Genomic DNA, 54955 nt, shown 5'->3' with positions numbered 1-54955 from the left:
CGGGACTCGCAGCACCCATTGACCGTCCGAGGATTCGATCACCTCACCGAACTCCTCCGGGTTGCCGTCGCCGCGGGCCGAGATCCGGATCAGCTTGTACGGCGACAACCGTGCGGACAGCTCCGCGAGTGGTCCGTCGTACTTGACGTGGCCTTGATCGATCAGAATCAACCGTGGACACAACGACGCGACATCGGCCATGTAGTGGCTGGTCAGCAACACGGTCGCGCCGGTCTGGCGCACATAGTCGGCGACGAACTCGCGGATCTGCGTCCCCGCGGTGACGTCGAGCCCGATCGTCGGCTCGTCGAGGAACAACACCTCCGGGCGATAGATCAGCGCCATCGCGAGCCCGATCCGCATCCGCTCGCCCAGACTCAGCGCGCGCAGTTGCCGCTCGAGGAGTGGGCCCAGCTTGAGGAGTTCTTCGAGTTCGGTGAGCGTACGGCGGTACTCCGGGCGCGGGACGTCGTACAACAGGCGCTGGTACTCGAGTGAGTCGAGCACGGTCAGCTCCTGCGAACCGCCGACGGGCTGGCTGCCGCGGACGAACGCGATCCGGGTGAGGAAGCCGGACCTGCGCTGCCACGGGATGTTGTTGAGCACGCGGACGTCGCCGCTGGTCGGGTGCAGGATCCCGGACAGGATCTTCATCGTGGTGGTCTTGCCGGCGCCGTTCGGCCCGATGAAGCCGACGACCTCACCCGGCGCGATCGTGAACGACACCTGATCGAGTGCCTGGACGATGCGGTACTCACGGCGTACGAGGGAGGTCAGGGCTGCCCGCAGGCCGCCTTTGCGAACCGGGGCCTTGTAGGACATGGACAGCTGGTCGACCTCCACGACAGTCATGGAGCGACCGTAGGAAGAAAAGACGCCAGCTGATGGCTTATTTACCTGGCATAGTAGAAACATGCGCGCCGAACGGCTTCTCCGCCTGCTGCTGCACCTGCAGACCCGCGGGCAGTCGACCGTGGATCAGCTCGCGGTCGCACTCGAGGTCTCGCCGCGGACGGTGCAGCGTGACCTGGATGCGTTGAGTCTGGCCGGCGTACCCGTTTACTCGATCCGAGGACGTGGGGGTGGGTGGGCGCTGCTGCCCGACTACCGGAGTCGGCTGACCGGGCTCACGCCGTCCGAGGTGATGTCGGTGTTCGTCGGCGCGACCGCGCACGTACTCGCGGACCTCGGCCTTGATGCGTCGAGCGACCAAGCCGTCGCGAAGCTGATCGCGTCCCTCCCCGAAGGCACCCGCCGGGAAGCCGAGTTCGCTCGTCAGCGCCTGCTCATTGACCACGCCGGATGGGACGACCGCCGCGAAGTTCCCCGCTGGCTGGACCTCTGCCGAGAAGCAGTCTGGAAAGAACGCCGCCTGACCATCACGTACGCCGACAACCCAGCCCCGTTCCCGGTGGCTCCCCTGGGCCTGGTAGCCAAATCCCGCACCTGGTACCTGGTAGCCAACCGCCCCGCCAACCTCTCTGGGCTCGGCCGGCGCGATCCCGGCACCGACGACCGACCAGCGGTTGACTCGCGCGGTCCCACGGTCCTCCGCACCTACCGCCTGGGCCGCCTGACCTCAGCGACGCTCACCGACGACCCCTTCACCAGACCCGCCGACTTCGACCTGGCCACCTACTGGGCCAACTCCCAACGCGAGTTCCGCGAGTCCCGCCCGTCGTACCCGATCGTCCTCCGCGTCCGCGACCACGCCATCCGCCGCTTCCGCCCGACCGCCCCCATGCTCCCCACCGAAGACCCCGACTGGTGGATCATCCACACAGACCTGGAAAACCCACACGAAGCCTGCGCCGCTGTCCTCGCCCAAGCCGGCAACGCCCAAGTCCTATCCCCACCAGAACTAACAACCCTAGTAGCCGAAGCCGCCTGGACCATCTACGAATCCACCACGCGCTGACGCAGACGTTGAAGCGGAACCCACGAGCTCGCTCCCGATCAACTCCCCCGAAGGGGTCCTTGGTCGTCAGACGTTGAAGCGGAACTCCACGACGTCGGCGTCCACCCCAACCCCCCTCGTCTTTTCTTTCAGACGTTGAAGCGGAACTCCACGACGTCGCCGTCCACCCCAACCCCCCTCGTCTTTTCTTTCAGACGTTGAAGCGGAACTCCACGACGTCGCCGTCTTGCATTATGTAGTCTTTGCCTTCCATGCGGACTTTGCCGGCGGAGCGGGCGGCGGTCATGGTGCCGGCGGCGATTAGGTCGTCGTAGGAGACGATTTCGGCTTTGATGAAGCCGCGCTGGAAGTCGGTGTGGATGACGCCGGCGGCTTCGGGGGCGGTGGCGCCGCGCTTGATGGTCCAGGCGCGGGATTCCTTCGGACCGGCCGTCAGGTAGGTCTGCAGTCCCAAGGTGTCGAAGCCGACGCGGGCCAGTACGTCGAGACCCGGCTCGTCGATGCCCATCTCGGTGAGCATCTCGCGGGCCTCGTCCTCGTCGCCGAGCTCGACCAGTTCGGCCTCGAACTTCGCGTCCAGGAAGATCGCCTCGGCCGGCGCGACCAGATCACGCATCTGCTGCTTCAGCGGCTCGTCCGACAACTCGTCGGCGTCGCAGTTGAAGACGAACAGGTACGGCTTGGCCGTCATCAGCATGAGCTCGCGGATCGCGTCCCGGTCGACGTCCGTCGCGATGATCGGCGTACCCGCCTCGAGGTGCTTCTGTGCCTCACGGACCGCCTCCAGGACGACCGCGTTCTCCTTCTTCAGCCGGGCTTCCTTCTCCAGCCGCGGGATCGCCTTCTCGACGGTCTGCAGGTCGGCCAGGATCAGCTCGGTCTGGATGGTGGAGATGTCATCGGCCGGCGAGACCTTGCCGTCGACGTGGGTGACGTCGTCGTCGCGGAACACCCGGGTGACCTGGCAGATCGCGTCCGACTCGCGGATGTGGCTGAGGAACTTGTTACCCAGCCCCTCACCCTCGGACGCACCACGGACGATCCCCGCGATGTCGACGAACTGGACGGTGGCCGGGATCACCTTCGCGGAGTCGTACAGCGCGGCCAGCTTTCCCAGCCGGGCATCCGGTACGCCGACCACCCCGACGTTCGGCTCGATCGTCGCAAACGGGTAGTTCGCGGCGAGCACGTCGTTCTTGGTCAGTGCGTTGAACAGGGTGGACTTGCCCGCGTTGGGGAGCCCGACGATTCCGATGGTGAGTGCCACGGGCGTCAAGACTACGCGGGGTGAGACGCCCAGACCCAATCCAGCTCGGACCAGACCCAATTCAGATCAGGAAGGCTTCAAGTTCAGCGCCGTACCAGCGGCTGGTCCGGCCGATCGGGCGCATGGTCAGCCGGTGACAGACCGCCAGCGAGGCGGCGTTGTCCGGACGAACCACGGCATGGATCTGGCTGAGTCCCGCCGTGAACCCATGCCCGATCGCACCACGCGCCGCCTCCGTCGCCAGCCCGCGACCCCACGAATCCGGATGGAAATGCCACCCGACCTCGACCTCACCCTTGCTCGCCGTACCGTCGGACGGCTCCGGCAGCGGCACGAGCAACACGGTCCCCGCGACGGTGCCCGTCGACCGCTCCTCCACGGCCCAGACGCCGTACGTCGAGTCCTGATTGCGCTCGTTCCACCGCGCGATCACCTTGGTCGCGGCGCCACGATCTGTCATCACCCGTGGCTCCGCACCGAGCCAGCGCGACACCTCCCAGCGCCGGTAGATGTCGAACACCCGGTCCTCGTCCGTGTCCACCCAGTCACGCACCATCAGCCGGTCCGTCTCGTAGACCACCTTCGGATCCATCGCGGCACCTCCCCTGCGACACGACGCTTTCCGTTGATTTAGCTGTCCGAACCAGGCGAGGGCAAGTAACGTCTCCAGTCTGTGACCAGTCGGACGAACAAAGCCGGATTCCCATCACGCTTCGTGTTCGCATGCCTGCAATTACTACGCTTCGGGTGGCTCGAACTGGTGTCCTGCCTGTTCCCGGCCTTCCTGTTCGCCGGTCTCGCGATCTCGAAGTACGTCGACCTCCCGATCGCCCGGTACGACGCTCTGCTGATCTACTGCGTCGTACTGACGTTCCTGTTCTGGGCTGTCCGGTTGGAGACCTGGCGCGAGGTCGCGGTGATCTTCGGCTTCCACCTGATCGGGTTGGGACTGGAACTGTTCAAGGTGCAGATCGGGTCCTGGCAGTACCCGGGTGACGCGGTCACCAAGTTCGCCGGCGTACCGCTGTTCGCCGGCTTCATGTACGCCGCGGTCGGCAGCTACATCTGTCAGGCCTGGCGCCGCTTCGATCTCCGCGTCAGCGGCTACCGCCCACTCCTGACCACACTCCTTGCCGCACTGATCTATGCGAACTTCTTCACCCACCACTGGCTGCCCGACCTGCGCATCCCGATCGCAGTCGGCCTGCTGATCGTGCTCCGTCGTACGTGGGTCTTCTTCACAGTCGGCGTACGGCGGTATCGGATGCCGCTCGCATTGGCGTTCGCACTGATCGGCTTCTTCCTGTGGATCGCGGAGAACTTCGGCACGTTCCTGGATGCGTGGAACTATCCGGACCAGGTCAATGTCTGGCACCTCGTGCACCCGGCGAAGTTCGGTGCGTGGTCCTTGCTGGTCAGCATGAGCTACGTGCTCGTCGCCAGCGTCAAGTCACTGGAAGGCCGCCTGTACCACCGCGGTACGCCCGCCACCGTCGCAACCTCGCAGGCAACGACCATCACCTCGGCCGATCTTGACGCAGCCGAGATCGACACGGTGGACGGCGATACGGCTGAGATCGCACCGCAACATGGGGATGCCAACCAGAGCAGGTAACCGGGCGTCTTTTCTCCTGTGAGGCTCCTTCGGGGGAGCGACTGGGGAACAAACCGCCTGATCTGCAAGGGAGCATCATCATGTCCCGAAAGTTCGCAGCATTCGTCGCGACCGGCGTGGCCGTTGCCATCGTCATCGGCTCGTTGCTCGCTTTGGCACTCGGGCACACGCGGCAACCAAAGCCTGCCGCCGCGACCACGCAGACCTCCACCACGCCGTCGGCAACGCCATCAGTGACACCGACTGAGACGCCCAGCCTGAGCGCACCGCCGTCGACACCGCGCCGTCCGGCGCCGGACCCGACCGCAGCGCTTGCTACGGGCAACAAAAAGGTTCTCTTCCTGAGCTTCGACGACGGGCCCGACCCGTACTGGACACCGAAGGTCCTGCAGATCCTGGCCAAGCACGGCGCGCATGCGACGTTCTTCGAGCTCGGCGCCATGCAATCCGCTCACCCGGGGCTGCGCGAGCAGGTGCTTGCCGCTGGCAACACCATCGGCAGCCACTCGATCACGCACCCGCAGCTGACCGCGATCTCGGCGGCCAAGCGGCACCACGAGATCTTCGACGGACCGAAGTCCACCTGCTTCCGGCCGCCTTACGGTGCGTCCAACCCGAAGGTCCGGGCCGACATCAAGGCCGCCGGCATGGTCCAGGTGCTGTGGGACGTCGACCCGCGCGACTGGGCCCGGCCCGGCACCCAGGCGATCGCGCACAACATCCTCACCCACGCGCACAACCACAACATCATCCTGATGCACGACGGCGGTGGAGACCGCAGCCAGACGGTCGCCGCACTGGACAAGGTCCTCCCGATCCTCAAGGCCCAGGGGTACACCTTCCCCGCCATGAACTGCTCATCCGGTCTGTGACGGTGGCCACCTCCGGGTGTCGGTGTCCTCGACCGCCAGGAACTCCGGCGCGGTGAGCGGACGGACCGAAGCCTCGATCGATTCCATCGCCGTGAGCTCGGCCTCGGTGACATGGAGATCGCGAAGTTTGCGAGCCGTGATGAAGACCCGGCGCTCGAAGGATCCGACCGTACCGTTGTAGGCCTCGACCGCGGAGGTGAGTGAGCGGCCGACCCGCCCGAGGTGCTCACCCATCACGCTCAGGCGCTCGTACAACTCGCGGCCGAGCTCGAAGACCTGTTGTGCGGACTCGGTCAACGCCGACTGGTTCCACGCGTACGCCGCCGCTCGCAAGGTCGCGATCAGCGTCGTCGGCGTCGCCAGGATCACCCTGCGCTCAGCGGCGTACTCGAGCAGGGACGGCTCGGCGTCGAGGGCCGCGGACAGGAACGACTCCCCCGGCACGAACAGGATCACGAACTCCGGCGACGGTGACAGCCGGGTCCAGTACGCCTTCGACGCCAGCTGATCGACATGCGTGCGCAGATGCCGGGCATGCGCGGTCAAGCGCTCCGCTTGGAAGTCGGCGTCATCCGACTCGGCCGCCTCCAGGAACGCCGCCAGCGGGACCTTCGAGTCGACGACGATGTTCTTACCCTCGGCAAGCCTCACCACCAGGTCCGGACGCAGTACGCCGTCCTCGCCGAACGTGGTCGCCTGCTCGGTGAAGTCGCAGTGGGCAACCATCCCGGCCAGCTCGACGGTGCGACGCAGGTGCAGCTCACCCCAGCGGCCGCGGACCTGCGGTTTTCGCAACGCGGTCGACAGGGATGCTGTCTCGCGCCGCAAGGCCTCGCCGCTCATCCGCATCTCGTTGACCTGTTGATGCAGCTGGCTCTGCCACGCCGCCCGGCCCTGCTCGAGCTGATTCAGCTGCAGATGAAGGCGATCCAGCGCCTCCTTGACCACGGCCTGGCCGCCCATCTGCTGCCCGACCGACGTCCGCTCCTGCGTGAGGTCGACGACGCGGTCCTCCGCGGCGTCCCGCTCGGCGGTCACCCGCGCGAGCTGAGCACCGTCGCGACCACGCACCCAGAGCACCCCGAACACCGCGCCGAGCAGCAACCCGATCACGAGGAACAGCAGCACCAGCAACACCGTCGTACCCGTCATGTCACAGATAGTGCCGAAGCCCACCGACAGTTTCCGTTCCCGCCTCGCCGCCACGGTCGGACAGTTTCCGTGGGACCCGCTGTCGGAAAGCCGACAGTAGTGGGCTGTTGACAGTGAGGGGTCAACTCACGCAACGATGAGAGCGCTCTCTTGGGTGGGGGACCTACCAAAGGAGGAACTGTGCGCATCAGACACCGAATGCTGGCGATCGTCGCAGCCGCGGCGAGCGTGGCCGGCGTCCTGACCGCAACCATCGCAGGGGCGGCCCAAGCCGTCCCGGCCACCATTCCGTTGCAGATCACGAACAACTCCGGCCGCGGCGACGCGGTCTACATCTACAACCTGGGCACGAACCTGGCGACCGGGCAGCAGGGCTGGGCCGATGCCGCAGGCAACTTCCATGCCTGGCCGGCCGGCGGCAATCCACCGACGCCGGCGCCGGACGCGTCGATCGCGGGACCGGGCAACGGTCAGTCGCTCACCATTCAGATGCCGAAGTTCTCCGGCCGCGTGTACTTCTCCTACGGCCAGAAGCTCGTCTTCAAACTGACCACGGGTGGCCTGGTGCAACCCGCTGTACAGAATCCGAGCGATCCGAACCGCAACATCCTGTTCCACTGGTCGGAGTACACACTCAACGACAGTGGCATCTGGATCAACAGCACCCAGGTCGACATGGTCTCGGCGCCGTACGCCGTCTCGGTAACGGCCGCCGACGGCAGCACCAAGACCACCGGCCACCTGAAGGCCGGCGGCTACAACGCCCTGTACGACGCGATCCGCGGCCAGTCCGGTGGATGGTCCAACCTGATCCAGACCGCACCCGACGGCTCGGTCCTGCGGGCCTTGTCACCCCTGTACGGCGTTGAGACCGGCGCGCTCCCGGCGAGTGTGATGGACGACTACGTGAACCGGGTCTGGTCGAAGTACAGCAACGAGACGCTCACGGTCACGCCGTTCGGTGACCAGCCGGACATCAAGTACTTTGGTCGCGTTTCCGGCAACGTCATGAACTTCACCAACACCTCGGGCGCCACCGTGACGTCGTTCCAGAAGCCCAACTCGGCCAGCATCTTCGGCTGCGCGGGCTTGCTCGACGCCCCGAACGACCAGGTCCGCGGCCCGATCTCCCGCACGTTGTGCGCGGGATTCAACCGCTCGACGCTGCTGACCAACCCCAATCAGCCCGACCCCAACGACGGCGCCTTCTACCAGGACGCGGTCACCAACCACTACTCCCGCGCGATCCACGCCCAGATGGCCGACGGGAAGGCGTACGGCTTCGCGTTCGACGACGTCGGCAACCACGAGGCCCTGGTGCACGACGGCAACCCGCAGCGGGCCGGGCTGATCCTCGATCCGTTCAACTGAGGCTTGACTCCGCCCTTGGTTAGTGGCACCTTACCGTTCGTGGGGACTTACGGATCACTGCGGGCGGCAGGCCCGGTGCTGGACGCACTGGGTGACCCGACCCGGCGGGTGATTCTGGAGACGCTGCGAACAGACGGGCCCAGCTCGGTCGGCGCACTCGCCGAGCTGGTGCCCGTCAGCCGGCCGGCCATCTCGCAGCACCTGAAGGTGCTCGGGGCGGTCGGCCTCGTGCAGCACGAATCGCGCGGGACGCGGAACATCTACCGCGTCGACCGGGCCGGGCTCGACGAGTTGCGCGACTGGCTCGACCAGTTCTGGGGTGACGCGCTGCAGGCGTACGCCGAGCACGTCCGGCGGACCGAGGAGGAGCGGGGATGAACGTGGATCAAGAGATCGAGCCACTGGTCAAGAAGGTCGTCGTACCGGTGGGGGTGGAGCGGGCCTTCGAGGTGTTCACGGCGGAGATGTCCGCGTGGTGGCCGTTGCCGTCGCACTCGGTGGGTGCGGACAAGGCACGCGAGGTGCGGCTCGAAGGCGCCGTCGGCGGGCGGATCGTCGAGTACGGCGACGACGGCGAGATCTCGTCGTGGGGCACGGTGTCGGACTGGGATCCGCCGAAGTCGGTCAGCTTCACCTGGCATCCCGGCAGCGACCCCCAGCAAGCGGGCCAGGTGACAGTCACCTTCGCGACCGTTGACGACGGCACCGAGGTCGAGCTCGTGCACTCCGGCTGGGAGCGACGCGCAGACGCCGTGCGCGCCCGGGCCGGCTACGACACCGGCTGGGACTACGTGCTCGCCCAGTACGTCAGCGGCACGCGCTAGCGCTCGACGGAGCCGCCGTACACGCCTGATAGTGGGCAGATGGCGAACGCTCCCGTTGATGCTCGCGCCCTCGAGGCCTCGCTGCGGCCGCATGGCGAGTCGGTCATGCTCCCGCGCGAGGCCTACACGGATCCCGCCGTACTCGCCTGGGAACGCCGGCACTTTTTCGCCGGCAGTTGGAGCTGCCTCGGCCGGGTCGACGAGCTGTCCGACGGTACGACGCATCGCGCGGTCACCATCGGCGACATCGCGGTCGTCCTGACGTTCGGGGACAGGCCGCGGGCGTTCGCCAACACCTGCCGGCATCGGGGGCACGAGCTGCTCCAACGCGACGAGACCAGCGACCGGCGAGCCGTGGTCTGCCCGTACCACGGCTGGTCGTACGAGCTCGACGGCGCCGTCAAGGCAGCACCCCGGATGGGCGACACCTTCGACCCCACGCCGTACACCCTGGTCGAGTTGCCCGCGGAGACCTGGCAGGGCTGGCTGTTCGTGAACGCGACCGGTACGGCGTCGTCGTTCGCCGAGCACGTCGGTGGGCTCACCGACCTGGTGGCGCCGTACGCGCCGGAAACCCTTGTTCTGAAGGCACGGCACGCGTACGACGTGGCGTCGAACTGGAAGACGATCGTCGAGAACTACCACGAGTGCTACCACTGCCCGCTGATCCATCCCGAGCTCTGCAAGGTGTCGCCACCGACCTCCGGCGACAACTGGAACCTCCCCGGCGCATGGGTCGGCGGCCTGATGGACCTGCGCGACGGTGTCGAGACCATGTCGCTGGACGGGCGATCGGGCGGGATCCCGTTGCCCGGTGTGGATCCGCGCCGGGTCAACTACCTCGGCCTGTTCCCCAACCTGCTGATCTCGCTGCACCCCGACTACGTGATGACCCACCGCCTCGAGCCCCGTACGCCGGGCCTGACCGCGATCGAGTGCTCCTGGTACTTCCCCGCCGAGGTGACGGATCCGTCGTACGCCGTGGACTTCTGGGACATCACCAACCGCGAGGACTGGGCCGCGTGCGAGTCGGTCCAGCGCGGGGCCGAATCACCGCATTTCCGGCCCGGTCCGTTGGCGCCGGCCGAGGATGCCGTATATCAGTGGGTGACGATGATTGCCCGCGGGTATCTGGGGAAGCCACTCAGCACCTGATATCGCCAGCTCGACGACTCAACCTTTCGTGTTCGTCCGGTCATCTCAGTTTCTGACGGACAAACACTCTGGGAGTTGGGATGGATCCAGGACGTGACCACGAGTTCGCCGAGTTCGTGGACGGCCGCTTCACCGCACTGCAACGGTTCGCCTACCTGCTGACGGGTGAATGGCATCTGGCCGAGGATCTGGTCCAGACCGCGCTGACCAAGGTGTGGTTCCACCGGAACTCGTTACGCAGCGCCGGCGCGCTGGAGAGTTACACCCGGACGGTGATGGTGAACACCAGCACCCAGTGGTGGCGGCGGAAATGGCGTGGCGAAACGCCGACCGAGCAACTACCCGAGCCGCCGGCCCGGGAGCAGTACGACACGATCGACGACCGCGACTTGTTGCTGCGGGCACTCGCCACGCTCCCCCGCCGTACCCGCGCGACGCTGGTCCTGCGGTACTTCGAGGACCTGCCCGAGGCCGAGATCGCCCAGATCATGAGCTGCTCGGTGGGCACCGTGAAATCCAACATCTCCCGTGGACTCGCCAAACTCCGCGAACACGAGCTGATCACCGCATTCCCCACCACGCTCCAGAAGGAGGGCTGACATGACCGAGAATCTCAAACACAAGTTCGAGCAGTTGGTCGCCGATCCGCCACCGCCGAGCGAAGTTCCGAGCCAGGCCGTGTTCGCCCGGGTCCGTTCGGTACGGCGTCGCCGTACCGCCGGCGTGGTGACGCTGGCCGCGGCCGCTGTGATCGCCGTCGCCGTTGCCGCTGGCAACCTCACCGACATCAACAGCGGGCCCCCGGTGACCAACACCCCCAGCGCGCCGACCACGATCATCACCGCACCGCCGACCACCACGCCGACCAGCACACCGTCCACAACCCCGAAGAAGACGGTGGCGGGCACCACATCGTCGACCAACACGACCGGCGCGGCGCACGCCCCGAACACCAACACGACGAACACACCGAACACCAACACCCCCAACACCAAGACCCCGCCGCCGAAGTCCAACACCCCGGTGGCACCTCAGCTCGGGGTGCACGTGAGCCTGAAGCCGACCTTCCAGGGGCGGCTGATGACCATGAAGGTGACACTGACCGGGACCGCGATGGTGCCGATCGGCGACATCGAGGGCGACCCTTTGCGACACGTGATAGGCCGCACCGACACCTCGTTCGGCGACGGCATCACAACCGGTTCCGACGCCGGCGCTGTCAACTGCCCGAACGCGAAGGCCACTGCCAGCGGACCGGACTCGTTCGTCCTGCTGGGCGACTACCAGGGCGGAGGGGCGGGGCCCGCGAAAGCCACCCACACCTACGCGAAGGCCGGCACCTACAACTTCCGCTACACCATCCAATACTGCGGCGCCAACGACTGGGTCTCGGTGACCAGGTCCACGACGGTGACGGTCAAATAGTCCAGGCGTGGTCTGAGGTGCCGATGGTGGGTAGGCCGGCGGCCTTGAGGTCACTGCGGAGTTCGCGAGGCAGAGCGAAAGTCAGGCTCTCCTCGGCCGCGGTGACCTCCTGGACGTCGGCGTACCCGCGCTCGGCCAGCCAGTTCAGCACGTCGCGGACCAGGATCTCCGGCACGCTCGCACCGCTGCTCACGCCGACCGACTCGACCCCGTCGAGCCAGGCTTCGTCGATCTCGGCGGCGTAGTCGACCAGGTAGCCGGCCTTGGCGCCGTGCTCGACCGCGACCTCGACCAGGCGGACCGAGTTCGAGGAGTTGCGGGAGCCGACCACGATCATCAGGTCGACCTCGGCCGCCAGCTTCTTGACGGCGGCCTGCCGGTTCTGGGTCGCGTAGCAGATGTCGTCACTCGGCGGGTCCTGCAGGCTCGGGAACCGCTCCCGCAGCCGCCGTACCGTCTCCATCGTCTCGTCGACAGACAGGGTGGTCTGGGACAGCCAGACGACCTTCTCGGGATCGCGCACCGTCACATTAGGTACGTCGTCAGGCCCGTCGACGAGATGCACGTGCTCCGGCGCCTCACCGCTGGTCCCGACGACCTCCTCGTGGCCCTCGTGACCAATCAGCAGGATGTCGTAGTCGGTGGCGGCGAACCGCTTGGCCTCCTGGTGCACCTTGGTGACCAGCGGGCAGGTCGCGTCGATCGTCTTCAACTGCCGCGCGGCCGCCTCTTGGTGCACCACCGGGGCGACGCCGTGCGCGGAGAAGATCACCGTCTCGCCCTCGGGCACCTCTACGGTCTCGTCGACGAAGATCGCGCCACGCTCCTGCAGCGTCTGGACGACGTACTTGTTGTGGACGATCTCCTTGCGGACATAGACCGGCGCACCGTACAGGTCGAGCGCCTTCTCCACCGCCACGACCGCACGGTCCACGCCGGCGCAGTACCCCCGAGGGGCAGCGAGCAGCACCCGCTTGGTCCGCACCGCGGTCGTCGTACCAGTGTCGTCAGGCTGGGCAGTCACGTCGCCCATGGTACGGGCACGGTACGGGCCGAAATCAGCGTCGCCGGAGCCGGATCACGTGCGAACCCGCTAGTGCGAGCGTGCAGATCGCCACTGCCAGCGCGGCATCACCGAACGAAGTGAGCCCTGGGCGCGGACTGGCCGTGCCGGGCTTTGTGATCAGCATCACGACGATCAAGCCCGCGAGTACGGCGATAGCGCCCGGAATCAGCGTGGTCCGGGCCGGACGGAAACTCGCGTACCCGAGCAGCGCGATCATGCCACCCATCAGCAGTACGCCGAGAATCGCGGGACCGCCGCCGTGCCGGCCGGCCATCTCCCACAACGTGCCGTACTCGACCGGCAGGATCGGCAGGAACGAGATCGCCACCGACACCACGGCGAGTGGCCCGTACAACCGGGCGTAGCCGGCCGCGTCTTCTTCTCTCACGAGCACAGCATGACGACCCGAGGGGTCCAAGAGGCGTCGAGGAGCCGTCCGCCCTGTCCGGACGGCTCCCCCGTGGGAGGTGTTCCAGGACTCAAGTGTGCGGACGAAACGCCTTACCCGCAAAGGATTTTCCAGCTGCGGATGACTTCGAAGTCGTCCGCGGTCAACCCGGTCCGCGCATCGACCCGATGCACCAGCTGATCCGGCCCGGCGAACGCCAGCTGATCCGGCGGCCCCACCTCGTCGTCGACCCAGACGAACGGACGGTCCCCGACCCATTCAGCGACGTACGGCGTCTTCCATGAGCCACGCGGGACCGGCGTACGCGATGGCCAGGTGATGACCGGTAGATCGTTCGGCAATCCCAGCAGGGGTGAGAGAAGGCGGTTGGCGCCGTGTTCCCAACTGGTTGCCCAAACCAGGTCGAAATCCTCAGCCAGCGCAGTGAGTTCCACCCCATGCTGCCGATTCAGCAACACCCGCCAGCTCTTCGGGCCCTCGGTGATCTGGTACCGCTCATACCCAGGCGGAATCCCGTCAGCCCGATGCGGATTCAACGGACCGTCGAAGTCGAGCAGTAACAGCGGGCGCATGGGGTCAAGCATGGCGTGTCCGGGTTTGTCGGTGTGGGGTCGTAGGGTCTGGGGGTGGCTTTGGAGACGTCGGCGGATGCACCCGCGGCCGTTCGCACGATTGCGAACGGTATTGCCAGCTGGATCAACCAGCTCGGTGCCGTGTGGGTTGAAGGGCAGCTGACGGACGTCTCGATCGGGCGCGGTACGACGACGGTTTTCGGGACGCTGCGGGACACGGATGCGGACATCTCGCTCCGGTTCACCTGCAATCGCAGGGTGTTCGAGGCAGTCGATCCACCGGTGACCGACGGCTCCCGGGTCGTCGTGAACGCGAAGCCGAACTTCTTCGCCCGGCGCGGCACGCTCGCGCTCGCGGTCAACGAGATCCGGCACGTCGGCATCGGCGAGCTGCTGGCCCGGATCGAGCGACTGAAACAACTACTCGCGGCCGAAGGGCTGTTCGCGGCGTACCGGAAGAAGAAGCTGCCGTTCCTGCCGCACACGATCGGGCTGATCTGCGGACGCGATTCCGCGGCGGAGCGCGACGTACTGGAGAACGCGAAGCGGCGATGGCCGGCTGTCGCGTTCCGGATCGAGTACGCATCGGTGCAAGGACCTGCGGCGGCCGGTGAAGTGATGACGGCGCTGCGGAAGCTTGACGGTGACGACTCGGTCGAGGTCATCGTGATCGCGCGTGGCGGTGGGTCGCTGGAGGATCTGCTGCCGTTCTCGGACGAAGGGTTGATCCGGGCCGTCTCGCAGGCGAAGACGCCGATCGTGAGCGCGATCGGGCATGAGCCGGATTCACCGCTGCTCGACCTGGTTGCGGATCTGCGCGCGTCCACGCCGACCGATGCGGCCAAGCGGATCGTGCCCGACGTACGCGAGGAGCTGGACGGGGTCCGCCTGCTCCGGGAGCGCGGTCAGCGCGCGATCACTTCTTGGCTGGATCGGGAGATGCACGCACTGGCGGCGATCAGGAGTCGACCTTCGCTCGCCGCTCCGGTGACGGATCTGCAGCGGCGGTCCGACGAGATCGGCGCGCTGATCGACCGGAGCCGGCGGACGCTGACGCATCGCCTGGACCGCGCGAGTGACGACATCACGCACCGGTTGGCGAGCGTACGGGCGTTGTCCCCGAAGGCGACGTTGGAGCGGGGGTACTCGGTGCTGCAACTGGCTGACGGGACCGCCGTACGGGAAGTGGCGCAGGTGGCGGCCGGCGACCTGTTGCAGGCGCGGGTCAGTGACGGCCGCTTCGCGGTCGAAGTCAAGTCCGAGGAGAACACGTGAGCGGCGACCGTCCGGAGATGTCCTACGAGCAGGCCCGCGAGGAGCTCGTCGAGGTGGTCCGCAAACTCGAAGCCGGCGGCACCACGCTGGAGGAGTCCCTCGCCCTGTGGGAACGCGGCGAAGAACTGGCCGCGACCTGCCAGCGCTGGCTCGACGGAGCCCGCGAACGCCTCGCCAAAGCCCAAGCAGCCCACGAGGAAAAGCCCAACTAACCCGGTACGCCGGGTAGGGCCGGGCGCGTCCAGGTAGGGCCGGGTGCGCCGCGATCGGTGGCGGGCTGGCCGTCAGGTCGGCCCGAGCAGGTTGGTGGCGACTGCTTGCAGGCCGCTCTTCATGCGGTCGAGGCTGAAGCCCTGGGTGCGGAGGGCGTTGTGCAGGTCGGCGGCCAGCGGGGCCAGCAGGACGTGGGCGGTGTAGTCCGCGTCGAGCTCGTGGCGGGCCTGCTCGATCAGCATGGCCAGATGGCGGTGCCAGAGGCGGTAGGAGCCGATGCGGTAGCGGGCGCCGTCCGAGGCGTTCTCGCTGTCCATGAAGAGCTCGACGTGGCGATCGAGTAGGTCCAGGTAGGCATCGAGGAACGCCATCACCCGGATCACCGGCGGCGCGCCGGGGCCCAGTGGCGGTGGGCCGGTCAGGATCTTCGCCTGCAGCTCCTGCTCGCGTTCGTCGAGGAGGGCGACCGCCAGGCCGGCGCGGTCACCGAAGCGACGGAAGACCGTGCCCTTGCCGACGCCTGCCTCGGCCGCGATCGCGTCCAGCGAGACGTTCTTCACGCCGTGCTGCGTGAAGAGCTTGTCGGCCGCCTCGAGCACGCGCAGCCGGTTACGCCGGGCGTCGGCGCGTTCCGGGCGCGGTTCGCCGACGACCGGCAGCCCACGAGCCGGGGCCTGTTGTGAAGCGGACTGCGGTCCGGTACTGTCGCTCATAAGACGGACTGTAGTCCGCTAAAGACTCTGGAGGAAGCACATGAGCACCAACCCCGCCCGGATCGCGATCGCTTTCCACTCCGGGTACGGCCACACCGCCAAGCAGGCCGAGGCGGTCGCCGCCGGCGCCGCGTCCGTGCCGGACACGGTGACCGACCTCGTCCCGCTCGACGAGCTGACCGAGGACGTCTGGACCCGGCTCACCGCCGCGGACGCGATCATCTTCGGGGCACCGACGTACATGGGCAGCCCGAGCTGGGTGTTCAAGAAGTTCGCCGAGGAGAGCGTGCGGATCTGGGCCGCCGACCTGGGCTGGCGGGACAAGATCGCCGCCGGGTTCACGAACTCGAAGGCGATGTCGGGCGACAAGCTGAACAGCCTGGTCGATCTGGCCGTGTTCGCCGCGCAGCACGGGATGATCTGGGTGGGACTGGACATCTACCCCGGCTGGGCCGAGAGCACGGCGAGCATCGAGGACCTCAACCGGCTCGGCAGCTGGATGGGCGCAATGGCGCAGTCCGACGCCGACCTGTCCGCCGAGAAGGCGCCGCCGGAGACGGACCTCCGCACGGCCGCCGCGCTGGGCGCTCGGGTCGCGACCGTCACCCACCGCCATCTGCGCGGAGCACTGGCGGCCTGATGGCCTGGATCGTGCTGCTGGTGGCTGCGGTGTTCGAGATCGCGTTCGCCATCAGCCTGAAGCCGAGCGAGGGCTTCAGCCGGCTCTGGCCGACCATCGGAGTCCTCGTGTTCGGTGTCATCTCGGTCGTCCTGCTGGCCAAGACACTGGACCGCCTCCCGGTCGGCACGGCGTACGCGGTGTGGACCGGGCTCGGTTCGGTCGGCGTGGTGACGCTCGGCATCGTCTTGTTCGGCGAGCCGATCACCCTTACCCGCTTGGCCTGCATCGCCCTCATCGTCGCGGGCGTGGTCGGGCTGCGACTGGCGGGATCTAGTGCGTAGAACGGCGGCGAGGGCGGGAGCGAGTGGGTAGCGGGACCGGGTGAGTGTCGACGGGCGGTCCGTCGAAGGCGCCCGGGGTGAAGTGGCCCGGTGCGGGGCTGTAGCCGGAGACCAGCCGGCGGTACTCGTCCCAGGTGCCGGCCCGGGGCGGAACGTTGCCGATGGCATCGACCTGGGTGACCGGGTGGGTGCCGCCGTCGATCAGTTCCCAGAGATCGGCGTCGCTGCGGAGCTGCCGCAGTTCGCCGAACAGCTCCCGTCCGAACCAGCACGGGTGCCCGTGGCCGTCGTCGTACCGGCTGACTCCGATCGGGGTGGCCGGGCCGGCGACCTCGGCCACGAGCGACCACACCGTCGACGATGTCACGCCGGGCTGGTCGCCGAGCAGTACGACGATGCCGTCGGTACGCCGGTCGACCGCGTCCAGCGCGGGCACGATCGACGAGCTGCCGGTGTCCGCGTGCGGTGACTCGACCACGCGAGCGCCTTCGAGATCGACGCGGTCGTGGACCTGCTCGGACGCGGTCCCGAGCGTGACGATGAGCTGGTCGAACCCGCACTCGCGGGCGACGTCTAAGGTCGCGCCGAGCAGAGTCTCACCGTGGTAGGCGAGCAGTTGCCACGGAACGCCAAGATGTGGCGAACTGTCGGCGCCCAGGAGGAGCCCAGTTACGAACATCGACGGATCATCTCCCCGCCCGGGACGGCAGGACCAACTCAGGGCTCCTCGCGCTTTTCCCCGAGCGTGTACAAGCCGAGGTTCGATGGAACCCCGCGCTGGACAGTTGTGTCAACGACCGTCCGGAACCTGGTCAGTAATGTCCGCTGAAATGGTCAGTGCAAGGCTGCGGCAAACGTTTCAAGGGCGGGATATCCGGTGTTTCCGGTCACGATCGTGGTGACTCCGGAACCGACCAGCACCAAGGCGTTCTCGCCCTTGCGGTCGAGCAGGACTTTGCGCTGCCAGGTGACGTTGCCGACGGTCGCCGTACCGTCGTCGGAGGTGCGGCCGAGTTTGTCCGACTGGAATTTGTTCCCGGATACGTTGGACTGCTCGAGGCCGACATATTTCTTCTCGTTGGTGACGGTGCCGAGGTGCCAGGTGATCGGCTGCTGCTCCGGGGCCCGGAATTCCACGCTGGTCGCAGACCATCCGGACGGCATCGGCTCCGGGCCACGCACCCAGGGCGCGACCTTGCGGGCGTCCTGGAGCTGGGCGGTGTACTCGATCGCGCGGACCTTCTCCGCCTTCGGCCGCCAGGTGACGATCATCAGGAACGCGACCACGACGAAGCAGGCCAGCAGCGCCCAGACCATGTTGGTCAGCGTGCGCGCCTTGGCCCGGTCCTTGCGGTTCTGCTCCCGGTAAGCGATCGCCTCGGCACGCGCGCGAGCCTTCTCCCGCGCCTCGGCGTCACTGGAAGCGCCCTGACCTGTCGTACTCATGCCACGAGTGTCCCATCTCGCTGAAAAGGCCCGAGAGGGTGTGCCGGGGATCGCGCTGAGGCGGTTGGCTACGATCCGTTGGCATGAGCGAGCCGACCACGTCACCTGCGCATCTGGAAAAGCTCGCGGTCGATCCGGTCGACGCCCGATGACCGCACCTGTCCTCGTCATCGGCGAGGCTCTCGTGGACATCGTCGTACCGGCGCCGCGCGTTCCCCGGAACGGGAACGGCAAGAGCAGCGCTGCGCCCGGCGGGTTCGCGGCCAATGTCGCGGTCGGGCTGGCGCGACTCGGCGTACCGACCGAGCTGGTGGCCCGGTTCGGCACCGACGCGTACGGCGATCAGCTCGGCGCACACCTGTTCGGGAACGGGGTGCAGCTCGCACCCGGCTCGGTCGACCCGGGCTCCCGGACCAGCACCGCGACGGCGACCCTCGACGTGGACGGCGTCGCGTCGTACCAGTTCGACATCACCTGGGACCCGCCGGCGATGTCACTGCCGCGCAAGTGCCCGGCGATCCACACCGGTTCGATCGCGACCATGCTCGAGCCGGGCGCGACGGCGATCCGCGAGTTCCTCGAATCGGTCGTCGATCAGCCGGTCACGGTGACGTTCGACCCGAACGCCCGACCGTCCATCACCCCGGATCCGGTGCCGGCGTGGGCCACCGTACGGCGGTTGGCCGCGCTGTCCGACCTGGTGAAGCTGAGTGACGAGGACTGCCGGTTCTTCCGGCCCGGAGCCTCGCCGGACGAGATCGCGGCCGAGTTGCTGACGGCGGAGCGGACCAAGTGTGTGGTGATCACCCTCGGCGGGGACGGCGCGATCGGCGTCACCCGGGACATCCGGGTCGAGGTGCCGGCGCCGGCGATCGAGGTGGTCGACACCGTCGGGGCGGGCGACTCGCTGATGGCGGCGCTGATCGCGGGCCTGAACAAGCGCGGTCTGCTCGGCGCCAAGCGACTGGCCGGTTTGACTGACGATGACCTGCGGAACGTGGTGGACTACGCGGTGAAAGCAGCCGCGATCACCTGCACCCGGCACGGCGCCGACCCGCCGACCGCGGCCGACCACCTGGCGAAGTGGGGTTCATGACGGTGTCCGTGGAGACCTGGACCTCCCAACTGGAGTCCAAAGGGCGGGTGGTGTTCCTGCCCCGGCGTGGACGGCTCGCGATCCGGCTGCTCGGATTCGTCGTACTGCTGGCCCTGTCCATGTGGACGAACCTCGATCACATCCGCGCGGGCGACATGTCCGGCGCGCTGGGCGTCTTCCGGCTGACGGCGCTGGCGGCCTTCGTCTACGGCACCGCGTGGACGTTGTGGCAGCTGATCGCGAACCGGCCGGTCGTCACGATCGACGCCGACGGCATCACCCGTGGCCGCAGCCTGCAGTGGTCCGGGATCAACCGGATCGACGACCCGGCCGGCGTACCCGGGTTCCGCACCGTCCTGGTCCGTCCGGCCGACCGCCGGGCCCGCCCGATCACCATCCCGCAGGACAACGTCGAGGATCTCGACGCACTGACGCCCTGGCTCCGGTCCTTGATGGACGAGCACCAGGGCTAGATCAGACTGCTCCGGACCGCGCTGAGGTGTTCGCGGGAACGGGTCGCGGCGAGGTCAGGATCGCGAGCACGGATCGCGTCGGCGATCGCCTCGTGGGCGGCCTGGTCGTGGCGGTGCCGGTGCTGCTCGTCGAGCTTGAGCATGTCGATCATCGCCCGCCGGATCCGCGGCACGAACGTGTCGAACAGCTCGGTCAGTACGGCGTTGTGCGCAGCCGTCACGATCGCCCGGTGGAAGGCCAGGTCGGCCTCGACATACCAGTCGTCCGGTGACTTCTCCGACGCCCGCTTCCGGTCGGACAGGGTGTAGCGGAAGTTCTTCAGATCAGCCGGCGTACGACGGGATGCGGCGAGGCGAGCCGCCTCGGTCTCGATCGCGAGCCGGCCCTCCAGTACGTCGGTGATGTCCGCCCGGCGGAGCACCTTGTCCCAGTCCTCCGCGGCCTGGTGCGCGATCACGAACACGCCCGCGCCCTGGCGACTCTCGAGCACCCGACGGCCGGCCAGCTCACGGACCGCCTCGCGGATCGTCGACCGGCCGACACCGAGCTCCGCGGCCAGCGTCGTCTCGCCGGGAAGCTTGCCGCCGAGGGCCCATTCGCCGCTGCCGATCCGCCGAAGGAGCTCTTCGGCAGCCTGCTCGGCGAGGGGGTGACGGCGAATCATGCGAGCCAGTCTAGAGGGATCGAAGTTGTCAGCTTGTCTGAGGAGTTGTAGCGTAGCTCGCATGTCCGCAGCACTTCTCCTTCTTGGCCGCCACGGCGGGAGCTGATCCGATCGGCGCTCCCCCCGTGGAGTGCCGTCGTCCGCCGGTCCCCCTTGGAACGACCGAAGGATCAGTCATGGACTGGAATCGTCAACAGCGCTCTCCCATGCCCAGCCACCGGTACGGCGACATCTTCACCAAGGTGCCGGTCGCCCCGGTCGACCGCGAGTGGCCGGACCGCCGGATCACCACCGCGCCGCTGTGGGTCCCCGTCGATCTCCGCGACGGCAACCAGGCACTGGCCGAGCCGATGGATCCCGAACGCAAGCGCGCGTTCTTCGAGCTGATGGTTGCCATCGGCTACAAAGAGATCGAGGTCGGGTACCCGTCCGCCTCACAGACCGACTTCGACTTCGTCCGGTTGCTGGCGACCTCGGACCTGGTGCCTGACGACGTCACGATCGTCGTGTTCACACCGGCGCGGCGCGACCTGATCGAGCGGACGGTCGAGTCCGTCGCGGGGATGCGCGGTCAGGTCGTGATCCACATGTACGCCGCCACGGCTCCGGTGTGGCGGGACGTCGTACTGCGTCGTACCCGGGACGAACTCGCGTCGATGATCTATGCCGGCGCGGAGGACATTCTCGAGCTGGCCGGGGACTCGGTGCGGTTCCAGTTCTCGCCCGAGGTGTTCAACCTGACCGAGCCGGACTTCGTGCTGGAGCTGGCCGACCAGCTCACCAAGCGGTGGGACGCGACGCCCGAACGGCCGGTGATCCTCAACCTGCCGGCCACGATCGAGGCCGCGACGCCGAACGTGTACGCCGACCAGATCGAGTACATGCACAAGAACTTGCCGCGGCGCGACGGCGTGATCCTGTCGGTCCACCCGCACAACGACCGCGGGACCGGGATCGCCTGCGCGGAGCTCGCCGTACTCGCGGGTGCGCAGCGGGTCGAGGGATGCATCTTCGGCAACGGTGAGCGCACCGGGAACGTGGACATCGCCACGCTCGCGCTGAACCTGCATGCGCAGGGCGTGGACCCGATGATCGACTTCTCCCAGATCGACCGGATCCGGGAGGTGGTCGAGCACTGCACCAGGATGCCGATCCATCCACGGCATCCGTACGTCGGAGAGCTCGTCTACACGGCGTTCTCCGGGACGCATCAGGACGCGATCCGGAAGGGGTTCGCCGTACAGGGCTCCGGGGCCTGGGAGGTGCCGTACCTGCCCATCGATCCGGCCGATGTGGGGCGCGGGTACGAGGCGGTGGTCCGGGTCAACAGCCAGTCGGGTAAGGGTGGGATCGCGCACGTACTGGAGTCTGTGTACGGCGTCACCCTGTCGCCGGACCAGGAACGGACGTTCGCCCAGCACGTACAGCGGCACACGGACGGGACCGGGCGGGAAGCGAGCGCGGAGGAGCTGAAGACGTTGTACGAGGAGGTTTACGGGTGCTCGAACTGAAGGACGTCGACTTCGTCCGGGACGGCAAACTGCTGCTCGGCGGGGTGTCGTTGACGGTCGGCGAGGGCGAGCGGTGGGCGCTCCTCGGGCCCAACGGGGCGGGGAAGAGCACGCTGCTCAACCTGTGTGGCGCGATCACCCATCCGACTCGCGGCACCGTCGAGATTCTCGGCCGGCGGCTCGGTACGGTCGACATCCGCACGCTGCGGGAGTCGATCGGTCACGTCAATCCGCGGCACCCGCTGCGCTCGCCGCTGAGCATCGTGGACATCGTCCTCACCGGGCTGACTGGGACGATCGAGCTCATGCCGCGCTGGGAGGCGACGCTCGCGCAGCGATCCCGCGCGCTCGAGCTGATCGACCTGCTAGGGATCAGTGCCCTCGCCGCTTCGCCCTGGACCACGCTGTCCCAGGGCGAACGCGGCCGGGCCCTGATCGCCCGGGCGCTGATCTCCGACCCGCAACTCCTGCTCCTGGACGAGCCGTCCACCGGTCTCGACGTGGCAGCCCGCGAACAACTGCTCGAAACCCTCGACCAGATCCACGTCTCGCATCCCCACCTGGCCTGGCTCCTCGTCACCCATCACCTCGAGGAACTCCCCACCTGTACCACCCACGCAGCCCTCCTCCGCGAGGGCCGCGTCCTAGCAGCAGGCCCCGCCGACGAAGTCCTCACCACAGACCTCATCTCGCAGACCTTCAACCACCCCATCCAAATAACCCACACCGCCGGCCGCTGGACCGCCTCCGCCAGGGTCAGGTGAGGCCGAGGCGTTTGGAGAGGCGGGGGCCTCGTTTGATTTTGATTTCGCCGAGGATGGCGGTGCCGCGGATGTGGAAGGTTTTGGGGCGGGCGGCGGGCGAGTTGGGGTCGGGGACGGCGCCCAGGCCGGCTTCCTGTTCGGAGACGGACCCGAGGATCGGGTTGCTGTCGAGCAGGACGATCGCGTTCTGCGGGACGCGGATCTTTACGTCGGCCAGGATGCTCTTCACGTCGACGTGGATGTCGTCGAACGGGATCTGGGCCTCGGTGTAGTCGAGGGTGACGTCGCCGAGGACCGCGTTGATCTCCTGGCGCTGCGGCACCGTCCAGTTGCCCATGCGCTTGCTCTCCGACATGAACACGTTGACGACCGGGCCGGTCTCGACCAGTGCGCCGCTGTACTGCGGGGTCGTCGCCGGGACGCCGGGTGCGTTCAGACCGTTCGGCAGGTCGGTGGTGAGCTCGATGAGTTCGCCGTACGTCTTGGAGGAGTAGAGCTTCTCCAGCCGCTCCTCGAGCTCGGCGTACGACAGCCGGCCCTCGCCCGCGGCCTCGCGCAGTACGTCGCCGACCTCCTCGCGCTCGAGGTCGGACACCCGGCGCCGCAACGCCAGCTCGTCACCCGACAGCGGTGCGCGGGCGACATCCTGCGGTCGATTCTCCTGGGGAACCTCATCCTGGGCCACGCCAAAACCATACGCGCGCCCCGGCCCGCCCGCAGACCGTTAACTCCCCCATTCACCCCTGATCCGATCCCTGATCCCGGCGGATAGGCTTGGGGGGCTCAGACCACTTCCCCTGGAGGTACGACGGTGTCGGCCGACTTCAACTACTCCGATCTGCTCCCGTTGGGTACTGACGAGACGGAGTACCGGCTGCTGACGACTGAGGGTGTCAGCACCTTCACGGCAGGAGATCGGACCTTTCTGCAGGTCGAGCCCGACGTGTTGCGGGCGCTGACCGCGGAGGCGATGCACGACATCTCGCACTACCTGCGGACCGCGCACCTCGCCCAGCTGCGCCGCATCATCGACGACCCGGAGGCGTCCGGGAACGACCGCTTCGTCGCGCTCGACCTGCTGAAGAACGCGAACATCTCGGCCGGCGGCGTACTCCCGATGTGCCAGGACACCGGCACCGCGATCGTGATGGGCAAGAAGTCCGAGGGCGTGCTCACCGGCGCGGTCGACGAGGAGTGGATCAGCCGCGGCGTGTACGACGCCTACACCAAGCTGAACCTGCGGTATTCGCAGATGGCCCCGCTGACCATGTGGGACGAGAAGAACACCGGCTCCAACCTGCCGGCGCAGGTGGAGCTGTACTCGACCCCGGCGGGTGGCGGCGATCCGGCGTACAAGTTCCTCTTCATGGCCAAGGGTGGCGGCTCGGCGAACAAGTCGTTCCTGTTCCAGGAGACCAAGGCGGTGCTCAACCCGGCCGGGATGATGAAGTTCCTGGACGAGAAGATCCGCTCACTCGGGACCGCGGCCTGCCCGCCGTACCACCTGGCGGTCGTGGTCGGCGGCACGTCGGCGGAGTTCGCGCTGAAGACCGCGAAGTACGCGTCCGCGCACTACCTCGACACGATGCCGACGGCGGGATCGCCGCTGGGGCACGGGTTCCGGGATCTGGAGCTGGAGGAAGAGGTCTTCAAGCTCACGCAGGACTTCGGCATCGGCGCGCAGTTCGGCGGGAAGTACTTCTGCCACGACGTCCGCGTGATCCGGCTGCCGCGGCACGGTGCGTCCTGCCCGGTCGCGATCGCGGTGTCGTGCTCGGCGGACCGGCAGGCGCTGGCGAAGATCACGCCGGAGGGTGTGTTCCTGGAGCAGCTCGAGCGGGATCCGGCGCGGTTCCTGCCGGACACCACCGACGAGCATCTCGCCGATGACAGTGACGTCGTACGGATCGATCTGAACCGGCCGATGAGTGAGATCCGGGCCGAGCTGTCCAAGCTGCCGGTGAAGACGCGGCTGTCGTTGAGTGGGCCGCTGGTGGTGGCGCGGGACATCGCGCACGCGAAGATCAAGGAGCGGCTGGACGCGGGCGAGCCGATGCCTGACTACTTGCGCGATCACGCCGTGTACTACGCGGGGCCGGCGAAGACGCCTGAGGGGTATGCGTCGGGGTCGTTCGGGCCGACGACGGCGGGACGGATGGACGCGTACGTCGATCAGTTCCAGGCGGCGGGTGGTTCGTTCGTGATGCTTGCCAAGGGCAACCGGTCGGCGAAGGTGACGGCGGCGTGCAAGGAGCACGGCGGGTTCTACCTGGGCTCGATCGGCGGGCCGGCCGCTCGGTTGGCGCAGGACTGCATCAAGTCGGTCGACGTGCTCGAGTATCCGGAGCTCGGTATGGAGGCCGTCTGGAAGATCCAGGTCGAAGACTTCCCCGCCTTCATCGTCGTAGATGACAAAGGCAACGACTTCTTCACCGACACCAGAAAGCCAGTCCCCCTAACAGTCCGCCCCAGAAGCTAAAAGAAGATCAACCGGTGGTTCCAGGGTGGGTCAGCTTGCTTTGGTGGTTACTGGCTCTGGGAGTTTGACCAAGAGGGTCCGGGCGGCGCGGACCAGGTCTGCTTCGTTGTGGCCGAAGGCCTGGAGGTAACTACCGAGGGCGGATCTCAGGAGTTGCAGCTCCTCGGCTTCGAGCTCAAGTGTGTACATAGTTTTCACGGTACGACCGAACCGCTCGGAAAGACCCGCCCGTGATCCACCCGTTGTACGCCCGCTACCCGCCAGGCCACCCAACCATCCCCAGCACCTCCACAGCAGTGGCTTCGGGCTCCCGATCGTTGCTCACGGTGAAGTCCTGCACAGCCTCATGCTTCACCGCCAACGCGGCCTGCAGATCCCACTCCGGCCCACGCGTGTCCCGGGTCCTCTCCGCAATCACCTCCGGCGCAGTCTCCAACCGGACCACCCGTACGTCGCACCCCTCCAACGCCCACGTGTACGCCGCCCGCTCATCAGCCGTATCCACCGGCCCACTCACCACCATGAACCGCGCACCCACATCCCGGTACGTCGCCCACACCGCAGCGAGGTTGTGGACCCGCAACTGATCGTGGAACCCCAGTCCGGGCAGCGCAGCCCGGTCATGCAGCGCCGGCCCCGCCCGCTTCGGCCCGAACTGCGCCACCGCATCCAGGTCGAGCACCCCCGTTGGATGCTGCTCAGCGGTGAGGAGACCGGCGACGGCCTGCGCGATAGTGGTCTTGCCGGCACCTCCGACCCCGCTCAGCAACAGCGCCTGTGCAGCGGTCAACTGTGGAGTTCCTCGGCGATGAGTATCGGCTGGTGGGAGGTTGGCGCCACCGGGATGTGCCAGTGCGGTGGCGGCGTCCAGTCCTTCCAGCCATCGGCGAACGGCGACGTCCAGGCCTCGATGTCGCGAATGGCCGCGTGGGCATCAGCGATGATTGCCTTCGCCTCTGCAGCCGTGAAACGCCCGGCGGTGACAGCACCTTCCAGCTCGTCCTCGTCCTTCCACTCGATCGTGCGGTCCGGCTGGATCCACAGGTCGAGCACGTGATCGACCGTGCTGGTCCGGCGAGCCTCGGTGTCCCGGACATGCGGCGTCTCGAGGTTCACATACCAGCCTCGGAACGACCCGTCGTCGTCCCAGAAGTGCCACACCGACCACGGCTTCTCCGGCGGCAGCACCTTGAGAATCCCCGTGCCGCGCCAGACATCCAGCTTCAGCACCCGCTCCTCGGTGAACATCCCGATCGGACCGGCGTGCCGCGTCTCCCGACCGTCCGCGAGCACCGGCTTGATCAGCGGCGTACCGGGAGCGAGCCAGGCAACCAGCCCGTCCTCGTCGTCCCGCACGACCGTCATCGGCCGGACGTTCGGCTTGTCCGCGTGCCGCCCGGTCCCCTCGTAGATCCACTCGATCGTGGTCCCCGGCTCCCAGAATCCGTCTCCCGGGGCGGCTCCGTTGCCCGACGTCACGACTCTGCCGCCCGCGTCATCGACAGTACGTCGAGAGCCGCATCCAGCTGCTCCTCGGTCAGGTCACCCTTCTCGACGTGACCGTTCTCGATCACGACCTCGCGGATCGTTTTGCCTTGTTTCAAAGCACTCTTGGCGACCGCAGCCGCGTTCTCGTACCCGATGTAGCTGTTCAGCGGGGTCACGATCGACGGCGACGACTCGGCCAGCGCGCGAGCGTGCTCGACGTTCGCGGTGATGCCGTCGACGCAGCGGTCGGCCAGCAGCCGGGAACTGTTGGCGAGCAGCGTGATCGACTCGAGCAGGTTGCGCGCGATCACCGGAAGCATCACGTTCAGCTCGAAGTTGCCGCCGGCACCGGCCACCGTGATCGCGGTGTCGTTGCCGATCACCTGGGCGGCGACCATCAGCGTCGCCTCGCAGATCACCGGGTTCACCTTGCCGGGCATGATGCTCGACCCCGGCTGCAGATCCGGCAGCGCGATCTCGCCCAGCCCGGCCCGCGGTCCGGAACCCATCCAGCGCAGGTCGTTGCAGATCTTCGTCAGGCTGACCGCGATCGTCTTCAACTGCCCGGACAGCTCGACCAGCCCGTCCCGCGCCCCCTGCGCCTCGAAGTGATCCTCGGCCTCACTGAGCTCGAGCCCGGTCCGCCGATTCAGCTCAGCGATCACCGCCGCCGCGAACCCTGGTGGCGTGTTGATCCCGGTGCCGACCGCCGTCCCGCCGAGCGGCAACTCGGACACCCGCGGCAGCGTCGCGCGGACCCGATCCGCACCCCGCCGGATCTGCTGCGCATACCCGTTGAACTCCTGCCCCAGCGTCACCGGTGTCGCATCCATCAAGTGCGTCCGCCCGGACTTCACGACCTCGGCGAACTCAGATCCCTTACGTGACAGGGATTCCGCCAGGTGCTCGAGCGCCGGCAACAGGTCCTGTACGACGCCCGCCGTCGCCGCGACGTGGATCGCCGACGGGAAGGTGTCGTTGCTGGACTGCGACGCGTTGACGTGGTCGTTCGGGTGCACGTCGGCGCCAAGGGACCGGGTCGCCAGCGTGGCGAGCACCTCGTTGGCATTCATGTTCGTCGACGTCCCCGAGCCGGTCTGGAACACGTCGATCGGGAACTCCGCGTCGAACTCCCCCGCCGTCACCTGGTCAGCCGCCGCCACGATCGCGGCGGACCGCTCCCCGTCCAGCACACCCAGCTCCGCGTTCACGACCGCGGCCGAAGCCTTGATCTGCGCCAGCGCGTGCACGAGCGCCGGCGCCAGCGGCCGCCCGGAGATCGGAAAGTTCTCCACCGCACGCTGAGTCTGCGCCCGCCACAACGCGTCCCGAGGCACCTTGACCTCGCCCATCGTGTCGTGCTCGATCCTGAATTCCACGTCATCACCCATACCTGCAGAGTACGTCGCTCTGTGCTGCCGTCAGGACCCGATCTTCAGTCTGTGGATAACGAGCCCTGGTAGACGTAGTACAGCTCGTCGCGTCCCTGCAGGCGGACCGGCACCGGCATCACCGCGGCCACCTCGAAGACCTCGGCGACCGCGTCCTCCAAGGCGGAGGAGGCTGACGACGACCAAACCGTGAGTACGCCGTCCGGCCGCAGCTTGGACCGGCATACCTCGAGGAACGATGGCGCGTAGATGGCCGAGTTCTCGTTGTAGACAAGGAAGTCCGGGCCGTTGTCGACGTCCAGCAGGATGGCGTCCAAGGAGGCATCCGGTGACGCGGCAACTACCACCTGGACGTCGCCCACCTCGACCGAGACGCGGGGATCGTCGAGGACCGACGGGACCAGACCCGATCGCATCCAGGCGACCAGATCGGGCTCGATCTCGGCGACCGTGATCGACCCCACACGGTCGTCGGCGAGGAGCGCTCGTACGGTGTAGCCGAGCCCCAGACCACCCACGAGCACCCGGTCAGGACGCCGTACCGAGGCCAGCGCGGCCGACGCCAACAGCTCCTCGCTCGAGGTCTCCCGGTCGTCCATCACGAACACGCCGTTCACCCGCAACTCGAGTGCACCGTCGTCACGCCGCCGCAGGACAACCTCACCGCGTTCACTGACAGTGCGGGCCAGCTCGGGCAGCGTCAGTACCAGCCCTTGGCCTGTGAGTGGCCCCAGGCGGAGCAGGGGGAGCCGTAGGTGTTGTCGATGTAGTCGAGGCCCCACTTGATCTGGGTGACCGGGTTGGTGCGCCAGTCCTTGCCGTACCGCGCCATCCGGTTGCCGGGGAGGGCCTGCGGGATGCCGTACGCCGTGGAGCTCGGGTTGTCGGCGTCCACCCGCCAGCGCGACTCCTTGTTCCACAGCTTCTCGAGGCAGCTGAACTGCCCCTCGCCCCAGCCGTGGTCGGGCAGGAGGTTCAGCGCGACCTCCTTCGGGGTGCCCTCGAGCTTCTTGCGCTCGGCGTCGCGGCTGGCGCGCTCCTCGCGGGAGTTCGCCTCGGTCTTCTGCAGCGCCTTGTACCGCTTGAGCATGGCGTTCTTGGCCGCGGACTTCAGGTCGGACTGGTCCTGCAGGGCCTTCTGCTCGGCCACCTGGGCCTCGATCTGGTTCCGCAGCCGGGTGACCTCCTGGGCCTGTTCCTCGGCGGTCTGCGGCTTGGCCGACGGCGTTGAGGGCACGTGGGCCTTCTCGCTGTTCAGCACGGCCATCTCGGCCCGCCCGGAAACCTGTTCCGAGGCACTGCTGCTCCCTGGGGAGCTGAAGAGGTCGATACCCGCGACCACGGAGACGACGGCGATACCAGTCACCGAGAGAGCCGCGACGGAGCGCTTCGCTTTCATCTGTCCTTCCGAGAAAACCCGACCCCCGTCGGCTGCAACGAGAACATACTCTGGCGTAAACCGAGCGTGATCACAAGCAGGTCACAGCCGAACGGTGCGGCCGCCAGCGTGGCGACCGCACCGTCCAACGAAGTCTTACCCCTGCTTTACACGGGAGCTATGACCCAAGCGGGCCAACGCTCCTTACCAATACCTTCCCCGCCCCACCGCCCCGGTCACAACTGCAGATCGTCCAGCATCTCGGTGACCAGGGCCGCGATCGGCGAACGCTCCGACCGGGTCAGCGTCACGTGAGCGAACAACGGATGACCCTTCAACTGCTCGACCACCGCGACCACGCCGTCGTGCCGGCCGACGCGGAGGTTGTCCCGCTGGGCCACGTCGTGGGTGAGCACGACCCGCGAGTTCGCGCCGACGCGGGACAGCACCGTGAGCAGTACGTTCCGCTCCAGCGACTGCGCCTCGTCCACGATCACGAACGCGTCGTGCAGCGACCGGCCGCGGATGTGGGTCAGCGGCAGTACCTCGAGCATGCCGCGGTCCATCACCTCGTCGATCACGTCACCACCGGCCAGCGCACCCAGCGTGTCGAACACCGCCTGCGCCCACGGCTGCATCTTCTCCGACTCGGTGCCCGGCAGGTACCCGAGCTCCTGGCCACCGACCGCGAACAGCGGCCGGAACACGACCACCTTCTTGTGCTGGCGGCGCTCCATCACCGCCTCGAGACCGGCGCACAGCGCCAGCGCCGACTTACCCGTGCCGGCCCGGCCGCCGAGCGAGATGATCCCGACGTCGGGATCCAGCAGCAGATCGAGCGCGACCCGCTGCTCGGCGGACCGGCCACGCAGCCCGAACGCCTCCCGGTCGCCCCGGACCAGCCGGATCCGCTTGTCCGGCATCACCCGGCCGAGCGCACTGCCCCGGTCGGACAGCAGCACCAGCCCGGTGTGGGTCGGGAACTCACCGGCCTCCGGCAGCTCCAGTACGCCGTTCTCGTACAGGTCGTCGACCGCCTGCGTCTCGACCTCGAGCTCGGCCATCCCGGTCCAGCCGGACTCCAGCGTCAACTCGGCCCGGTACTCCTCGGCCATCAACCCGCAGGCCGAGGCCTTGACCCGCATCGGCAGGTCCTTCGAGACGAGCGTGACGTCGCGGCCCTCGGCCTTGAAGTTGCAGGCCACGGCCAGGATCCGGCTGTCGTTGTCGCCGAGCCGGAAACCGGCCGGCAGCGTCTCAGGATCGGTATGGTTCAACTCGACCCTGAGGGTTCCACCCTTCTCCCCCACTGGTAGGGGCGCGTCAAGACGTCCGTGCAGGATCCGGAGCTCGTCGAGCAGTCGCAGCGCGGTGCGGGCGAAGTAGCCGAGTTCCGGGTGATGCCGTTTGGCCTCCAATTCGGTGACGACGACCACCGGGACGACCACCTCGTGCTCGTCGAACCGCAGCATCGCGTGCGGGTCCGAGAGAAGCACCGAGGTGTCCAGCACGAAAGTACGCTGGGCCGGTGTGGATGAGGTACTTGACGCCTTGGCGTGGGTGGCAGCCATGTCGCACGTCCTCTCGGGCCGCGACGTGCACCACGCCCGGCCCACCAGTGGTTAGGTGATGGACCGGGAGCTGGCCCCAGGGTCTGGTGCAGACCCCGACCGCTGCGCTACCAGAGCGACAGCGGGAACCAGTGAGATCGAGACGTAACGTCTCGGGCACTCCGTTCTGCCCCTCATGGGGCAACCGGCTGGCGAACGATTCTCAAGCTGATCGGGCCTCCCGGACAGCCGGCTTCCCCTCCGACCGTCATAGTCAGGGTAGGAGGGTCCCGCAAACGCCGCAGCCCGACACGCCCGCCCACGGGGTTAACAGGGTGTTACGACTTTCCCACCCGCGCGAGGGAGCCGGTTCCCTCCGCCGGGTGATCCGGTACGGCGACCACCCGGCAACGCTGGGTGCATGAGGAAGAACTGGCCGTTGTGGACCGGTTACGCAACCGCGATCTGGTCATCGGCGTACGGCGTACTCGGCGTCTACTGGGCGCTCGGTGGATCCGCCTACCCGTTCGCGCACGTGGTGGACGACCGGGCCACCGCCTCGGTCCTTGAAGGAGCGCCGGTGCAGGTGGTGGCGCCGGTGATGGCGGTGATCGGGCTGGGTGGCGCCGTACTCGCGATCGTGATGACGCGGAGGCGAGCCCGCGGGTGGGTCCTGCAGACGATCGCGGCGGTCCTGGCCGTCGGACTGGCGCTCGTGATCCCGGACTACACGCTGATCGCGATCGTCGCGCTCTCCCCCGCGATCATCGTGTTCGCGTTCACCGGCGTACCGGGTGATCAGGCCGGGATCGGCGACATCCTGTACTGGCACCGGGTGAACCTGATCATCGTGTTCCTCGGCGGACTGTTGTGGGCGGCAACCGCGATCGCCTACCACCGCCGGAGCCGCAACGCCTGCGTTTCCTGCGGTCGCAGCGATCGGACCGCACCCGCGTGGACGAGCCCCGAGTCGGCGCTGCGCTGGGGCAGGTGGGCCGTCGCCGTCGCGGTGGTGGCGAACCTTCCGTACGAGTTCACCCGGGTGGCCTGGTTCCTCGGCTGGCCATTGGGGATCAGCGATGACTTCCACCAGATGATGGCCGACACGCCAGGCATGCTGGAGCTGGGCCTCGGCATGGCGCTGTTGGGCGTCGGCGGCGGCGTCCTGACGCACGGCCTGGTCCACCGCTGGGGTGAGGTCTACCCGCGCTGGATCTGGTTCAAGGCGGGCCGACGGGTCCCACCGCTCCTCGCGATCATCCCGGCAGCGCTGGTGGCCGTCGTACTCATCCCAGCCGGCCTGATGAACGCCCAATTGCCCCTGGACGGCGACAACTGGGCCATCAACGCTCCAGGCATCCTCTGGACCGTGTGGGGTGCCGCTCTGGGCGCAGCGACATACGCCTACTACCTACGACGTCGTACGCCGTGCACCCGGTGCGGGCGCGGGATCACGTCCCGAAGCGTCGTTCCCGTTGGGCGTAGCTTCGGACTGCGCGGAGGAAGTCGACGTGGCGGAAATCAGGCCACAACGCTTCACAGAAGTAGAACTCGCTCAGCGCGCTCTGCCAGAGCAGGAAGCCACCGAGGCGCTGCTCACCCGACGTCCGGATGACCAGGTCCGGGTCGGGCTGCCCCTTCGTATAGAGGTGCCGGGCGATGTGCTCGACGTCGACGCGCTCGGCGAGCTCCTCGATCGAGATGCCCTGCGCGGCCTCCTCGAGCAGGAGGGAACGGACCGCGTCGGCCAGTTCGCGGCGACCGCCGTACCCGACGGCGACGTTGACGAGCATCCCGTCGACGCCCTGAGTCGCCGCCTCGGCGCCCTTCAGGACCTCGGCGGTGGCTCCGGGCAACAGGTCCAGCGCACCGACCGGGTGGATCCGGTAGCGGCCGATCGTGGTCAGCTCTTCGACGGTCTGCTCGATGATCCGCAGCAGCGGCTCCAGCTCGTCGGACGGCCGGGTCAGATTGTCGGTGGACAGCATCCACACCGTGACGACCTTGACGCCGACGTCGTCGCACCAATCGAGGAACTCGGAGATCTTGTTCGCCCCGGCCTCGTGACCGCGCGACACCGGGTCACCGACCGCCCGGGCCCAGCGCCGGTTCCCGTCGATGATGACGCCGATGTGCCGGGGGATCCGGTCCGGGGCCAGCGATCGCCGCAACCGGCGTTCGTACAGGACATACAGCGCGTTGCGCAGCTTCTGTTTGCCAGGTGTCCGCATGGGCTGGGTCGTCTCCTCCAAGGCTCTCGGAGACGAGGCTAGCCCAGATTGGCCCCAGGTTGAGAGGGCACAGAAGAGGTTGGAACCAAGGTGCCAGGCGATCGAACTTTCGCCGAAGTTCGTGCGTCGGACACGCGGGCGGCGGTGTGCCGACCGGTGATCTCGCCTACATTTCACCCTTACGGACGATAGGAACCTACGGTTGCGTAGGTTACGGTTGCGTAGGTAAGACGCAAGGCCTGAACCGCCCAACACCCCTCGGAAGGACGGCGATGACCGCTACCAGCGCCCAGCCCCAAGAAGCCGGCCACAAGCTGTCCGGCCGCCTTGGTCCGCTCAAGCCCAAGCTTCGCGGCTGGCTGCACGCCGGTACTTTCCCGCTGGCCACGGCAGGCGGCATCGTCCTGATCTGTCTCGCCCCGCACTCCAACGCCCGCTGGGCCGCCGCGGTCTATACCGTCGGCGCGATGCTGCTGTTCGGCATCTCGGCGCTGTACCACCGGTTCTACTGGGGCAAGACCGGCGAGGCGATCCTGCGCCGGCTCGACCACAGCAACATCTTCCTGCTGATCGCCGGCACCTACACCCCCCTCGGGATGGTGCTGCTGCACGGCAAGGACCGCCTGCTGATGCTCGGCCTGGCCTGGGGCGGAGCCTTGGTCGGCATCCTGTTCCGGGTCTTCTGGGTGGGCGCGCCGCGCTGGCTCTACACCCCGATCTACCTGGCCCTCGGCTGGGTCGCGATCTTCTGGATGGGCGACATCTACCACCAGGGCGGCGCCGCGGTGGTCACGCTGATCGCGATCGGCGGCGGGCTGTACTCGATCGGTGCGGTCATCTACGGCACCAAGCGGCCGAACCCGTCCCCGCGCTGGTTCGGTTTCCACGAGATCTTCCACGCCTTCACGGTGGCCGCCTTCATCTGCCACTACATCGCCGTCAGCATCGCGACGTACCGGGCCGGCTAACCGCCCAGTTCGCGCAGGGTTGCGCGGAGTACGTCGTACCGCTCGGGGCCGAGGCGTTCGGCCCAGATCTCCTCGACGCGTTCGATCGCGGCCACACTGAACGCGACCGCCTCCTCGCCACGGGCGGTCCGGCGGACCAGCCGGACCCGGCGATCACCGCTGAGCCGGTCGGACTCGGTGTACCCGAGCTTCTGCAGGTAGTCGACGTGCTGCCCGAGGCCCTGTTTCGTCATCCCGGCGACCTCGGCCAGGTCCGTGATTCGTGCCCCTTCGGGCGGAATCAGCTCGAGCAGCCGGTAGTGCGAGACCCGCAGCCCGGGGAAGTTCTCCTCCGAGGTGTCCAGGATCTCCAGCCGGAGCCGCTTCATCGCTCCACCGAGCAGTCCCGCGATGTGATCGGGCCATGGTCCGGTCACCGGGCTCGAAAGGTCGTTGACGGAAGTCATAAGGCAATTTTACTATCTCAATAGTAAGGCTGCTTTACTTCTTTCCGTGCCAGCCCTGAAGACTGGCTGAAGGTACGGGCGGACGATAGGCGGCAGAACGCACTTTGGGGGGACGACATGACGATCACCGCACTCGAGCCGCTGGGCCGCGACGCCCCGTCCGTAGACGACTTCACCGCCCTGGTCCGGACCATCACCGCAGACCCGGGGGCCACGCCGGGTGACGTCCGGGTGGAACCGGTCGACTACCCGATCGGTACGCCGAGCACCGAGGCCCTCCTGCGGCTCTTCGGTACGGCGACCACCACGAGCGGGGAGGTGGTCGACTGGTCGTGCTTCATCAAGAAGTTCCAGTCCGCGCGGCACTGGATCTACGTCGACATGGTGCCTGAAGGGTTCCGGGAGGCGTTCATCCAGAACCTGCCCTGGGAGCTCGAGATCGCCGTCCACCGGAGCACCATCGCGGACGTGCTCCCCGAGGGCATGCGGCTGCCCAACGCCTACCGGATCGACGTGTACGACGACGACCGCGGCACCCTGTGGATGGAGAACGTCGTCCAGGAGCCGGGTCCGTGGCCGATGGAGCGGTTCGAGCGGGCGGGGTACCTGCTGGGCCGGCTCTCCGCGCGTCGGCAGCCGCATCTGGTCGAGCCACTGCTCCCCCGCGGCAACGTGACCACCCCTGGCGTCGGGCTGCGCTACTACACCGGCGGTCGCGTGCAGATGGCCGCACTGCCGACCATCGCCAACCCCGAGACCTGGAAACACCCCTTGCTGGCGGCCGCGGTCTGCAACCTGGGCGACCACGGATTGCGCGACGATCTGCTCGACCTCGGTGAGCGGTTGCCCGCCGTACTCGATGCTCTCGACGCGCTGCCGCAGTGCTATCAGCACGGGGATGCGAGCCCGCAGAACCTGCTGGTCGCCAAGGACAAGCCGGACGAGTTCGTGGTGATCGACTGGGGCTTCGACTGCCCGCAGGCGATCGGGTTCGACCTGGGTCAGCTGCTCGTCGGGCTGGCGCATGCCGGTGAGCTCGCGCCGGAGGCGCTGCCGATGGTGCACAAGGTCATCTTCAAGGCGTTCCTGAAGGGCCTGGCCGAAGAGGGGATGCAGGTGACCGAGGAGCAGGTGCTGTACGGCTACCTCGGCTCGCTCTGTGCGCGTGCGACGTTCACGGCGCTGCCGTTGGAGGAGATCACCAGGATGGGCGGCGGAGCGACCCTCCAACTGTTCGAGGAGCGCGTCCAGCTCACCCGCACTCTGGTCGATCTCGTGTCACCAGTGGTCTGACGATCACATTTCAGTCGTGTCACAGCTGCAACGAACACCCCTGCTGCGTGTATCCATGGTGCGTGAGGAACCTGAGCAGATACGCAGTGATCGCCGCAGCCGCCGGTCTCGTACTGAGCGGGTGCGGGAACGAGTCCGACGGCGGCGCGGGTAATCCCCCGCCGTCCCAGGCATCGAGCAGCGCACCCGGAACACCGAGCGGTACGCCGACTGTGACCCAGTCGACCCCGGTCGGCGCGGGTCTGCCGTTGCGGGTCTCCAGAACCGGCGGGTTCGCCGGGTTCGACGACCAGGTGCTGATCGACACCGACGGCGTCGCCACGGTCAGTTCGCGCGGCAAGGACCCGGTCCGGTGCAAACTCGACCCGACCCTGCTGGCGACCATCACCACGGCCGCTCAGCAGGTCGACTGGGCGAGCGTCGTTGCGACCAAGCCCACCGCCAAGCACCCCGACGACATGATCATCGCGGTCTCGGCGAACGGGAAGACGGCCCGGATCGAGGACCCCAAGCTGAAGCCGCTGACGGCTCCGGTGAGCAAACTCCTCACCGAAGCCGCCATCCCACCAGGCAAACTCTGCAAGCCGGTCTAGGCCACGACCCTCAACTCGTGGTCAGCGCCACGTCGTCGATCACGAAGCTGGTCTGCAGGGACGAGTCTTCCTGGCCGAGGAACCGTACGGTGACGGTTTTCCCCTTGTAGGCAAGGACGTTCAGCGTCTTCTGCACGTACGACGTGGTCCGGTCGAGGTTCGAGTACGTCGCCAACGTGGACGTCGTCCCGTTGTCGACAACTTGAACCTTGACCGTGTCGTACACCGTCGACGACGTCGTCTCCGCGGTGTCGATCCGGATCCACAACGACAGCGAGGCCGCCGTCGCCGCGGCCGGGATCGCCACCGACTGACCGATGTTCTCGGTACCACTCCGGCCGTTACCCTGCAGCCACGCCTTGTACGAGCCGGCGTGCGCAGGACGGGACGAACTGTTGGTGATCACGCCGGTGGTTCCGGTCCAGTTCGCCGTACCGGATTCGAAGCCGGGGTTGACGATCAGGTTGGTACCGCCGGGTGGCGGTCCGCCGGTGTAGTCCTTCTGGGCGTAGTTCCAGATCATGTGGCCGATGGCATCGATCTGGCGGTCCAGTGAGGTCAGGTCCAGGTTGCTGATGGTGTCGCAAGACCGGTGGTAACAACGGTCGAACGCCTGGTTCGCCGTACCGCCCCACTTGGTTGCCTGGGCCGAGGTCTTGATCTCTTCCGCACCCGAGAACGTGCCGGCCGTCGGGATACCGAGCGAACGGAACGCCGCGTGGTCGGAACGACCTTGTACGTCGATGAACTCGGTCTGGATGCTCTTACTGGTGAAGTAGGAGACCAGGTCGTCCCGAGCACCGTTGCCGGCCGGATTGTCGTCGTACACGAAGTAGCCCGGGTTCGGCGACGCGATCATGTCGAAGTTCAGGTAGAGCTCGACCTTGTCGCGTTCGGCGGCGGGCAGGTTGTTGACGTAGTACTTCGAGCCGAGCAGACCGAGCTCCTCGGCACCCCAGAAACCGAACCTCAAGCGGTTCCTGGGGGTTTGGCCGCTGGCAGCGTAAGCGAGGGCGGTTTCGAGTACGCCGGCGCTACCTGAGCCGTTGTCGTTGATTCCTGGACCGGCGCTGACGCTGTCCAGGTGCGAACCGGTCATCACCACATGGTTCGCGTCGCCGTGCGGCCACTCCGCGATCACGTTGTACGACGTACCCGCCGAGGTGGAGAACGACTGCAGCGTGGTGGTGTAACCCGCCGCGTCGAGCTTGGCCTTCACGTAGTCGGCCGAGGCCCGGTAGCCGGTCCGGCCGGTGTAGCGGTTGCCACCGTTGTTCGTCGCGATCGACTGCAACTGGTCCAGGTGTGCCTTGGTGTTGGTGACCGAGATGTCCGGGGACTCGACCGCGACGGCAGGGTTGCTAGGGGCAAGCAAAGCGCCGGCGACCAGGACGGCGCCGAATCCGGGGACGAGGAACTTCTTCATGGGCGGATCTCCTTCGGGACAAAGGAAATCCGGGGCGCGCGAGCCGAAATGGGCGGAGGGCTCGCACGCCCCGGAAGAGTTACCGCGTGACGATCAGCTCGCGGTCAGCGAGGTGTCGTCGATGACGAAGCTGGTCTGCAGGGAGGAGTCCTCCTGGCCGACGAACTTCACCGTGACGGTCTTGCCCTTGTAGGCCGTCAGGTTGAGCGTCTTCTGCACGTACGCCGTCGTCTTGTTCACGTTCGAGTACGTCGCGAGCGTGGACGTGGTCGAACCGTCGACGACCTGGACCTTGGCCGTGTCGTACACCGTCGAGCCGGACTCCGCGGTGTCGATCCGGATCCAGAAGGACAGCGAGGCGGCGGTCGCCGAGGCCGGGATCGCGACCGACTGGCCGACGTTCTCGGTGGTGGCGCGACCGTTGCCCTGCAGCCACAGCTTCCAGCTACCCGTACGGGCCGGGCGGCCGGTGTCGTTGTTGATCGGGCCGGCGGTGCCGGTCCAGTTCGCCGTACCGGACTCGAAGCCCGGGTTCTGGAGCAGGTTGTCGCCGGTCGGCGGCGTCGTGCCACCACCGCAGGCGGCCGCACCGGCCGGGACGGAGATTCCGCTGAACGCGGCCTCGATACCCTTGCACTGGGCGGAATCCGCGCCGTACAGCTCGATGGCGGAGTTGATCGCACCTTCACGGGCGTCCTTGTAGGTGCTGCCCGAGCTCAGCTTGGTGCTCAGCGTGCGGTACCAGACCTTGGCTGCCACGTCGCGGCCGATACCGGTGATGGTGGCGCCGTTGCAGGCAGTACTGCTGTGCGTCACACCGCCGATGACCTTGCTGCCGGTGCCCTCGGAGGCCAGGTAGAACCAGTGGTTCAGCGGGCCGGACGAGTAGTGCGGGTCGAGCCCACCGGTGCTCGTGGTCCAGCAGTCCTTGCTGGCACCGTCCTTCGACGGCTTGTCCATGTAGCGCAGCGGCGTGCCGTTGCCGTTGATGTTGATCTTCTCGCCGATCAGGTAGTCACCCGGGTCGCTCGAGTTGTTCGCGGAGAACTCGACCATGGTGCCGAAGATGTCGGAGGTGGCCTCGTTCAGGCCGCCCGCGTCACCGGAGTAGTTCAGGTTGGCGGTCGCCTCGGTGACACCGTGGCTCATCTCGTGACCGGCGACGTCGATCGCGGTCAGCGGGTGGGTGTTGCCCGAGCCGTCGCCGTACGTCATCTGGGTGCCGTCCCAGAACGCGTTCACGTACGAGTTGCCGTAGTGGGTCCGGGACCGTGCGCCCTGGCCGTTGTTGAAGATGCCGTTGCGGCCGTGGACGTTCTTGTAGTAGTCCCAGGTCAGCTGCGCGCCGTAGTGCGCGTCGACTCCGGCGGTCTGCCGGTTCGACGCGGCACCGGTGCCCCAGGTGTCGTCGGGGTCGGTGAAGGTGGTGCCGTTACCGGAGGTCGCACCGTTGAGGTCGGTGGTGTAGTTCCCACCGCGGCTCGGGTCGGTCATGGAGAAGCTGCCCGACGTACCGATGCTGACGGTGCCGGAGTACATGGAGTTTCCGGTACCGGTCTTGATCTCGTCGTCCTGGTCCAGCAGGGCACCGGACTTCGCGTCGATGAACGAGTGCAGCACCGACGGGGTCTGGTCCGGCTTGACGCCGGTGGTGACGACCTCGTAGGCGAGCACGGGCTTGCTCGGCGTCACGAAGACGACCAGCGCGCCCTTGTTCGTGGTGGCCTTGAACTTCGCGGACTGGGCAGCCTTGGTGAGCGCGGCCGACTGGGACAGAGTCGGCTTGGTCGCGACCGCCACGGCCTTCGCGCCACGGTTGTAGGTCACCTGGCCGACCGTCTCGCCCTTGCGCTTGACGATCAGGTCACCACCGACGACCTTCAGGCCGTTGTAGGTGCGGTCGTAGCGGACGTATTCGGTGCCGTCGGCATCCTTCACCACGTCGCGGACCTTGAGCTGCTCGCCACCGGCGAGTCCGAGAGCTGCGGCCGTCTGCGCGGTCAGCGCCTGTTCGGCCTGAACGGCGGCCGGCTGGTCGAAGCCGGATGCCGGGAGCGGCGCGGATCGGTTCGCCGCTCCAGCGGGCGCCATCGCAAGACCCGCTGCTGCGACGATGGCCACCGCCCCTGCTGATGTCAGTCGTCTCAAGACAACATCTCCTCACGGTGCGGCCGCTGTTTGGGCGCAGCGGCCGAATTCAATTGGGGACGCCAGATGTAATTGACGCATCAGTGCCACTGCCTCATTTGTGACACTGCGTGTCAGGGCGTGCGATTTCTGTTACATCCGACTGAGGGAGGACTCTGGTCCCCAGGGCGCCGCGAGTCAAGGGATTCGGGCGAAACGACAGGGAAAACCCGCACTGACGCAGGTTGTCAGTTCGCGGGACGGAACTCCCGGCGAAGGTCTTCCGGCACCGTGATCGGCAGCTTGCAGGTGAATTTCTGACAGACATAAGCAGCCGGCTGATCCTTGACGAGCTGCCGCCCGTCCATCAGCGGTACGGCGAGGTCCGGGTCGCCGGCGAGGATCGCCGTACCCCACGGTGCGTTGCTCAGCGCGGTGCGGAGCAGCTCCGGGGAATCACCGACGATCGCGATCTCGAGGGGGCCGGCGGCAATCGTTTCGGCGACCGCGAGAGCGCGACCGGCGAACCGTGGCGCGCGGGCCGCGATGGCCGCCGAGGCCTGTAGCGCCAGCTCGGCAGCAGCTTCGTAGCGGACCGATCCGGTCAGGCTCGCCAGAGTCGTGAAGGCCTCGGCGGCAAGGCTCACGCCCGACGGGGTCGCGTTGTCGGTCGCATCCTGCGGACGCCAGACCAGTTCCTCGGCATCGGCAGCCGTGTCGAAATAGGAGACCTCGGCAACAAATTGCTCCAGAACCCTTTCGAGCAACGCTTTGGCCGTCTCGAACCACTCGATCTTGCCGGTGGCCCCCAACAACACCAGGCAGCCTTGGGCGTACGCCGCATAGTCCTCGAGGACACCGTGGGCAGTACCACGGACGCCGTCGCGTGACGTGCGATGGAGGCGACCCGTCTCGCTGTCCAGGTGCACATCCCGGACCAATCTGGCCGCGGCTTCGGCGGCTTCGACGTACTCGGGACGCTCGAGAACGATGCCGGCCCGGGTCAGGGCGGTGATGGCGAGACCGTTCCAGGCGGCGACCACCTTGTCGTCGCGGCCGGGGTACGTGCGCTCGCGGCGGGCTTGCAGCAGCCGCGCGCGGAGCCGTTGCCAGCGCTCGGGGTCGTCTGGATCCGTGCGGAGCTGGAGAACCGAGGCGCCGTGCTCGAAGGTGCCGGTCACGTCGCAGAGGTCGATGACCCAGTCGGCGTCGTCACCGAGCTCGGCGCGCAGTTCGTCGGGGGTCCAGACGTAATACTTGCCCTCCTCCCCCTCGGTGTCGGCGTCGAGCGCGGAGGCGAAACCGCCTTCGGCCGTACGCAGCTCCGCCAGCAGGAAATCGGCGGTCTCCTCGGCGATCCGCTTGCCGAGCGGGTCCTCGCTCGCGGCCCACCAGTGCGTGTAGACGTCGAGCAGGAGAGCGTTGTCGTACAGCATCTTCTCGAAGTGCGGCACCACCCATTGCCCGTCGACCGAGTACCGCGCGAAACCACCGGCGAGCTGGTCGTACATCCCGCCGCGCGCCATCCGCTCACAGGTCTGCGCCACCATGCCGAGCGCATCGTCGGTGCGGTGGCGGAGCAGGAAGTCGAGCACCATCGACGGCGGGAACTTCGGCGCCTGGCCGAAGCCGGCATCGACCGGATCGAAGTCGGTCTTCAGCAGCTCGACGGCTCGCGCGGTGTCGAAGCTGCCTGCGACCGGCTGCTGCTTCGCGCCCAGTTGCTCGACGACGTGCTTGCCGATCTCGTCGAGCTGGTCCCGCTTGGTCTGCCACGCCTCGGTGAGCGACTCCAGCACCTGCCGGAACGACGCCATACCGCCGCGCGGCTGGTTCGGGAAGTAGGTGCCGCAGAAGAACGGCTCCGCGGCCGGCGTCAGGAACGCCGACATCGGCCAGCCACCCTGCCCGATCATCGCGATCGTCGCCGACATGTAGATCGCGTCGACGTCCGGCCGCTCCTCGCGGTCCACCTTGATACTCACGAAGTGCTCGTTCAGGTACGCCGCGGTCTCCGCGTCCTCGAACGACTCGTGCGCCATCACATGACACCAGTGGCAGGCGGAGTACCCCACCGACAGGAACACCGGGACGTCCCGCTCCCGCGCCTCCGCGAACGCGGCGTCCGACCACTCCCGCCAGTGCACAGGATTCTCCGCATGCTGACGGAGATACGGACTGGTGCTCCGGCCGAGTTCGTTCACGGACGCCATGCGCCCACCGTATGCGCTCAGAGCGGAATGACCGGCTCCGGTCCAGACTTGAGACTGATATGGACGTGCATCCCCTCTTCGCGACCCGGTTCAGCCCGCTGCGCTTCGATCCCGGGTGGACGATCACGGAAGACGAGGTCGACCTGCTGCTCGAGGCCGCCCGGTGGGCACCCTCGGCCGGCAACTCGCAGCCGTGGGCCTATTTCACCGCCCGCCGGGGCGAGCCCGAGCACGAGCGGATCGTCCGGCACCTGGCCGCGAGTTCGGGCCGGTGGGCGCCGAGTGCCAGCCTGCTCATCGTCACGATGGCGCACCGCTACATCGAAGACACCGACTGGGCCTACTCCGACTTCGCCGACTACGACCTCGGGCAGTCGGTGGCTCACCTGACGCTGCAGGCCCACGCGATGGGGTTGGCGTGCCGGCAGTTCCGCGCGTTCGATCTCGACAAGCTGACCGCGGACCTGGGCCCGGACGCAGGGTGGCACGTCGTGTCGATGATTGCCGTCGGTAAGGCGGCCGAAGGTCCGCAGCCCCGCGAGCGGCGCAGTCCGGACGACCTGCGCTCCGCGCCGTGGTCAGGCGGTCTGGGAGAGCGCGACTGACAGGCCCAGCGCCAGGGCCATGATGAAGAGTTCGAGGCCCACGACCTGCCAGAACGGGCGGCCGCTGTCGAGGAGGTCGCCGACGGCCCGGCGGCGGTGCAGCCAGGCGAGGATGATCAGGACCAGGAAGGCGGCGATCTTCGCGATCAGGACCGCGCCGTACGCGTCCGAGGTGAGGGCGTCGGGGATCGAACCCCAGCCGCCACCCGCCGCGGCCAGCCGGCCGGCGGCGCTGAGCAGGCCGCTCAGCAGAACGGCGATCGACGAGAGCTGCGCGACCTGGTGATACCGCTTCATCACCATCGGCAGGCCGGTCCGGCTGGCCCGCCCGTAGCGGACGAGCCCCGCGAGGCCGCCGATCCAGGTTGTCGCCGCGATGACGTGCACAACCAGGGCCGCTCCCGCGATGACGACGTACGACTCGTTGCGTGGGTACGCCGTGACCGCCGTCGGGACGAGTGCCGCGATGGCCACCAGTACGCCGAGACCCGCGGCCGAGGACGTCTGTACGCGACGGATGCCGATCGCCAGCGCGAGGACCAGGATGCCGGTGATCAGCAGCGCCTTCACCTCGGGGACACCGAGGGCGTCGTCGAGCCGGAAGCGGAGCAGATCGATCGGGGTGTCGAGCAGGATCGCCGCGGTGACGATCGCACCGGCGAACGCGCAGACCGCCCAGATGATGGCCGAGTTACTGGCGTCCCGGACCGCCCGGCGGCCCTGGATACCGAGCGGGCCGCCTTCGATCCGGAGCAACACGACCGCGGCGAGCAGCGCGCCCGCGCAACCGACCGTCGCCATGGTCGAGATCAGCCGGAAGAACGGCAGCAGCCAGGTCACGAACACCCCTGGCCCGCCGATGCCGCCCAGGTCGTGCGGCTCGCTGTCGGCCGCGAACAGACTGACGACCATCACCACGGTCGCGATGAGGACCGCCGCGACACCACCCGTGATCAGACGCCCGGGCATGCGGTGCCGAGCAGCACGGGTCGCGCTCACAGAGCGTTCTCGCCCTCGGCACCATTCAGCACGCGCTCACTATAGGGTCAGCCGCGGACGCGCTGCCTAGCACGACACCATGTCGTGATCACTGTGTCGCCGAGGTGCCGGGAATTCGACGCCGATCAGTGCTGAGAGTGTGCCTTCGGTTCACGCTCCGTCGGCGTCGACCGATCCGTCTCCGCCGGGGCCGTCGGCTCGGCATCGCCAGCCGGGGCCGCTGAGTTGTCCGTGCTCGCTGGGCCGTCGGACGGTGCTGGGTCGCCCGCACCATCGCTGTCGTCGAAGTCGATCCGCTTCAACTGCTTGCCCATGTTGCGCCACAGCAGCACCGTGGCGGCACCGAGTGCGAGCACGATCAGCAGCGCGACCCATCCGGGGCGCACCGAGTTCGGGTCGATCTCGGCCGTCAGAAGGGAGGTCGTCACTGTCACGCCACCAGTCTCTCACTGTCTTTGGATTCCTTCCCCACCCCACCACCCCGGTCTGGCTACGCCCGCGGTCAGCGGAGCCCCGCGAACAGGTCAGCTTCAGGCAGTTCCGACTCGACCAGACTCCGGGCCAACTCGTAGTCCTCGGTCGGCCACGCTGCCTGGTGAACCTCCAGCGGGACCGTGAACCAGCCGCCGTCCGGGTCGATCTGGGTGGCGTGCGCGAGCAGCGCCTTGTCCCGGACCGAGAAGTACTCTGCGCACTCGACCCGCGTGGTGATCCGGCGCTCGTTCTCCGGGTCCGGCTTCCAGTCCTTGAGGCGATCGGCGTACGGCGACTCCAGGCCGCGCGCGACCATCGCGTCGTGCAGCGCCTTCATCCGCTCGTAGTGGAAGGTGTGGTGGTAGTAGAGCTTGAGCGGCTGCCACGGTTCGCCGAGCTCCGGATAGGCGTCCTTGTCACCGGCCGCCTCGAACGCGGCCACGGTGATCGTGTGGCACATGACGTGGTCCGGGTGCGGGTAGCCGCCGTTCTCGTCGTACGTCGTGACGACCTGCGGACGGAACTCCCGGATCAGCTTCACCAGCGGGGCGGCGGCGTCCTCCACCTTCTGCGCGGCGAAGCAGCCCTCCGGCAGCGGCGGCAGCGGGTCGCCCTCGGGGAAACCCGAGTCGACCCAGCCGAGCCACTCCTGCCGGATCCCGAGGATCTCGCGGGCGGCGTCCATCTCCTTGCGGCGGATCTCGGTGATGTTCGCCAGCACCTCCGGGCGATCCATCTTCGGGTTCAGGATCGACCCGCGCTCCCCGCCGGTACACGTGGCGACCAGGACCTCGACACCTTCGGCCACGTACCGAGCCGTCGAAGCGGCCCCTTTACTCGACTCGTCATCAGGGTGGGCGTGCACATGCAACAACCGGAGATCTCCACTCACAAGACACAATGGTCCTCCAAGCCCGGCCCAAACCCACGACCGACCCCCTGGACATCCCTTGACCGAGTCATCTGTGAACAGCCCGACGGACCTCGACGCCCGCTACGGCCGGGCCGGCCGGTCGCGGCGGCCGCTGATCATCGGGGTGGTCGCGGTGGTGGCCGCAGCCGGGCTGGCGTGGTTGGCCTGGGCGGCGATCATCGGGTCGAATCCGCCGGTGACGTCGCGGCTGCTGGGCTTCGAAGTACCGTCCGCGACGAGTGCGAAGGCGACCGTCCAGGTGGACCGGACGAAGTCCGTCGAGGCGTCCTGCCGGCTGCAGGCGAAGGCCGCCGACTTCTCCATCGTCGGTGAGCTGACACTGACCGTCACCGCCGATTCGCCCCGGCATCAGACGCTTCCGGTGACCCTGACAACGCAACGCTCGGCGACCTCGGTGGTGCTGATCGGATGCACCACCGCGGACTCCCACCACCCGCACTGAGCAGCCTCGGCAACCGGTTGCCCGCTCAACGATCAGGATGTGGGAAAATCCACTGGGCAAACGATTTCCCAGCGTTTGAGAGGTCGAAGAACCCCTGCGTTCCAGGCTGTAACTTGCTACGCTCTTTGGATTGGTCGCCGTCGACGACGGCGGCCAGCAGCTTTTCTGCCCATCCATCGACACAAGGAGCAGCCCGTGACGCAGAAGATCGATGAGGACAGCGTTGTCTGGCTGACGCAGGATGGTTACGACCAGCTGAAGTCGGAGCTCGAGAACCTCAAGGGCCCCGCCCGTGCCGAGATCACCCAGCGCATCAGCGAGGCGCGGGACGAGGGCGACCTCAAGGAGAACGGCGGCTACCACGCCGCGAAGGACGAACAGGGCAAGATCGAGGCGCGGATCCGCCAGTTGGAGGACATGCTGCGGCGGGCCCGGGTCGGCGAGACCCCCAAGAAGGGCGGCAAGGTCGAGCCCGGGATGAAGGTCTCGATCAAGTTCGCCGGTGACGACGACGTCGAGACGTTCCTGCTCGGCTCCCGCGAACTGCTCGCCCTGGACGCGTCGGTCGACATCGACGTGTATTCGCCGCAGTCCCCGCTCGGCTCGGCGATCCTCGGGAAGAAGAAGGGCGAGAAGGCCACCTACGAGGCCCCCAACGGGAAGGACGTGACCGTCGAGATCGTCGGCGCGGAACCCTTCACCGGCTGACCACCCAGCCTTCCGATCGCCCCGGTGGACATCCACCGGGGCGATCGCCGTTAGTGGCCGGTTGTGGTCCGGTACTTGCGGACGGCGAGCGGCGCGAAGACCGCGATGATCGCCGCGCACCAGATCAGGGACAGCCAGACCGGATGCTGCGCGGGGAAGCCGTCCGGGCTGGCGAACGGCGACGGGTTGCCGAACAGGTGCCGGCAGGCCGCGACGATGGCGGAGATCGGGTTCCACTCGGCCACCGGTTGCAGTCCACTGGGCAACTGCGGAGTCGGTACGAACGCGTTCGACAGGAACGTCAGCGGGAACAGCCAGATCAGCCCCGCCGAGGCCGCCACCTCGGGACCACCGACCGACAACCCGATCAGCGCGCCCACCCACAGCATCGCGAACGCGAACAGCAGCAGGATCGCGAACGCCGCCAGCGCCTGACCGATCCCGTTGTGCCAGCGCCACCCGACGATCAGGCCGCAGATCACCATCACCACCATCACGAACGTGTTGAAGACCAGGTCGCCGACCACCCGGCCGGCGATCACCCCAGACCTTGCCATCGGCAACGATCGGAACCGGTCGATCAGCCCTTTCGACATGTCGTCGGCCAGCCCGACACTGGCCGAGGCGACCGCGAACGCCATCGTCTGGGCGAAGATGCCCGACATCAGGAACTCCCGGTAGGCCTTCGCGCCGGGGAAGCCCGGGATCGGGATCGCGTTGCCGAAGACGTAGGCGAACAACAGCACGAACATGATCGGCTGGATCGTCGCGTAGATCAGCATGTCCGGCGTCCGCGGGATCCGCTTCAGACTCCGCCAGGCCAGTACGCCGGCATCCGTCAGCGCCCGGTTGAGCGGATTCACCCGCGTCTCCTGCTCCGAAGCGCTCATTTGACGACCTCCTTCTTCTCCTCGGCCTCGTGCCCGGTGAGGGTGAGGAACACGTCGTCCAGCGTCGGCCGCCGCAGCCCGATGTCGGCGATCCGGATCCCGGCCGCATCCAGCGTCCGGATCACGTCGACCAGTGAACTCGATCCACCCGGCGCCGGCACAGTGATCCGCCGGCTGTGCTGGTCGAGCGTGGTGGCGTCCGGATCGGCGATACCCAGCGCTTCCGTGAGCAACTCGAGCGCCCGGTAGATCTCCTCCGGGTCGTGGACGACGACCTCGATCCGCTCGCCACCCACCTTCGCCTTGAGCTCGTCCGCCGTACCGCGGGCGATCACCGAGCCGTGGTCGACCACGGCGATGCTGTCGGCCAGCTCGTCGGCCTCTTCCAGGTACTGCGTGGTGAGCAGGATCGTCACACCCTCGCTGACCCGGTCCCGGATGATCTTCCACAGGTCGATCCGGGAGCGCGGGTCGAGGCCGGTCGTCGGCTCGTCGAGGAACAGGACCTTCGGATGCGCGATCAGCGAACCGGCCAGGTCGAGCCGGCGGCGCATGCCACCCGAGTAGGTCTTCAGGGTCCGGTCCGCCGCCTCGGTCAGATCGAAGGTGGCGAGTAGTTCGTCGGCCCGTTGGGTGGCCTGCTGGCTGGTCAGCCGGTACAGCCGGCCGAACATCCACAGGTTCTCCCGGCCGGTCAGCAGCTCGTCGACCGCGGCGTACTGCCCGGACAGGCCGACGAGTGAGCGGACCGCATCGGCGTCCTGCACCACGTCGTACCCGAGCACGCGGGCCGAGCCCGCATCCGGTCGCATCAGCGTGGTCAGCACCCGGACCGCCGTGGTCTTCCCCGCCCCGTTCGGCCCGAGCAGACCGAGCACGGTCCCCTCCGGGATCTCCAGATCGATCCCGTCGAGCGCCTTCACAGTGTTCTTCCTGGACTTGAACGTCTTCACGAGGCCGGTTGCCTCGACAGCAGCCATTTCCGAAGATCCCCCTTCAGGAGTGTGACGCAGGCCACCATCCTGCCTGAGATCACCGACAATTTCACCCGTGAATTATATTGAGTCGGGTCAACTCAACTTTCTTGACAGTTGAGTCGACACGGCTCAACTTGGCGTTTACGGTCTCGGGATGAGCATCCTTCGTCACCCCGATTTCCGCCGCCTCTGGGCCGCGGACCTGCTCAGCCAGCTCGGTTCGCGGCTGAGCATGATCGCGATCCCACTGCTCGCCGTACTCACGCTGGACGCGTCAACGCTGCAGGTGTCGCTGCTGAAGACCTGCGAGACGGCCGCCTGGCTGCTGCTCGGGCTGTTCGCCGGCGCCTGGGCCGACCGGGTCCGCTGTCTCCCAGTCCTCGTGTACGCCGATCTGGGTCGGGCAGTCCTGTTCGCGTCGATCCCAGTGGCGGCGTGGTTCGGCGTACTTACTCTCACGCAGCTGTACGTCGTACTGGCTCTGACCGGGATCCTCACGGTCCTGTTCGACGTCTCGCACAACTCCTACCTGCCCCGGCTGCTCGAGCCGGACCGGCTGTTGCCGGGCAACGCGAAGCTGGCCGCCAATCACTCCATCGGCGCGGTGATCGGCGCCGGGGCGGGCGGTCTGCTCGTCCAGTGGCTCGGTGCGGCCGTGACCATCGGCGTGGACGCGCTGAGCTTCCTCTGGTCAGCCCTCTGGCTCCGCTCGATCCGTACGCCGGAAGCCCGGCCGGCAAAGGCGGAGCGACCGAACCTGCGCCGCGAGATCGCCGAAGGCATGCGCTACGTGTTCAAGCACCCACTGCTGCGGCCGATCGCCTTGAACACAGCCACCACCATGCTGTTCCAGGCAGCCGCCGGCGCGATCATGATCGTCTACCTGGTCCGCGAAGTGCACCTGCAGGCCGGGACCATCGGCGTACTGAGCATGATCGGCCTGCTCGGCGCGATCCTCGCGTCCGGCGTCACGGAGAAGCTCAGCCACCGGTACGGCGATGCCCGCATGCTCGTGCTGTCGTCCTTGGGCATCGGTGTGGCGTTCACTCTGCAGGCACTGACCGCACCGGGATGGATGGTCAGCTGGTACGTCGTCTCGATGCTGCTCGCCGGCTTCTGCATCATCGTCAGCTACATCCTGCAGGTCAGCACGCGACAGCGCGTCTGCCCGCCGGAGCTGCAAGGCCGTGTCAGCGCGACCATGAGCTTCGTCAGCTGGGGAGCCGCGCCACTCGGCAGCCTGCTGGGCGGTGCACTCGGTACGGCGTTCGGACTGCACGCAACCCTGTGGATCGCCGGTCTGGCGACCCTGGCGGGCACTGCCTTCCTCTACTTCTCCCCGTTCCGCACCTTGCGCACCGTGCCAGCAACCGTCGATCAGTCAGAGGCGATCTGAGCCGTGCCGACCAGGACCTCGACGTCCAGGGCCGCGCGGCCGCGGCCGATCTCCACGTCCTTGGACTGGCCGGAGACCGCGCCGGTCCAGGTGACCCGGCCGAGCTGGGCCTCGGTGTGCACGCGTACGTCGGAACCGCGCCGGAGCGAGACGTTGGCCGTGCCGGACTCGACCCGGACCCGCGAGCGGCCCTTGGTGATCTGGGCGTCCAGGGTGGCCGAGCCGGCCTGGACGAGTACGTCGATCGGGCCGTCGACGTCGGTGACCTTCGCCGTACCGGCGGTCACGCGAACGCGGGTCAGACCGGGCAGGCGCTCGGCGTTGACGCTGCCGCCGGTCACCTCGACCTCGACCTGCAGGCTCGGGTTGACCCGAATGGACAGCTCCTTGGCAAGACCGTTCACGTGGGACTTCAGGTTCGTCGGGTTGCGCAGCATGCTGAACCCGTCGATCGAGACGCCCATGTCGCCCTCACTGCTGATCGCGAGGGTGTCGCCGTCGCGCTTGATCACGTGCGGCCCGTCCACGGCGACCCCGCCGATGGCCGGCTCACCGATCAGCCGCACCCGGCGACCGATCGCGCGCACGGTCACCCGCTGTACGCCGGACGGGATCGGCACGTTGCTGTGCTCTTCCTCGACCTCTTCGGCCTCGTCCTCGACAGCAGGCTCTTCAACTGCGACAGGCTGCTCGGCCTCGGCAGGTGCCTCGTCCACGACACTGTCCTGGACGCCGTTGCTCGTCGCGGCGTGCTTGGCGACCGGCTGATCGGCTGCATCAGGTGCATCGACCGCGTCCGCCCAGACCGACGCCGACGGGGTGTCGTCGACCGTTTCGGCAACCGGAGGCTGAGCCGCGGGCTCGTCGGCCCCGGTCGTGTCCGGGCCCTTGATGGCGGCGATCAGGGTGGTGGCCTCGTCGGGTGAGAGGTGGCCCTTCGCGACCCGGTCCAGGACGTCCTTGACCCGCTGGTCGTAGCTCTGGTTACTCATGCCCCCAGTCCAGCACCCAAACAGGTCGAAACCAATCCGGGATCCCCCTTAATGCGGCAGTGCGGGCCCCGGAGAGTAGCCCAGGACCCGCAACTGCGTCTTTATCGGTTCACAGCCCCCACGGCGGGGCCCTGACGCGATGAGCTGTCCAGATATGTACTGATTGTCATGCGGCCGGAGTCATCTCCTCCTCGGCCAGTTCGTCCTGTACGGCGGCCAGCTCAGTGGCCTCCGTCTCCTCAGCGGCCCGGCGAGCCCGCAGTCCGCGCAGACCGGTGAGAGCGATCACCAGTCCGAGCGCCGCGACCCCGGTCACCACGCCCAGCCCCGGCTTGTACGCCGACAACATCCCGGCCGAGGTGGTCACGCCGACCGACTGGCTGCTGATCACCGCGGTCACGATCGCGAGGACCACCGCGCCACCGACCTGGTTGGCGGTGTTGAACAGTCCGGATGCCAGTCCCTGCTCGCGGTCCGGAACCCCGGACACCGCCTGGATGTTCAGCGCCGGGAACCCGATCGCGAAGCCCATCCCGATCAGCAGGATGCTCGGGAACACGGTCGAGAAGTACGCCGACTCCGGCCCGATCCGCAGCGACAGCGCGTACCCGACGACGAACAGGACCATCGCACCGATGATCATCCGGTCGGTCCCGACCCGGTCTGCGATCTTGCCGGCGTTCGGCGAGAGACCGACGACCAGCAGGCCGGCCGGCAGGAACGCGAGCGCGGTCTGGAACGACGACCAGCCGAGCAGGTTCTGCAGGTACATGGTGCCGATCAGCTGGAAGGCGACGTACGCACCGAAGACGGTCAGGCCGGCCAGGTTGGCGCGGCGCAGCGAGCCGTCGCGCAGGATGCCGAGCCGGACCAGCGGGTGCTTCGACCGCAGCTCGATCGCGACGAACGCACCCAGTAGCACGATCGCGAGGGCGAACAGTCCGAACGTCTGCACCGAGACCCAACCGGCGTGTTCGGCGCCGACGACGGCGTACACCAGCGACAGCATGCCGCCGGTGACGGTGATCGCACCGGGGACGTCGTACCCGCCGGCGGCGTTGTCACGCGGGCTGTTCGGGATCAGCTTGACCGCGAACAGCAGCACGATCAGGGCGACCGGGCCGGGCATCAGGAAGGTCCAGCGCCAGCCGACCTCGGTCAGCGCGCCACCCAGGATCAGGCCCATCGAGAAGCCACTGGCGGCGCAGGTGGTGAAGATACTGAGGGCGCGGTTGCGATCCGGGCCCTCGTGGAAGGTCGTGGTGATGATGGAGAGCGCGGCCGGTGCGGTGAACGCGGCGGCGACGCCCTTGACGAACCGCGCGGCGATGAGCAGTTCGGGGCTGGTGGCCAGTGAGCTCAGCATCGAGACCACGGCGAAGACAGCCAGCGCGATCAGGAAGACGCGGCGCCGGCCGAGCAGATCGGCGGTCCGGCCGCCGAGCAGGAGCAGGCCGCCGTACCCGAGCACGTAGCCGGTCACGACCCACTGCAGAGAGGACAGGGAGACGCCCAGGTCGGCGCCGATGGACGGCAGTGACATGCCGACCATGGACACGTCCAGGCCGTCGAGGAAGATCACGCCGCAGACCACCAGAAGAGCGCCCCACAGACGGGCGTCCCAGGTCATCCGGACTGGTGCAGTGCCTTCTAGTGATGGGGTGTTCGTTGTTTCGGTCACGAGCGGAGACTATTCCATGCACATGCATCTAATGTCTAGGCATTTAATGCGTTTGCATTGAATGCGTGTGCATGCTATCGTCCCCTCCATGGCCGTCTTGAAGGTCAGCGCTGGGACTGGTGAGACCAGCGCCGATGTCAGTGCTGATGTCAGGGAGTGGCGCGAGCTTCTGGCCCGTCACGCCGACCTCACCTGCGCCCTCGACCGCGCGCTTCAGGCCGGTCACTCGCTCGGTATGAGTGAGTACGAGGTGCTCGAGCGCCTCGCCGAGCTGCCGGAGCAGTCCGCGAAGGTCGCGACGATCGCCAAGTCGGTGCACCTGAGCCAGAGCGCCCTGTCCCGCGTGATCGGCCGCCTGGAAGTCGCCGGCCTGGTCGAGCGTCACATGTGCCCCGAGGACCGCCGCGCGGTCAACGTCCGGCTGACCGACGAGGGCCTCCAACGACAGCTCGACGCCAAGCCGACGCAGCGCCGGGTCCTCGCCGACCGGCTGCACGCCCCGCTGGTGAAGAGCTGCGACCCGCCTGAGTAGTCAGTTCAGCGTGTACGTGTAGCCGTTGCTCGTCATCGCGCTCAGGACCCGGCCACGATGGTCTTCGCCGCGTAGTTCGAGCTGCAGGGCAACCTCGACCTCGTCCAGGTTCAGGCTCTCCGAGATCCGCTCGTGCAGGACCTCGATGATGTTCACGTTCAGCTCGGCGAGCTGGGTGAGCAGGGTCGCCAGTCCGCCCGGCGTGTCCGGGATCCGCACCCGCAAGGACAGATACCGGCCGGCCGCGGCCATACCGTGCTGGATCACGCGCATCAGCAGAATCGGGTCGATGTTGCCGCCGGACAACACCACGACAACAGGCGGCTTGAACGCCTTCGGCTCGTCGAGTACGGCGGCCACTGCGGCAGCACCAGCTGGTTCGACCACAAGCTTCGCGCGCTCGAGCACCAGCAACAGGGCCTTGGACAACGAATCCTCGCCGACCGTGCGGACCTGACCGACGTACCGCTGGATCGTCTCGAACGGCACCTGGCCCGGCAGCCCGACCGCGATCCCGTCCGCCATCGTCGCCATCCTGGCCAGCTGGACCGGCTCGCCGGCTTCCAGCGAGGCCGGGTACGCCGCAGCACCAGCAGCCTGTACGCCGACAACCTCGATCGGCATCCCATCCCGCTGCGTCGCGGCCGCGATCCCGGCGACCAGACCACCGCCACCCGTCGGTACGACGACCGTCCGCACCTGCGGGCACTGCTCGACGATCTCGAGGCCCGCGGTCGCCTGACCGGCCACGATGTCCGGATGGTCGAACGGGTGGATCAGCACCGCACCGGTCTCGGCCTCGAACTCCCGAGCGGCGCGAAGACAGTCGTCGATCGACGTGCCGACGAACCGGATCTCGGCGCCGTAGGCGCGGGTTGCCTTCTCCTTCGGGATCGGGGCACCGTGCGGCATGAACACGGTCGCCTTGATCCCGAGCAACTGCGCAGCCAACGCAACGCCCTGGGCATGGTTGCCCGCACTGGCCGCGACCACCCCGCGCTTGCGTTCAGCCTTGGACAATCGCGCCATCCGGACGTACGCGCCACGAAGCTTGAACGACCCGGTCCGCTGCAGGTTCTCGCACTTGAGGAAGACGTCACCGCCGACGAGTTCACTGAGCCAGCGCGAGTACTCCAGCGGCGTCGGCGCAACCACGTCATGCAAGAGATCCGCGGCCCGGGCGATGTCCTTGGCGTCGATCACGGCTCAATAATGCCGTTGCGCCGACCACATACGCTGCAACCTGTGAATGTCACGGCTGTCGTGGTGCGCCCCTCCGACCAGGCTGTCCTGTCCGTTCTGCACGTGGACGGCCCGGAGAAACTGTGGTTCCCGGACGTCGAGCCGGTGGTACGAGCGTTGCGCGAACAACTGGGTAGCGACGTGTACGTGCTCACCTGCCTCGACGAACAGCCGACGTACCTGGTGCTCGGATCGGACTCGTTGGAAGCCCATTCGGTCCCGGACGATCCGGCCGATCCGGCCGTCGAGGCCGCCCGCAAACACCTCGCCCTGCCGCCCGACTCCCCCGTCACCCCGGCCTGGACGATGCCCGGCTGGTACGACGAAGCCCTGCCGTGGATCGACGAGCACGTGAAGCGGACCGGCCCGGTGGAGCAGGTTCGGTCGTGGGGCCTGTCGAACGTCCTCCGCATCCCGACCCCGGACGGAGACGTGTATTTCAAGGCACTCGCACACTCCACCACCATCCGGCCGGCCCGGCCTGATGCGCTCCCGCTGCTGTTCGCTCACGAGCCTTTGCTGTTGCAGAAACTCTCGACCGACCGGCCCGGTGCAGTGCCGGCGCCGCTGGCGATCGACGAGAAGCGCGCCTGGATGGTGCTGCCCGACGTCGGCAGTCCCTTGTTCGACGAGACGGATACCCAGCAGCGCACACTTCACCCGGGCTGGGAACTGCGCGACGCCCGCGAACGCGACGCCGTCCTCCAGAACCTCTTCGTCCGGCTCGATCTCCTT

General features: G+C 67.5%; 58 protein-coding genes and 1 pseudogene (1 of these 59 cut by a window edge). 26 read left to right on the top strand and 33 right to left on the bottom strand.

Going from position 1 to position 54955, the window contains the following annotated elements:
• Positions 1-852, bottom strand: partial view of an ATP-binding cassette domain-containing protein gene (locus AB0L70_RS33340; RefSeq protein ID WP_363690771.1) — the 5' portion only. The gene continues 123 nt to the left of window position 1, outside the view; the window shows 852 of its 975 coding nt (coding positions 1-852); its start codon is at positions 850-852; its stop codon lies off the left edge, out of view.
• Positions 853-913: 61 nt separating this feature from the next.
• On the opposite strand from AB0L70_RS33340, the gene AB0L70_RS33335 reads away from it, so the two are divergent.
• Positions 914-1918: a WYL domain-containing protein gene (locus tag AB0L70_RS33335; protein ID WP_363690770.1), complete on the top strand. Its 1005-nt coding sequence runs from the start codon at positions 914-916 to the stop codon at positions 1916-1918.
• 190 nt (positions 1919-2108) lie between these two features.
• Here the strand turns inward: AB0L70_RS33335 and ychF are convergent, their stop codons facing one another.
• Positions 2109-3185 carry a redox-regulated ATPase YchF gene (gene ychF, locus AB0L70_RS33330; RefSeq protein WP_363690769.1) on the bottom strand — a complete coding sequence of 359 codons (1077 nt, stop codon included), beginning with the start codon at positions 3183-3185 and terminating at the stop codon, positions 2109-2111.
• Between the two features lie 61 nt (positions 3186-3246).
• Positions 3247-3777: a GNAT family N-acetyltransferase gene (locus tag AB0L70_RS33325; protein WP_363690768.1), complete on the bottom strand. Its 531-nt coding sequence runs from the start codon at positions 3775-3777 to the stop codon at positions 3247-3249.
• An 81-nt stretch (positions 3778-3858) separates the two neighbouring features.
• Here AB0L70_RS33325 and AB0L70_RS33320 point away from each other — a divergent pair, with 81 nt between their 5' ends.
• Positions 3859-4800: a DUF817 domain-containing protein gene (locus tag AB0L70_RS33320; RefSeq protein ID WP_363690767.1), complete on the top strand. Its 942-nt coding sequence runs from the start codon at positions 3859-3861 to the stop codon at positions 4798-4800.
• 80 nt (positions 4801-4880) lie between these two features.
• Positions 4881-5672 (top strand): polysaccharide deacetylase family protein, encoded by a 792-nt coding sequence (locus tag AB0L70_RS33315; RefSeq protein WP_363690766.1) that lies wholly within the window; start codon positions 4881-4883, stop codon positions 5670-5672.
• Here the strand turns inward: AB0L70_RS33315 and AB0L70_RS33310 are convergent.
• Positions 5658-6824, bottom strand: coding sequence for a DNA recombination protein RmuC (locus tag AB0L70_RS33310; protein WP_363690765.1), 1167 nt, complete (start codon positions 6822-6824; stop codon positions 5658-5660). The two genes, AB0L70_RS33315 and AB0L70_RS33310, sit on opposite strands and share 15 nt — an antisense overlap.
• Before the next feature lie 180 nt (positions 6825-7004).
• On the opposite strand from AB0L70_RS33310, the gene AB0L70_RS33305 reads away from it, so the two are divergent.
• The 6 genes from AB0L70_RS33305 (at position 7005) to AB0L70_RS33280 (ending at position 11599) form a co-directional block, all read left to right on the top strand.
• Positions 7005-8195, top strand: coding sequence for a glycoside hydrolase family 64 protein (locus AB0L70_RS33305; RefSeq protein WP_363690764.1), 1191 nt, complete (start codon positions 7005-7007; stop codon positions 8193-8195).
• A gap of 39 nt (positions 8196-8234) precedes the next feature.
• On the top strand, positions 8235-8573 hold the full coding sequence (locus tag AB0L70_RS33300; RefSeq protein ID WP_363690763.1) for a metalloregulator ArsR/SmtB family transcription factor: 339 nt from the start codon (positions 8235-8237) through the stop codon (positions 8571-8573).
• Complete coding sequence (locus AB0L70_RS33295) at positions 8570-9019, top strand: SRPBCC domain-containing protein (RefSeq protein ID WP_363690762.1); 450 nt, start codon at positions 8570-8572, stop codon at positions 9017-9019. The genes AB0L70_RS33300 and AB0L70_RS33295 overlap by 4 nt, the downstream gene beginning before the upstream one ends.
• 39 nt (positions 9020-9058) lie before the next feature.
• On the top strand, positions 9059-10174 hold the full coding sequence (locus AB0L70_RS33290) for an aromatic ring-hydroxylating dioxygenase subunit alpha (protein ID WP_363690761.1): 1116 nt from the start codon (positions 9059-9061) through the stop codon (positions 10172-10174).
• An 80-nt stretch (positions 10175-10254) separates the two neighbouring features.
• Positions 10255-10773, top strand: coding sequence for a SigE family RNA polymerase sigma factor (locus tag AB0L70_RS33285; protein WP_363690760.1), 519 nt, complete (start codon positions 10255-10257; stop codon positions 10771-10773).
• A gap of 1 nt (position 10774) precedes the next feature.
• Positions 10775-11599, top strand: coding sequence for a hypothetical protein (locus AB0L70_RS33280; RefSeq protein ID WP_363690759.1), 825 nt, complete (start codon positions 10775-10777; stop codon positions 11597-11599).
• Here the strand turns inward: AB0L70_RS33280 and AB0L70_RS33275 are convergent.
• The 3 genes from AB0L70_RS33275 to AB0L70_RS33265 form a co-directional block, all read right to left on the bottom strand.
• The gene (locus AB0L70_RS33275) at positions 11592-12632 is read right to left on the bottom strand and encodes a 4-hydroxy-3-methylbut-2-enyl diphosphate reductase (protein ID WP_363690758.1); all 1041 of its coding nucleotides are present in this window, start codon (positions 12630-12632) and stop codon (positions 11592-11594) included. The two genes, AB0L70_RS33280 and AB0L70_RS33275, sit on opposite strands and share 8 nt — an antisense overlap.
• 25 nt (positions 12633-12657) lie before the next feature.
• Positions 12658-13053, bottom strand: a complete 396-nt coding sequence (locus tag AB0L70_RS33270) for a hypothetical protein (RefSeq protein ID WP_363690757.1) — start codon at positions 13051-13053, stop codon at positions 12658-12660.
• A 113-nt stretch (positions 13054-13166) separates the two neighbouring features.
• Entirely contained in the window at positions 13167-13646 is a 480-nt protein-coding gene (locus AB0L70_RS33265; protein WP_363690756.1) for an HAD domain-containing protein, read from the bottom strand.
• Between the two features lie 54 nt (positions 13647-13700).
• On the opposite strand from AB0L70_RS33265, the gene xseA reads away from it, so the two are divergent.
• Both xseA and AB0L70_RS33255 read left to right on the top strand, forming a co-directional pair.
• Entirely contained in the window at positions 13701-14921 is a 1221-nt protein-coding gene (gene xseA / locus AB0L70_RS33260; protein WP_363690755.1) for an exodeoxyribonuclease VII large subunit, read from the top strand.
• Positions 14922-14938: 17 nt separating this feature from the next.
• On the top strand, positions 14939-15133 hold the full coding sequence (locus tag AB0L70_RS33255) for an exodeoxyribonuclease VII small subunit (RefSeq protein WP_363690819.1): 195 nt from the start codon (positions 14939-14941) through the stop codon (positions 15131-15133).
• A 72-nt stretch (positions 15134-15205) separates the two neighbouring features.
• On the opposite strand, the gene AB0L70_RS33250 is transcribed toward AB0L70_RS33255, so the two are convergent.
• On the bottom strand, positions 15206-15847 hold the full coding sequence (locus AB0L70_RS33250; RefSeq protein WP_363690754.1) for a TetR/AcrR family transcriptional regulator: 642 nt from the start codon (positions 15845-15847) through the stop codon (positions 15206-15208).
• Positions 15848-15887: 40 nt separating this feature from the next.
• Between AB0L70_RS33250 and AB0L70_RS33245 the strand changes: the two genes are divergently transcribed.
• Both AB0L70_RS33245 and AB0L70_RS33240 read left to right on the top strand, forming a co-directional pair.
• A complete protein-coding gene (locus tag AB0L70_RS33245; protein WP_363690753.1) occupies positions 15888-16487 on the top strand; it encodes a flavodoxin family protein in 600 nt (199 codons plus the stop codon).
• Positions 16487-16810, top strand: a complete 324-nt coding sequence (locus tag AB0L70_RS33240) for a multidrug efflux SMR transporter (RefSeq protein WP_363690752.1) — start codon at positions 16487-16489, stop codon at positions 16808-16810. The genes AB0L70_RS33245 and AB0L70_RS33240 overlap by 1 nt, the downstream gene beginning before the upstream one ends.
• Here AB0L70_RS33240 and AB0L70_RS33235 read toward each other — a convergent pair.
• Positions 16800-17489, bottom strand: coding sequence for a nucleotidyltransferase family protein (locus tag AB0L70_RS33235; protein WP_363690751.1), 690 nt, complete (start codon positions 17487-17489; stop codon positions 16800-16802). The two genes, AB0L70_RS33240 and AB0L70_RS33235, sit on opposite strands and share 11 nt — an antisense overlap.
• A 155-nt stretch (positions 17490-17644) precedes the next feature.
• Positions 17645-18256 carry a DUF4245 domain-containing protein gene (locus AB0L70_RS33230; RefSeq protein WP_363690750.1) on the bottom strand — a complete coding sequence of 204 codons (612 nt, stop codon included), beginning with the start codon at positions 18254-18256 and terminating at the stop codon, positions 17645-17647.
• A gap of 148 nt (positions 18257-18404) precedes the next feature.
• Here AB0L70_RS33230 and AB0L70_RS33225 point away from each other — a divergent pair, with 148 nt between their 5' ends.
• Both AB0L70_RS33225 and AB0L70_RS33220 read left to right on the top strand, forming a co-directional pair.
• Entirely contained in the window at positions 18405-19352 is a 948-nt protein-coding gene (locus AB0L70_RS33225) for a carbohydrate kinase (RefSeq protein WP_363690749.1), read from the top strand.
• Entirely contained in the window at positions 19349-19825 is a 477-nt protein-coding gene (locus tag AB0L70_RS33220) for a hypothetical protein (RefSeq protein ID WP_363690748.1), read from the top strand. The genes AB0L70_RS33225 and AB0L70_RS33220 overlap by 4 nt, the downstream gene beginning before the upstream one ends.
• Here the strand turns inward: AB0L70_RS33220 and AB0L70_RS33215 are convergent.
• Positions 19822-20490: a FadR/GntR family transcriptional regulator gene (locus AB0L70_RS33215; RefSeq protein ID WP_363690747.1), complete on the bottom strand. Its 669-nt coding sequence runs from the start codon at positions 20488-20490 to the stop codon at positions 19822-19824. The two genes, AB0L70_RS33220 and AB0L70_RS33215, sit on opposite strands and share 4 nt — an antisense overlap.
• A gap of 176 nt (positions 20491-20666) precedes the next feature.
• On the opposite strand from AB0L70_RS33215, the gene AB0L70_RS33210 reads away from it, so the two are divergent.
• Both AB0L70_RS33210 and AB0L70_RS33205 read left to right on the top strand, forming a co-directional pair.
• Entirely contained in the window at positions 20667-22001 is a 1335-nt protein-coding gene (locus AB0L70_RS33210) for a 2-isopropylmalate synthase (RefSeq protein ID WP_363690746.1), read from the top strand.
• A complete protein-coding gene (locus tag AB0L70_RS33205) occupies positions 21989-22765 on the top strand; it encodes an ATP-binding cassette domain-containing protein (protein WP_363690745.1) in 777 nt (258 codons plus the stop codon). The genes AB0L70_RS33210 and AB0L70_RS33205 overlap by 13 nt, the downstream gene beginning before the upstream one ends.
• Here the strand turns inward: AB0L70_RS33205 and AB0L70_RS33200 are convergent.
• Positions 22758-23450, bottom strand: a complete 693-nt coding sequence (locus tag AB0L70_RS33200; protein ID WP_363690744.1) for a DUF1707 domain-containing protein — start codon at positions 23448-23450, stop codon at positions 22758-22760. The genes AB0L70_RS33205 and AB0L70_RS33200 overlap by 8 nt on opposite strands.
• Positions 23451-23576: 126 nt before the next feature.
• Between AB0L70_RS33200 and AB0L70_RS33195 the strand changes: the two genes are divergently transcribed.
• On the top strand, positions 23577-25244 hold the full coding sequence (locus tag AB0L70_RS33195; protein ID WP_363690743.1) for a fumarate hydratase: 1668 nt from the start codon (positions 23577-23579) through the stop codon (positions 25242-25244).
• Between the two features lie 30 nt (positions 25245-25274).
• Here AB0L70_RS33195 and AB0L70_RS33190 read toward each other — a convergent pair whose 3' ends face one another.
• The 8 genes from AB0L70_RS33190 to AB0L70_RS33155 form a co-directional block, all read right to left on the bottom strand.
• The gene (locus tag AB0L70_RS33190) at positions 25275-25433 is read right to left on the bottom strand and encodes a hypothetical protein (RefSeq protein WP_363690742.1); all 159 of its coding nucleotides are present in this window, start codon (positions 25431-25433) and stop codon (positions 25275-25277) included.
• Between the two features lie 64 nt (positions 25434-25497).
• Positions 25498-26034: an AAA family ATPase gene (locus AB0L70_RS33185; protein WP_363690741.1), complete on the bottom strand. Its 537-nt coding sequence runs from the start codon at positions 26032-26034 to the stop codon at positions 25498-25500.
• Complete coding sequence (locus AB0L70_RS33180; RefSeq protein WP_363690740.1) at positions 26031-26723, bottom strand: DUF402 domain-containing protein; 693 nt, start codon at positions 26721-26723, stop codon at positions 26031-26033. Before AB0L70_RS33180 ends, AB0L70_RS33185 begins: the two co-directional genes overlap by 4 nt.
• Entirely contained in the window at positions 26720-28123 is a 1404-nt protein-coding gene (locus AB0L70_RS33175) for a class II fumarate hydratase (RefSeq protein WP_363690739.1), read from the bottom strand. The genes AB0L70_RS33180 and AB0L70_RS33175 overlap by 4 nt, the downstream gene beginning before the upstream one ends.
• 44 nt (positions 28124-28167) lie before the next feature.
• Positions 28168-28905: a hypothetical protein gene (locus tag AB0L70_RS33170; RefSeq protein WP_363690738.1), complete on the bottom strand. Its 738-nt coding sequence runs from the start codon at positions 28903-28905 to the stop codon at positions 28168-28170.
• Positions 28824-29522: a hypothetical protein gene (locus AB0L70_RS33165; protein WP_363690737.1), complete on the bottom strand. Its 699-nt coding sequence runs from the start codon at positions 29520-29522 to the stop codon at positions 28824-28826. The genes AB0L70_RS33170 and AB0L70_RS33165 overlap by 82 nt, the downstream gene beginning before the upstream one ends.
• Before the next feature lie 215 nt (positions 29523-29737).
• Positions 29738-31072, bottom strand: a complete 1335-nt coding sequence (locus AB0L70_RS33160) for a PhoH family protein (RefSeq protein ID WP_363690736.1) — start codon at positions 31070-31072, stop codon at positions 29738-29740.
• A gap of 1430 nt (positions 31073-32502) precedes the next feature.
• Positions 32503-33282, bottom strand: coding sequence for an isoprenyl transferase (locus AB0L70_RS33155; RefSeq protein ID WP_363690735.1), 780 nt, complete (start codon positions 33280-33282; stop codon positions 32503-32505).
• A 272-nt stretch (positions 33283-33554) separates the two neighbouring features.
• Here AB0L70_RS33155 and AB0L70_RS33150 point away from each other — a divergent pair, with 272 nt between their 5' ends.
• Positions 33555-34250: a hemolysin III family protein gene (locus AB0L70_RS33150; protein WP_363690734.1), complete on the top strand. Its 696-nt coding sequence runs from the start codon at positions 33555-33557 to the stop codon at positions 34248-34250.
• Here AB0L70_RS33150 and AB0L70_RS33145 read toward each other — a convergent pair.
• Positions 34247-34696: a MarR family winged helix-turn-helix transcriptional regulator gene (locus AB0L70_RS33145; RefSeq protein WP_363690733.1), complete on the bottom strand. Its 450-nt coding sequence runs from the start codon at positions 34694-34696 to the stop codon at positions 34247-34249. The genes AB0L70_RS33150 and AB0L70_RS33145 overlap by 4 nt on opposite strands.
• 117 nt (positions 34697-34813) lie before the next feature.
• On the opposite strand from AB0L70_RS33145, the gene AB0L70_RS33140 reads away from it, so the two are divergent.
• Together AB0L70_RS33140 and AB0L70_RS33135 are read left to right on the top strand one after the other, a co-directional pair.
• The gene (locus tag AB0L70_RS33140; protein WP_363690732.1) at positions 34814-35989 is read left to right on the top strand and encodes a phosphotransferase; all 1176 of its coding nucleotides are present in this window, start codon (positions 34814-34816) and stop codon (positions 35987-35989) included.
• Between the two features lie 86 nt (positions 35990-36075).
• A complete protein-coding gene (locus tag AB0L70_RS33135) occupies positions 36076-36582 on the top strand; it encodes a hypothetical protein (RefSeq protein WP_363690731.1) in 507 nt (168 codons plus the stop codon).
• Between the two features lie 10 nt (positions 36583-36592).
• On the opposite strand, the gene AB0L70_RS33130 is transcribed toward AB0L70_RS33135, so the two are convergent.
• From AB0L70_RS33130 to AB0L70_RS33120, 3 genes are all read right to left on the bottom strand, one after another.
• On the bottom strand, positions 36593-38008 hold the full coding sequence (locus tag AB0L70_RS33130) for a M20/M25/M40 family metallo-hydrolase (protein WP_363690730.1): 1416 nt from the start codon (positions 38006-38008) through the stop codon (positions 36593-36595).
• A 93-nt stretch (positions 38009-38101) separates the two neighbouring features.
• On the bottom strand, positions 38102-40099 hold the full coding sequence (locus AB0L70_RS33125) for a M4 family metallopeptidase (protein ID WP_363690729.1): 1998 nt from the start codon (positions 40097-40099) through the stop codon (positions 38102-38104).
• A gap of 284 nt (positions 40100-40383) precedes the next feature.
• The gene (locus AB0L70_RS33120; protein WP_363690728.1) at positions 40384-42348 is read right to left on the bottom strand and encodes a thioredoxin domain-containing protein; all 1965 of its coding nucleotides are present in this window, start codon (positions 42346-42348) and stop codon (positions 40384-40386) included.
• A 59-nt stretch (positions 42349-42407) separates the two neighbouring features.
• Here AB0L70_RS33120 and AB0L70_RS33115 point away from each other — a divergent pair, with 59 nt between their 5' ends.
• Entirely contained in the window at positions 42408-42953 is a 546-nt protein-coding gene (locus AB0L70_RS33115) for a nitroreductase family protein (RefSeq protein ID WP_363690727.1), read from the top strand.
• Here AB0L70_RS33115 and AB0L70_RS33110 read toward each other — a convergent pair.
• The 3 genes from AB0L70_RS33110 to mca form a co-directional block, all read right to left on the bottom strand.
• Entirely contained in the window at positions 42927-43922 is a 996-nt protein-coding gene (locus AB0L70_RS33110; protein ID WP_363690726.1) for a CopD family protein, read from the bottom strand. The two genes, AB0L70_RS33115 and AB0L70_RS33110, sit on opposite strands and share 27 nt — an antisense overlap.
• A 155-nt stretch (positions 43923-44077) precedes the next feature.
• Complete coding sequence (locus AB0L70_RS33105; protein WP_363690725.1) at positions 44078-44386, bottom strand: hypothetical protein; 309 nt, start codon at positions 44384-44386, stop codon at positions 44078-44080.
• Between the two features lie 68 nt (positions 44387-44454).
• Positions 44455-45318 carry a mycothiol conjugate amidase Mca gene (gene mca / locus AB0L70_RS33100; RefSeq protein ID WP_363690724.1) on the bottom strand — a complete coding sequence of 288 codons (864 nt, stop codon included), beginning with the start codon at positions 45316-45318 and terminating at the stop codon, positions 44455-44457.
• A gap of 73 nt (positions 45319-45391) precedes the next feature.
• On the opposite strand from mca, the gene AB0L70_RS33095 reads away from it, so the two are divergent.
• Both AB0L70_RS33095 and greA read left to right on the top strand, forming a co-directional pair.
• Positions 45392-45802: a DUF4307 domain-containing protein gene (locus AB0L70_RS33095; protein WP_363690723.1), complete on the top strand. Its 411-nt coding sequence runs from the start codon at positions 45392-45394 to the stop codon at positions 45800-45802.
• Between the two features lie 195 nt (positions 45803-45997).
• Complete coding sequence (greA, locus tag AB0L70_RS33090; protein ID WP_363690722.1) at positions 45998-46510, top strand: transcription elongation factor GreA; 513 nt, start codon at positions 45998-46000, stop codon at positions 46508-46510.
• A gap of 50 nt (positions 46511-46560) precedes the next feature.
• Here the strand turns inward: greA and AB0L70_RS33085 are convergent, their stop codons facing one another.
• Both AB0L70_RS33085 and AB0L70_RS33080 read right to left on the bottom strand, forming a co-directional pair.
• Positions 46561-47400 carry an ABC transporter permease gene (locus AB0L70_RS33085; RefSeq protein ID WP_363690721.1) on the bottom strand — a complete coding sequence of 280 codons (840 nt, stop codon included), beginning with the start codon at positions 47398-47400 and terminating at the stop codon, positions 46561-46563.
• A complete protein-coding gene (locus AB0L70_RS33080; RefSeq protein ID WP_363690720.1) occupies positions 47397-48380 on the bottom strand; it encodes an ATP-binding cassette domain-containing protein in 984 nt (327 codons plus the stop codon). The genes AB0L70_RS33085 and AB0L70_RS33080 overlap by 4 nt, the downstream gene beginning before the upstream one ends.
• 151 nt (positions 48381-48531) lie before the next feature.
• Between AB0L70_RS33080 and AB0L70_RS33075 the strand changes: the two genes are divergently transcribed.
• Entirely contained in the window at positions 48532-49773 is a 1242-nt protein-coding gene (locus tag AB0L70_RS33075) for an MFS transporter (RefSeq protein WP_363690719.1), read from the top strand.
• Here the strand turns inward: AB0L70_RS33075 and AB0L70_RS33070 are convergent.
• Both AB0L70_RS33070 and AB0L70_RS33065 read right to left on the bottom strand, forming a co-directional pair.
• On the bottom strand, positions 49755-50765 hold the full coding sequence (locus AB0L70_RS33070; RefSeq protein ID WP_363690718.1) for a hypothetical protein: 1011 nt from the start codon (positions 50763-50765) through the stop codon (positions 49755-49757). The genes AB0L70_RS33075 and AB0L70_RS33070 overlap by 19 nt on opposite strands.
• Before the next feature lie 166 nt (positions 50766-50931).
• The gene (locus AB0L70_RS33065; protein ID WP_363690717.1) at positions 50932-52446 is read right to left on the bottom strand and encodes an MFS transporter; all 1515 of its coding nucleotides are present in this window, start codon (positions 52444-52446) and stop codon (positions 50932-50934) included.
• A gap of 88 nt (positions 52447-52534) precedes the next feature.
• On the opposite strand from AB0L70_RS33065, the gene AB0L70_RS33060 reads away from it, so the two are divergent.
• A complete protein-coding gene (locus AB0L70_RS33060; protein ID WP_363690716.1) occupies positions 52535-52978 on the top strand; it encodes a MarR family transcriptional regulator in 444 nt (147 codons plus the stop codon).
• Here the strand turns inward: AB0L70_RS33060 and ilvA are convergent, their stop codons facing one another.
• Both ilvA and AB0L70_RS33050 read right to left on the bottom strand, forming a co-directional pair.
• Positions 52979-54181: a threonine ammonia-lyase gene (gene ilvA / locus AB0L70_RS33055; RefSeq protein ID WP_363690715.1), complete on the bottom strand. Its 1203-nt coding sequence runs from the start codon at positions 54179-54181 to the stop codon at positions 52979-52981.
• Positions 54182-54859: 678 nt separating this feature from the next.
• Positions 54860-54955, bottom strand: a pseudogene (locus AB0L70_RS33050) (SUF system NifU family Fe-S cluster assembly protein); the annotation flags it as partial.

This window comes from Kribbella sp. NPDC051952, from assembly GCF_040680855.1.
Classification (GTDB): Bacteria; Actinomycetota; Actinomycetes; order Propionibacteriales; family Kribbellaceae; genus Kribbella.
Note: the sequence above shows the minus strand (reverse complement) of the source record. Positions and strands in the feature narration are given on the sequence as shown.

Excerpts from the sequence above, each read along its gene's own strand:
- AB0L70_RS33230 (WP_363690750.1), bottom strand. The coding sequence starts at position 18,256 with ATGAGTACGACAGGTCAGGGCGCTTCCAGTGACGCCGAGGCGCGGGAG.
- AB0L70_RS33315 (WP_363690766.1), top strand. The coding sequence starts at position 4,881 with ATGTCCCGAAAGTTCGCAGCATTCGTCGCGACCGGCGTGGCCGTTGCC.
- AB0L70_RS33235 (WP_363690751.1), bottom strand. The coding sequence starts at position 17,489 with ATGTTCGTAACTGGGCTCCTCCTGGGCGCCGACAGTTCGCCACATCTT.
- AB0L70_RS33255 (WP_363690819.1), top strand. The coding sequence starts at position 14,939 with ATGTCCTACGAGCAGGCCCGCGAGGAGCTCGTCGAGGTGGTCCGCAAA.
- AB0L70_RS33145 (WP_363690733.1), bottom strand. The coding sequence starts at position 34,696 with ATGACTTCCGTCAACGACCTTTCGAGCCCGGTGACCGGACCATGGCCC.
- AB0L70_RS33335 (WP_363690770.1), top strand. The coding sequence starts at position 914 with ATGCGCGCCGAACGGCTTCTCCGCCTGCTGCTGCACCTGCAGACCCGC.
- AB0L70_RS33115 (WP_363690727.1), top strand. The coding sequence starts at position 42,408 with ATGGACGTGCATCCCCTCTTCGCGACCCGGTTCAGCCCGCTGCGCTTC.
- AB0L70_RS33325 (WP_363690768.1), bottom strand. The coding sequence starts at position 3,777 with ATGGATCCGAAGGTGGTCTACGAGACGGACCGGCTGATGGTGCGTGAC.
- AB0L70_RS33245 (WP_363690753.1), top strand. The coding sequence starts at position 15,888 with ATGAGCACCAACCCCGCCCGGATCGCGATCGCTTTCCACTCCGGGTAC.
- AB0L70_RS33290 (WP_363690761.1), top strand. The coding sequence starts at position 9,059 with ATGGCGAACGCTCCCGTTGATGCTCGCGCCCTCGAGGCCTCGCTGCGG.
- AB0L70_RS33295 (WP_363690762.1), top strand. The coding sequence starts at position 8,570 with ATGAACGTGGATCAAGAGATCGAGCCACTGGTCAAGAAGGTCGTCGTA.
- AB0L70_RS33150 (WP_363690734.1), top strand. The coding sequence starts at position 33,555 with ATGACCGCTACCAGCGCCCAGCCCCAAGAAGCCGGCCACAAGCTGTCC.
- AB0L70_RS33275 (WP_363690758.1), bottom strand. The coding sequence starts at position 12,632 with ATGGGCGACGTGACTGCCCAGCCTGACGACACTGGTACGACGACCGCG.
- AB0L70_RS33175 (WP_363690739.1), bottom strand. The coding sequence starts at position 28,123 with ATGGGTGATGACGTGGAATTCAGGATCGAGCACGACACGATGGGCGAG.
- AB0L70_RS33220 (WP_363690748.1), top strand. The coding sequence starts at position 19,349 with ATGACGGTGTCCGTGGAGACCTGGACCTCCCAACTGGAGTCCAAAGGG.
- AB0L70_RS33190 (WP_363690742.1), bottom strand. The coding sequence starts at position 25,433 with ATGTACACACTTGAGCTCGAAGCCGAGGAGCTGCAACTCCTGAGATCC.
- AB0L70_RS33310 (WP_363690765.1), bottom strand. The coding sequence starts at position 6,824 with ATGACGGGTACGACGGTGTTGCTGGTGCTGCTGTTCCTCGTGATCGGG.
- AB0L70_RS33250 (WP_363690754.1), bottom strand. The coding sequence starts at position 15,847 with ATGAGCGACAGTACCGGACCGCAGTCCGCTTCACAACAGGCCCCGGCT.
- AB0L70_RS33130 (WP_363690730.1), bottom strand. The coding sequence starts at position 38,008 with ATGAAGAAGTTCCTCGTCCCCGGATTCGGCGCCGTCCTGGTCGCCGGC.
- AB0L70_RS33280 (WP_363690759.1), top strand. The coding sequence starts at position 10,775 with ATGACCGAGAATCTCAAACACAAGTTCGAGCAGTTGGTCGCCGATCCG.
- AB0L70_RS33080 (WP_363690720.1), bottom strand. The coding sequence starts at position 48,380 with ATGGCTGCTGTCGAGGCAACCGGCCTCGTGAAGACGTTCAAGTCCAGG.
- AB0L70_RS33070 (WP_363690718.1), bottom strand. The coding sequence starts at position 50,765 with ATGAGTAACCAGAGCTACGACCAGCGGGTCAAGGACGTCCTGGACCGG.
- AB0L70_RS33155 (WP_363690735.1), bottom strand. The coding sequence starts at position 33,282 with ATGCGGACACCTGGCAAACAGAAGCTGCGCAACGCGCTGTATGTCCTG.
- AB0L70_RS33075 (WP_363690719.1), top strand. The coding sequence starts at position 48,532 with ATGAGCATCCTTCGTCACCCCGATTTCCGCCGCCTCTGGGCCGCGGAC.
- AB0L70_RS33240 (WP_363690752.1), top strand. The coding sequence starts at position 16,487 with ATGGCCTGGATCGTGCTGCTGGTGGCTGCGGTGTTCGAGATCGCGTTC.
- AB0L70_RS33215 (WP_363690747.1), bottom strand. The coding sequence starts at position 20,490 with ATGATTCGCCGTCACCCCCTCGCCGAGCAGGCTGCCGAAGAGCTCCTT.
- AB0L70_RS33210 (WP_363690746.1), top strand. The coding sequence starts at position 20,667 with ATGGACTGGAATCGTCAACAGCGCTCTCCCATGCCCAGCCACCGGTAC.
- AB0L70_RS33165 (WP_363690737.1), bottom strand. The coding sequence starts at position 29,522 with ATGAAAGCGAAGCGCTCCGTCGCGGCTCTCTCGGTGACTGGTATCGCC.
- AB0L70_RS33085 (WP_363690721.1), bottom strand. The coding sequence starts at position 47,400 with ATGAGCGCTTCGGAGCAGGAGACGCGGGTGAATCCGCTCAACCGGGCG.
- AB0L70_RS33125 (WP_363690729.1), bottom strand. The coding sequence starts at position 40,099 with ATGGCGCCCGCTGGAGCGGCGAACCGATCCGCGCCGCTCCCGGCATCC.
- AB0L70_RS33140 (WP_363690732.1), top strand. The coding sequence starts at position 34,814 with ATGACGATCACCGCACTCGAGCCGCTGGGCCGCGACGCCCCGTCCGTA.
- AB0L70_RS33110 (WP_363690726.1), bottom strand. The coding sequence starts at position 43,922 with ATGCCCGGGCGTCTGATCACGGGTGGTGTCGCGGCGGTCCTCATCGCG.
- AB0L70_RS33160 (WP_363690736.1), bottom strand. The coding sequence starts at position 31,072 with ATGGCTGCCACCCACGCCAAGGCGTCAAGTACCTCATCCACACCGGCC.
- AB0L70_RS33120 (WP_363690728.1), bottom strand. The coding sequence starts at position 42,348 with ATGGCGTCCGTGAACGAACTCGGCCGGAGCACCAGTCCGTATCTCCGT.
- AB0L70_RS33285 (WP_363690760.1), top strand. The coding sequence starts at position 10,255 with ATGGATCCAGGACGTGACCACGAGTTCGCCGAGTTCGTGGACGGCCGC.
- AB0L70_RS33060 (WP_363690716.1), top strand. The coding sequence starts at position 52,535 with ATGGCCGTCTTGAAGGTCAGCGCTGGGACTGGTGAGACCAGCGCCGAT.
- AB0L70_RS33225 (WP_363690749.1), top strand. The coding sequence starts at position 18,405 with ATGACCGCACCTGTCCTCGTCATCGGCGAGGCTCTCGTGGACATCGTC.
- AB0L70_RS33265 (WP_363690756.1), bottom strand. The coding sequence starts at position 13,646 with ATGCGCCCGCTGTTACTGCTCGACTTCGACGGTCCGTTGAATCCGCAT.